Annotated in this window: 37 protein-coding genes; 11 read left to right on the forward strand and 26 right to left on the reverse strand. The window is 64.5% G+C overall.

The window, feature by feature from the left end; all coding sequences use genetic code 11:
- Window positions 1-42: 42 nt before the first annotated feature.
- From AAHB17_RS18745 to AAHB17_RS18760, 4 genes are all read right to left on the reverse strand, one after another.
- A complete protein-coding gene (locus AAHB17_RS18745) occupies window positions 43-1,683 on the reverse strand; it encodes an MFS transporter (RefSeq protein WP_342132306.1) in 1,641 nt (546 codons plus the stop codon).
- A gap of 9 nt (window positions 1,684-1,692) precedes the next feature.
- Window positions 1,693-2,961 (reverse strand): MFS transporter, encoded by a 1,269-nt coding sequence (locus tag AAHB17_RS18750; protein WP_342132307.1) that lies wholly within the window; start codon window positions 2,959-2,961, stop codon window positions 1,693-1,695.
- A 143-nt stretch (window positions 2,962-3,104) separates the two neighbouring features.
- Window positions 3,105-3,509, reverse strand: coding sequence for a bacteriohemerythrin (locus tag AAHB17_RS18755; RefSeq protein WP_342132309.1), 405 nt, complete (start codon window positions 3,507-3,509; stop codon window positions 3,105-3,107).
- 20 nt (window positions 3,510-3,529) lie between these two features.
- Window positions 3,530-5,110, reverse strand: coding sequence for a methyl-accepting chemotaxis protein (locus tag AAHB17_RS18760; protein ID WP_342132310.1), 1,581 nt, complete (start codon window positions 5,108-5,110; stop codon window positions 3,530-3,532).
- Window positions 5,111-5,268: 158 nt separating this feature from the next.
- Between AAHB17_RS18760 and AAHB17_RS18765 the strand changes: the two genes are divergently transcribed.
- Entirely contained in the window at window positions 5,269-5,835 is a 567-nt protein-coding gene (locus AAHB17_RS18765; RefSeq protein ID WP_446719621.1) for a hemerythrin domain-containing protein, read from the forward strand.
- A gap of 100 nt (window positions 5,836-5,935) precedes the next feature.
- On the opposite strand, the gene AAHB17_RS18770 is transcribed toward AAHB17_RS18765, so the two are convergent.
- Window positions 5,936-6,670 (reverse strand): response regulator, encoded by a 735-nt coding sequence (locus AAHB17_RS18770; protein ID WP_342132311.1) that lies wholly within the window; start codon window positions 6,668-6,670, stop codon window positions 5,936-5,938.
- The gene (locus AAHB17_RS18775) at window positions 6,671-8,545 is read right to left on the reverse strand and encodes a type IV pili methyl-accepting chemotaxis transducer N-terminal domain-containing protein (protein ID WP_342132312.1); all 1,875 of its coding nucleotides are present in this window, start codon (window positions 8,543-8,545) and stop codon (window positions 6,671-6,673) included. It lies immediately after the preceding gene.
- 232 nt (window positions 8,546-8,777) lie between these two features.
- Between AAHB17_RS18775 and AAHB17_RS18780 the strand changes: the two genes are divergently transcribed.
- Window positions 8,778-9,398: a nitroreductase family protein gene (locus AAHB17_RS18780; RefSeq protein WP_342132313.1), complete on the forward strand. Its 621-nt coding sequence runs from the start codon at window positions 8,778-8,780 to the stop codon at window positions 9,396-9,398.
- Here AAHB17_RS18780 and AAHB17_RS18785 read toward each other — a convergent pair.
- Complete coding sequence (locus AAHB17_RS18785; protein ID WP_342132314.1) at window positions 9,377-9,814, reverse strand: YbaN family protein; 438 nt, start codon at window positions 9,812-9,814, stop codon at window positions 9,377-9,379. The two genes, AAHB17_RS18780 and AAHB17_RS18785, sit on opposite strands and share 22 nt — an antisense overlap.
- A gap of 148 nt (window positions 9,815-9,962) precedes the next feature.
- On the opposite strand from AAHB17_RS18785, the gene ygiD reads away from it, so the two are divergent.
- On the forward strand, window positions 9,963-10,802 hold the full coding sequence (gene ygiD, locus AAHB17_RS18790; RefSeq protein WP_342132353.1) for a 4,5-DOPA-extradiol-dioxygenase: 840 nt from the start codon (window positions 9,963-9,965) through the stop codon (window positions 10,800-10,802).
- Between the two features lie 19 nt (window positions 10,803-10,821).
- Here ygiD and AAHB17_RS18795 read toward each other — a convergent pair whose 3' ends face one another.
- A complete protein-coding gene (locus AAHB17_RS18795) occupies window positions 10,822-11,382 on the reverse strand; it encodes a superoxide dismutase family protein (protein WP_342132316.1) in 561 nt (186 codons plus the stop codon).
- 230 nt (window positions 11,383-11,612) lie between these two features.
- On the opposite strand from AAHB17_RS18795, the gene AAHB17_RS18800 reads away from it, so the two are divergent.
- Window positions 11,613-13,541 (forward strand): sensor domain-containing diguanylate cyclase, encoded by a 1,929-nt coding sequence (locus tag AAHB17_RS18800; protein WP_342132317.1) that lies wholly within the window; start codon window positions 11,613-11,615, stop codon window positions 13,539-13,541.
- Between the two features lie 50 nt (window positions 13,542-13,591).
- On the opposite strand, the gene AAHB17_RS18805 is transcribed toward AAHB17_RS18800, so the two are convergent.
- Window positions 13,592-13,963, reverse strand: a complete 372-nt coding sequence (locus AAHB17_RS18805; protein WP_342132318.1) for a group I truncated hemoglobin — start codon at window positions 13,961-13,963, stop codon at window positions 13,592-13,594.
- A gap of 36 nt (window positions 13,964-13,999) precedes the next feature.
- Window positions 14,000-14,227, reverse strand: a complete 228-nt coding sequence (locus AAHB17_RS18810; protein ID WP_342132320.1) for a hypothetical protein — start codon at window positions 14,225-14,227, stop codon at window positions 14,000-14,002.
- A 130-nt stretch (window positions 14,228-14,357) separates the two neighbouring features.
- Between AAHB17_RS18810 and AAHB17_RS18815 the strand changes: the two genes are divergently transcribed.
- Window positions 14,358-17,570, forward strand: coding sequence for an AAA family ATPase (locus AAHB17_RS18815; RefSeq protein ID WP_342132323.1), 3,213 nt, complete (start codon window positions 14,358-14,360; stop codon window positions 17,568-17,570).
- A gap of 19 nt (window positions 17,571-17,589) precedes the next feature.
- On the opposite strand, the gene AAHB17_RS18820 is transcribed toward AAHB17_RS18815, so the two are convergent.
- Window positions 17,590-18,204 (reverse strand): hypothetical protein, encoded by a 615-nt coding sequence (locus tag AAHB17_RS18820; protein ID WP_342132325.1) that lies wholly within the window; start codon window positions 18,202-18,204, stop codon window positions 17,590-17,592.
- A gap of 677 nt (window positions 18,205-18,881) precedes the next feature.
- On the opposite strand from AAHB17_RS18820, the gene AAHB17_RS18825 reads away from it, so the two are divergent.
- The gene (locus AAHB17_RS18825) at window positions 18,882-19,187 is read left to right on the forward strand and encodes a helix-turn-helix domain-containing protein (protein ID WP_342132326.1); all 306 of its coding nucleotides are present in this window, start codon (window positions 18,882-18,884) and stop codon (window positions 19,185-19,187) included.
- The gene (locus tag AAHB17_RS18830) at window positions 19,184-20,512 is read left to right on the forward strand and encodes a HipA domain-containing protein (protein ID WP_342132327.1); all 1,329 of its coding nucleotides are present in this window, start codon (window positions 19,184-19,186) and stop codon (window positions 20,510-20,512) included. Before AAHB17_RS18825 ends, AAHB17_RS18830 begins: the two co-directional genes overlap by 4 nt.
- Window positions 20,513-20,625: 113 nt before the next feature.
- On the opposite strand, the gene AAHB17_RS18835 is transcribed toward AAHB17_RS18830, so the two are convergent.
- A complete protein-coding gene (locus AAHB17_RS18835; RefSeq protein WP_342132354.1) occupies window positions 20,626-21,864 on the reverse strand; it encodes an FAD binding domain-containing protein in 1,239 nt (412 codons plus the stop codon).
- Window positions 21,865-21,877: 13 nt separating this feature from the next.
- Window positions 21,878-22,363: a VOC family protein gene (locus AAHB17_RS18840; RefSeq protein ID WP_342132329.1), complete on the reverse strand. Its 486-nt coding sequence runs from the start codon at window positions 22,361-22,363 to the stop codon at window positions 21,878-21,880.
- 705 nt (window positions 22,364-23,068) lie between these two features.
- Here AAHB17_RS18840 and AAHB17_RS18845 point away from each other — a divergent pair.
- Window positions 23,069-23,773 (forward strand): TetR/AcrR family transcriptional regulator, encoded by a 705-nt coding sequence (locus tag AAHB17_RS18845; RefSeq protein WP_342132330.1) that lies wholly within the window; start codon window positions 23,069-23,071, stop codon window positions 23,771-23,773.
- Between the two features lie 30 nt (window positions 23,774-23,803).
- On the opposite strand, the gene AAHB17_RS18850 is transcribed toward AAHB17_RS18845, so the two are convergent.
- The 8 genes from AAHB17_RS18850 to AAHB17_RS18885 form a co-directional block, all read right to left on the reverse strand.
- A complete protein-coding gene (locus tag AAHB17_RS18850) occupies window positions 23,804-25,114 on the reverse strand; it encodes an amidohydrolase family protein (protein ID WP_342132332.1) in 1,311 nt (436 codons plus the stop codon).
- Window positions 25,111-25,953 (reverse strand): ATP-binding cassette domain-containing protein, encoded by an 843-nt coding sequence (locus tag AAHB17_RS18855; protein ID WP_342132333.1) that lies wholly within the window; start codon window positions 25,951-25,953, stop codon window positions 25,111-25,113. Before AAHB17_RS18855 ends, AAHB17_RS18850 begins: the two co-directional genes overlap by 4 nt.
- Window positions 25,937-26,947 carry an ABC transporter ATP-binding protein gene (locus tag AAHB17_RS18860; protein ID WP_342132335.1) on the reverse strand — a complete coding sequence of 337 codons (1,011 nt, stop codon included), beginning with the start codon at window positions 26,945-26,947 and terminating at the stop codon, window positions 25,937-25,939. Before AAHB17_RS18860 ends, AAHB17_RS18855 begins: the two co-directional genes overlap by 17 nt.
- On the reverse strand, window positions 26,944-27,648 hold the full coding sequence (locus tag AAHB17_RS18865) for an ABC transporter permease (RefSeq protein WP_342132336.1): 705 nt from the start codon (window positions 27,646-27,648) through the stop codon (window positions 26,944-26,946). Before AAHB17_RS18865 ends, AAHB17_RS18860 begins: the two co-directional genes overlap by 4 nt.
- A 143-nt stretch (window positions 27,649-27,791) precedes the next feature.
- On the reverse strand, window positions 27,792-28,769 hold the full coding sequence (locus AAHB17_RS18870; protein WP_342132337.1) for an ABC transporter permease: 978 nt from the start codon (window positions 28,767-28,769) through the stop codon (window positions 27,792-27,794).
- Entirely contained in the window at window positions 28,770-30,350 is a 1,581-nt protein-coding gene (locus tag AAHB17_RS18875) for an ABC transporter substrate-binding protein (protein WP_342132338.1), read from the reverse strand.
- A 16-nt stretch (window positions 30,351-30,366) separates the two neighbouring features.
- Window positions 30,367-31,377, reverse strand: a complete 1,011-nt coding sequence (locus tag AAHB17_RS18880) for a Bug family tripartite tricarboxylate transporter substrate binding protein (RefSeq protein WP_342132339.1) — start codon at window positions 31,375-31,377, stop codon at window positions 30,367-30,369.
- 54 nt (window positions 31,378-31,431) lie between these two features.
- Window positions 31,432-32,247, reverse strand: a complete 816-nt coding sequence (locus AAHB17_RS18885; RefSeq protein WP_342132341.1) for a VOC family protein — start codon at window positions 32,245-32,247, stop codon at window positions 31,432-31,434.
- 47 nt (window positions 32,248-32,294) lie between these two features.
- Here AAHB17_RS18885 and AAHB17_RS18890 point away from each other — a divergent pair, with 47 nt between their 5' ends.
- Window positions 32,295-33,194: a LysR family transcriptional regulator gene (locus AAHB17_RS18890; RefSeq protein WP_342132343.1), complete on the forward strand. Its 900-nt coding sequence runs from the start codon at window positions 32,295-32,297 to the stop codon at window positions 33,192-33,194.
- On the opposite strand, the gene AAHB17_RS18895 is transcribed toward AAHB17_RS18890, so the two are convergent.
- The 5 genes from AAHB17_RS18895 to AAHB17_RS18915 form a co-directional block, all read right to left on the reverse strand.
- Entirely contained in the window at window positions 33,191-34,297 is a 1,107-nt protein-coding gene (locus tag AAHB17_RS18895; protein WP_342132344.1) for an NADH:flavin oxidoreductase/NADH oxidase, read from the reverse strand. The genes AAHB17_RS18890 and AAHB17_RS18895 overlap by 4 nt on opposite strands.
- Before the next feature lie 21 nt (window positions 34,298-34,318).
- Complete coding sequence (locus tag AAHB17_RS18900; RefSeq protein ID WP_342132345.1) at window positions 34,319-35,488, reverse strand: amidohydrolase family protein; 1,170 nt, start codon at window positions 35,486-35,488, stop codon at window positions 34,319-34,321.
- A gap of 46 nt (window positions 35,489-35,534) precedes the next feature.
- On the reverse strand, window positions 35,535-36,521 hold the full coding sequence (locus tag AAHB17_RS18905) for a Bug family tripartite tricarboxylate transporter substrate binding protein (RefSeq protein WP_342132346.1): 987 nt from the start codon (window positions 36,519-36,521) through the stop codon (window positions 35,535-35,537).
- Window positions 36,522-36,552: 31 nt separating this feature from the next.
- Entirely contained in the window at window positions 36,553-38,106 is a 1,554-nt protein-coding gene (locus tag AAHB17_RS18910; protein ID WP_342132347.1) for an aldehyde dehydrogenase, read from the reverse strand.
- Window positions 38,107-38,305: 199 nt separating this feature from the next.
- Window positions 38,306-39,526: an MFS transporter gene (locus tag AAHB17_RS18915; RefSeq protein WP_342132348.1), complete on the reverse strand. Its 1,221-nt coding sequence runs from the start codon at window positions 39,524-39,526 to the stop codon at window positions 38,306-38,308.
- A gap of 96 nt (window positions 39,527-39,622) precedes the next feature.
- Here AAHB17_RS18915 and AAHB17_RS18920 point away from each other — a divergent pair, with 96 nt between their 5' ends.
- Entirely contained in the window at window positions 39,623-40,552 is a 930-nt protein-coding gene (locus tag AAHB17_RS18920) for a LysR family transcriptional regulator (RefSeq protein WP_342132349.1), read from the forward strand.
- Window positions 40,553-40,903: 351 nt separating this feature from the next.
- On the forward strand, window positions 40,904-43,446 hold a 2,543-nt coding region (locus AAHB17_RS18925), incomplete at its 3' end, for a hypothetical protein (RefSeq protein WP_342132350.1).

The raw sequence follows: 43,446 nt of genomic DNA on the forward strand, positions 1-43,446 counted from the left end.
ACGCCGGCCTGAGTCCAGAACAACAGCTGTACACAACAGGCTTCATGGGTTCTTGATCTCGGCACCGGCGCGCAGGTAGAACCACCAGTTCAACACCAGGCACACGGCGTAAAAGGCTGCGAAGCCGTACATCGCAATCTGCGGCGTGCCAGCCTTGATCTGCGCACCGATCACCACTGGGGCCACAAAAGCACCATAGGCAGCGATGGCAGATGTCCAGCCCAGCACGGGGCCGGCCTGCTGGCGGTCGAAGATGACGCCGATGGTGCGGAAGGTGGAGCCATTGCCGATGCCGCTGGCGAAGAACAGCACCAGGAACAGGCCCAGGAACATGGGAAACCAGGTCTCGGGCGTGGCCGAGCCATAGGCCTGCATCATCACGTAGCCCACGGCCACCGAGGCCACCACCATCACGGCCGAGATGACCTGGGTGACGATGGAACCGCCGACCTTGTCCGAGATCCAGCCGCCGATGGGCCGCACGGCCGCACCGATGAAAGGGCCCATCCAGGCGTAGGTCAGGGCCGAGGGCGCGTTCGGGTTCTTGAGCGTGTGCTGCATGACGCCAGCCGCGTCGGGCACATGGCTGATGCCGAAGATCACCGTGATGGCCAGCGGCAGCGCCATCGAGAAGCCGATGAAGGAGCCGAAGGTGACGATGTAGAGCGCGGTCAGCGACCAGGTGTGCTTGTTGCCGAAGATGGCGAACTGCTTGGCGATGTTGTCCTTCATGGTGCCGAAGGCGGTGAGCTTCATCACCATCAGGGTGCTGACGATGATCAGCGGCATGGCCAGCCACATGTTGAGCAGGCCCAGGCCGGTGGGCGCCGGCAGGTAGAGGTACAGACCGATGCCGGCCGGCACAAAGGACAGGGTGTAGAGCCAGACGATCTTGACGAAGGCGGCGAGGGTGCTGCCCAGGCTGCTGTCCACACCGGGCGAGACGGTGCGCAGGTTGTTCATGCCGAACCAGCACAGGATGGACAGGGGAACGAGCGAGAGCAGCCAGGCGAAGCCGGCGTTCTGTATCCAGGTGGGGGTGCCGGCGGCGATCTTGCCGAAGATCCAGCCGCTGTCCTTCACCAGCGTCATCGATTCGCCGCCGAGAGCGCCGAGCAAGGGCATGGTCATCACCAGCGGGATCACGATCTGCATGGTGGTGACGCCGAAGTTGCCCAGGCCGGCGTTCAGCCCCAGCGCGGTGCCCTGCAGCCGCTTGGGGAAGAAGGTGCTGATGTTGGACATGCTGGAGGCGAAGTTGCCGCCGCCCACACCCGACCACAGCGCCATCAGCTGGAAGGCCCACAGCGGCCAGTCCTTGTGCTGCAGCACGATGCCGGTGCCGATGGCGGGGGCCAGCAGCATGGCGGTGGTGAGGAAGATGGTGTTTCGCCCGCCCGAGAGCCGGATCAGGAAGGACGCCGGGATGCGCATGGTGGCACCGGCCAGGCCCGCGATGGCCGTCAGCGAGAACAGCTCGGCCTGGCTGAACGGGAAGCCCAGGTTGAGCATCTGCACGGTGATGATGCCCCACATGCCCCAGATGGCGAAGCCACACAGCAGGGCCGGCACCGACAGCCAGAGGTTGCGGTAGGCGATCTTCTTGCCGGTCTGCTCCCAGAAGCTGTCGTCCTCGGGGCGCCAGTCGTCCAGGGTCGCACCGGTCTTGGTGGAATTGTTCATGGTGGGCTTTCAGTGGTGCAGTGAAAAGGCTTGGGCCGCCGGCCCCATGACTTCGGCCTTGCGCACCTCGGTCCAGTACATCCAGATCAGCGAGACCCAGACCACGCCGTACATCAGCATGAAGGCGCTGGAGCGGATGCCGGTGAGGTCGACCAGCAGGCCGAACAGGATGGGCAGCACAAAGCCGCCCAGGCCACCGGCCAGGCCGACGATGCCGCTGATGGCGCCGATGTTCTGCGGGTAGTCGTCGGCGATGTACTTGAAGACGCTGGCCTTGCCGAAGGCCCAGGCCACGCCCAGCACGAACATCAGGCCGGTGAACATGTAGACGTTGAGACCGATGTGGAAGGTCTGCGGGCCGTTGATGGTGTTGACGGTGAAATCGGTCTGCGGGTAGCTCAACAGGAACAGGCAGATCCAGCTCACCCACATCACCCACCATGTCACGCTGTGGGCGCCGTACTTGTCGCTCAGCACGCCACCCACGGCGCGCAGCACGCCACCGGGCAGGGAGAAACAGGCCGCCAGCAGCGCGGCGATGCGGATGTCCAGGCCGTACTCGCCGATGTAGTACTGCACCATCCACAGGGCCAGCGCCACGTAGCCGCCAAAAACGATGCTGTAGTACTGGCAGTACTTGAGCACCTTGGGGTCCTTGAGGGCCTTGAGCTGGTCGCCAAAGGTCACGGTGCTGGGCACCAGGTGGCTGGGATCGCTGTGGCTGAACATCCAGAACAGCAACACCGTGCCGGCCATGATGGCGGCGTAGACCTGGGGCACGGCGGCCCAGCCAAAGGCCACCAGGATCACCGGCGCGACGAACTTGTTGACCGCCGAGCCCGAGTTGCCGGCCCCGTAGATGCCCATGGCCATGCCCTTCTGGTGCTGCGGGAACCAGCGCGCCACGTAGGGCGTGCCGACCGAGAAGGAGCCTCCGGCCAGGCCCACGAACAGGCCGATCACCAGGAAGTGCCAGTACTGGGTGGCGTAGCCCATCATCCAGATCGCCGGCACAGTCACGGCCATCAGCACCGCCATGACGATGCGGCCACCGTAGCGATCGGTCCAGATGCCCAGCGGCACGCGGATCAGCGAACCGGTCAGCACCGGGGTGGCGGTCAGCAGGCCGAACTGCGTGGCGTTGAGGTCCAGCAGCTTCTTGATCGGGATGCCGATCACGCCGAACATCATCCACACCATGAAACACACGGTGAAGGCCCAGGTGCTGACGATCAGCACCGACCAGGCCCGGCGTTTGTGTTGGATATCGCTTGTCATCGAAAGACTCCTTGGTGCATGCCCTCACTGTGCCGACGGCGGGCGCCGCCGGGTATCCCCCGGTCAGCCGATACGGGCAGGGCAAGCGAACGATGGCGGCCAGCGGCCTACTCCCAAAGGACGAGGTCCAGCCCCGGCCAGGTTCAGGTCTTGTGGGCCCGCATGAAGGCCTGCAGCTCCTTGTCGGAGCGGCGGATGTGCAGGGACAGCCAGTCGCGCAGCACGGTGGAGAGCTGCGCGGCCACCGTGATCTGCCCGGCCTCGTAGCGCTGCTGCAGCTCGCGCAGGCGCTCGACGAAATGCGCGTGCCCCTGGCGGTGCCCTTCCAGGCGGGGAAAACGCGCGGCCACCATCTGCGCCTCCTCGCGCTGCAGGTGTTCGGCCGTGTAGCGGATCAGCTGCTCCAGGATGCCGCCCACCACCTCGCGGCCGCGGCCCTCGGTGGTGGCGCTGTGCAGCTCGTTGACCAGCCGCACCAGGTGCTGGTGGTCGGCATCGATGGGACCGTGGTCGATCACCATGTCGTCTGCCCATTGGAAATAAGCCATGGCCTGCGCTCCGGTGGGGATCAGGCCTGGGTCAGGCGCAAGGGCGTGGCGAGCCCGCCGCGCAGGGTGAACACGCTGACCGCGTGCACCAGCTGCTGGGCCTGGTGCTCCAGCGACTGCGCCGCGGCCGCCGCCTCCTCCACCAGGGCCGCGTTCTGCTGCGTCACCTGGTCCATCTGGCCCACGGCCTGGCTGATCTGGTCGATGCCGGCGGTCTGGTCCTGGCTGGCGTGGGTGATCTCACGCATCAGGTCGGCCACGCGGCGCACATGCACCACGATCTCGTCCATGGTGCTGCCGGCCTGCTCGACCAGCTTGCAGCCCTCGCTGACGTTGGCGACCGAGTCGCCGATCAGGTCCTTGATCTCCTTGGCCGCCGTGGCCGAGCGGCCGGCGAGGTTGCGCACCTCGCTGGCCACCACCGCAAAGCCCCGGCCCTGCTCGCCCGCGCGGGCCGCTTCCACGGCGGCGTTGAGGGCCAGGATGTTGGTCTGGAAGGCGATGCCGTCGATCACGCCGATGATGTCGGCGATGCGGCGCGAGGAGTCGTTGATGGCCTCCATGGTCTCGACCACGCGGCCCACCACCGCCCCGCCCTGGACCGCCACCTCCGAGGCCGACTCGGCGAGCCGGTTGGCGTGCTGACCACTCTCGTAGTTCTGCTTGACCGTCTGCGCCAGCTCCTGCATGGAGGCCGAGGTCTGCTCCAGCGCGCTGGCCTGTTCCTCGGTGCGCGAGGACAGGTCCAGGTTGCCGGCGGCGATCTGGCTGGTGGCCGTGGCCATGGTGTCGGCGCCCTGGCGCACCCGGCCCACGATGTGGGTCAGGCTCTCGTTCATCTCGCCCAGCGCGGTCAGCAGCTGGCCACATTCGTCCTGGCTGCGCGCCACCACGGTGTTGTCCAAGTGGCCGGCCGCCACGCGGCGCGCGATCGCCACCGCCTCGCCCAGGGGCCGGGTGATGGAGCGCGTGACCCACCAGGCAAAGGCCACCGCCACCGCCACGCTGGCCGCGCCCAGCAGCAGCAGCAGGCGGCGCGACAGCGCGATGCTGGCCTGGACCTCGGCGCTGCTGGCCACCACGATGCGTTTCTGCAGCACGGCCAGGCGGTCGATGGGCCCTTGCAAGGCGTCCAGCGCGGGCAGGGTCTCGCTCAGCATCAGTCGGGTCGCGCCCTCGCGATCGCCGGCCTCGACAAGCTTGTCCACCTTGCCAAAAGACGCCACGTAGGCGCCGCGCGCGGTCTTGAGCGTGGCCAGCAGTTGCTGACCCTCGGGCAGGTAGATCAGGCGCTCCAGCGTGGCCAGCGCCTCGTCGATGGTTTTCTTGTTCTCGGCGATGCGGGCGCGCACCCGCACCAGCTGGGCCGCATCGCTGACGATCAGCAGCTCCATGGTGCGGCGCGCGTTGGCCCGGGTGGTGGCGTTGATGACACCGGCCGCCTCGGCCTTAACCCAGTCGGCCTCGATGATGCGGGTGTTGACCTCGGCCACCTGGCTGAAACGCAGGACGGCCAGGGCAATGGCCAGCACGGTGAACGCGATCAGCAGGCCGAAGCCGAGCGCGAGGCGCATTCCGATGCGCAGATTCTGAAAAGACATGACAACAACCTTCTGATGGGTGCCACGACTGTGCGCCGCCAGACGCCGGCCGAACATCCTTCGGACAGCCAGTCGCGCCCTGGCTGAAGGAGGATGGCCCGGCGCCGGCCATCGTTCGAAAGGCGTAGTGCCGTGGCGCGGCGCCACCAGGCCCTACCATGTGGCCCATGACCACCGGCCAACCGCTGCCGGGCTTTGGCGGCCCGTCGGCCAGCACCGAAGCCCCCCTGGAAATGCTCGCCGCCTGCCACGGCCGGGTGGAGCAGCAATGCGCCACCCTGCTGCGCCTGGCGCCCCACGTGGCGCTACACGGCGCCGACACCGCGGCCCGCCAGGCCGCGACGGCGGTGATGCGCTACTTCGACTCCGCCGCCGTGCACCACCACGCGGACGAGGAGGACGACCTGTTCCCGGCGCTGCGCGAGGCGCTGGCTGGCTCCGACGCGGTCTGTGTGGTGGCGCTGATCGACGCCCTGTGCGCCGACCACCGCGCGCTGGAGGCTCGCTGGCGCCGCCTGCGCGCCCAGCTGGCCGCCACCGTGGCCGGCGACGCCGGCGCGCTCACGGCCGACGAGGTGAACGGTTTCGTCGACGCCTACCGGCACCACATCGAACGCGAGGACACCGAGCTGCTACCGATGGCCGCGCGCGTGATCGACGACGCCAGCCTGCACCGTGTGGGCGAGGCCATGCGCGAACGCCGCGGCATCCCGCCGGTGCTGTGAAACCCATGCGCCCCATCCGCAGTGGCCGCCGCCGGGCTGGCTACGCCAGACGGCTGGTGTCGCCCCCTGGGGGGTGACGCCGAAGGCGGCGCGGGGGGGTCTAAACCACCCCGCGCTCGGTGGCATACACCGCCGCATGCACCCGGTTGCTGAGTTCGAGCTTGCGCAGGATGTGCTGCACGTGGATCTTGACCGTGGTCTCGGCGATGTCCAGCGCACGGGCGATGAGCTTGTTGCTGTCGCCGTGGGCGATCAGGCGCAGGATGTCGCGTTCGCGCGGCGACAGGCTGTGGATGCGGTCGGACGGGTCGGTGTCGAAACGCCGAGCCGTGGCCAGGCGAACCGGCTCGGAGGCGACGGGGGCTTCCGGGGCCAGCGCGGGGGCTTCCGGCGCCTCACGCAGCAGGCCCACCAGCTTGCCCATCATCTCCGGGCTGATGACGGAGTCGCCCTCCCAGACCTTCTGGATCGAGTCGGCCAGGTCCTGGGTGTCGATGGTCTTGAGCAGGTAGCCGTCGGCGCCGGCGCGCAGGCCGGCGGCCAGGTCGGCCTCGTTTTCGCTCACCGTCAGCATCAGCACCCGCACCTGGGGCAGCAGTTCCTTGAGGCCGGCGATGGCCGCGATGCCCGAGACCCCGGGCATGTGGTTGTCGAGCAGGATCAGGTCGGGCCGCAGCCGGGCCGCGCTCTGCAGGGCGCTGGTGGCGTCGCCAGCCTCGCCCACCACGCTGAAGCGGCGGTCCTGCGCCAGCAGCGCGACCAGGCCGCGGCGAAAGAGCTTGTGGTCGTCGACCACCAGCAGGCGGATGGGAGCGGACATGTCGGAGAGGTTCATTCAGGTGGCCAGTTCAATTTCAACCTGGGTGCCGGCGCCCGGTGCGGACAACACCTGCACCTGGGCCCCGATGCGTTCGGCGCGTTCGCGCATGATGTGCAGGCCCACGTGGGTGTCGCTGGCCGAGGCCGCCACGGCCTGGAAGCCGCGCCCGTTGTCGCGCACCACGAAGCGCCAGCGCGGGCCCTTCTCGACCGTGACGAAGACGTCGCTGGCGTCGGCGTGTTTGCGCACGTTGGACAAGGCCTCCTGCACCACGTGCAGCACCTGCAGCTGGACGTCGGAGGGCAGGGCGACGCCGTGCCCCTGCAGTTCGAGGTGGGCCTTGAGGCCGCTCTGGTGCTCGAACTTCTTGAGCGTGACGCGCAGCGCCTGCTCGATGTCGTCGCTGTTGGTGCGGGTGCGGAAATGCACCAGCAGTTCGCGCACGTCGTTGGTGCTTTCGCGCACGCCGACGTCGAGCTCGTCGATGATGGTCGACACGCCCTCGGTGTTGCCTCGCGACACGGCCTGGCGCAGCAGGGTGATCTGGATCTTGAGAAAGGCCAGCGACTGGGCGATGGAGTCGTGCAGCTCGCGCGCGAGCATGGTGCGCTCCTCGCTGACGGCGGCCTCGCGCACCAGGGCCTCGGTGCGCAGGTTTTCCACCGCGTTGGCCAGGTGGCCGGCCAGGGCGTCGTAAAGCGCGCGGTCCTCGTCGCCCAGCGTGGCCTCGCCCCGGTAGAACAGGTCGACCTCGCCCAGGATGCGCTGCTGCAGCCGGATGGGCACGCTGACGAGGCTGCTGTAGCCGGCCTTGGCGCAGCCGCCCAGGCGGTGGTCGTGGGTCGAGAGGATGGGGATCACCCGCGTGTGGGCAATGGCCTGCGGCTGGCCACAGGCGCACAGCCCGGCCTCCAGGCAGCGCTCCTCGCGCACCAGCTCCTCGGGCAGGCAGTCGCTGCCCAGCATGAGGTAGCGCTGGCTGGCTTCGTCGGACCAGCGCACCGCCACCGCATCGGCACCGCTGAGCTGGCGCACCTTCTGCGCAAAACCCTGGGCCAGCTCCTCCAGCGTGTGGACCTCGACCAGGAAGGTGCTGACCTCGTACAGCGCCGCCAGGCGCGCGCGTTTGGACTCCAGGTCGCGGGTCTTGTCCAACACCTTCTGCTCCAGCCCGTGGTAGAGCGCCTGCAGCGTCTTGGCCATGTGGTTGAAGCCGGCGGCCAGCTGGCCGAACTCGTCGGGGGCCTCGCTGGGCACGCGGATGGCGAAGTCGCCCGACTCGACGCGCTGGAAGGCGACACGCAGGCGCTGCAGCGGGTGGATCACGAACAGGTAGCCGACGTAGAGCGACAACACCGCGGCCACCACCGCCAGCGCCATCATCAGGAACTGGAACAGGTTGAGCACGGCCGTCAGCCGCGACATGGTCTTCTCGATCGCCATCACCAGCGCGTCCATCTGGACCACGAAGGCGTCGACATCGCGGGTCAGGCTGGCCTCATCGCGCCGAGGGTGCGTCCCCCATTCGCCGCGCAGGTCCTGCCAACTGGTCCGCAAGGACTCGAAACGCGCGCGGGTGTCTTCGTTCCACGGCACCGACAGGGGACGTTGCGGATCGCCCGAGGCCAGCAGGGCCAGCGTGCCATCGAACTCGCGCACCAGCGCCTGCACCTCCTGCGGCTGACGCCCGCCGTGCAGGGCGCTGGTCAGGCGCCAGGCCTGCATGCGCAGGCGCCCGGCCTCGTTGACGGCGGCGGCGCCGCCGTCAAGCTGGCGGGTGACCCACATGGTCAGGCCGATGGACACCAGCGCCAGCAACAGCAGTGCCAGGCCCATGGCCAGGAACTTGGTGGACAGCCGGCCACGCCAGCGCAAGGGGATCAGGGTCATCGAGGGCGGTCGGGGAGCCGTGGCCGGACAGGCGGCCGCAACGGTCAGGAAAATGTGTATTGTCCCGACGCCGGCACCGTCTTGTCCATCCTTGCCGGCGGCGGGCGTGGCGGCGGCATCGTTCTTTCGGCCTATGCCGCCCTGCGCGAGGCCACCGCCCGGGCCCGGCACGCCCATCGGTAGGATGGCGTTCTTTCGGCGACTGGGCCACAGTCAACCCATGGAGAAACCGATGATCGACCGGTCCGCGCCCGACGCGCCCTTGCCGACGGGCCCCGAACACGTGTGCTGGGCCGAGACCCTGCTGCACAGCCGCCGCACCACCCTGCCCAAGCGCCTGCGCGGCCCAGGGCCAGACGCCGCGCAGCAGGCGCAGATTCTGCGAGCCGCGGCGGCGGCGCCCGACCATGGGCAGTTGCTGCCCTGGCGCTTCATCGAGGTGCCCGAGGCCCGGCGGTCCGCGCTGGCGGCGGCCTTCGCCCAGGCCCTGCACGAGCGCGATCCGCTGGCCACCGCCGAGGAGCGCCAGCAGGCCGGCGACAAGGCCTTCCGCTCGCCCTGGCTGCTGCTGGCCGTGTGCGCGGTGCGTGGCGGCGACCCCGAGGTGCCGGCGCAGGAGCGCCTGCTGTCGGCCGGCTGCGCGCTGCAGAACATGCTGCTGATGGCCACGGCCATGGGTTTTGGCTCGGCCCTGACCAGTGGCAAGGCCATGCAGTCGGCGGCCCTGCGCACGCTGTTCGCCCTGGGCGCCGACGAGGACGCCCTGTGTTTCCTCAACGTGGGCCAGGTGATCGAGCCACGCCGGCCACGGCCGCGACCGTCGCCAGAGACCTACTTCAGCCGCCTGGGCTGAACGTCCTGTGGCGCCGCGCGCAGCGGAATCCGCAGCACCACCCAGGCCCCCACGCCGCCGCCCAGCAGCAGCAAGGCCAACAACCAGGGGCGCCCGGCCAGCAGCCAGGCCGAGAACACGACCATGGCACCCATGCTGCCCAGTGCCACCCAGCGCGTGCGTCGGGTCAGGCTGCGGTGGGTTTCCCAGTCACGCAGCGGCGGGCCCAGCCACGGGTGGTTCAGCAGCCAGCGGTGCAGCCTCGGCGAGGCCCGCACGAAACAGGCCGCCGCCAGCAGCACAAACGGCGTGGTCGGCAGGCCGGGCACGACCACGCCCACCAGGCCCAGCACCAGCGCGAGCAGGCCCACCGCGATCAGCAGCAGGCGCCGCCAGGCTGGCATGGCAGGGGACTCGCGCGGGTCGGTGGCGTCCATGCGGGCCATCATAGGACCAGCCGCCCCCTCGGGGAACTTGGCCGCGCCGACGCGCTCCATCCTGGCGTCATCCGCTCTTGAGACCTTCATCTTGTTACGCAGAACCTTGCTGTCCACCGGCGCCCTCGCCGGCCTGGGCGCCACCACCTTGCCGCTGGCCGCCGCCACCTGGGACCACCTGCGCGCCCTGCCCCGCAGCCCGCGCCTGCCGGTGCTGTTCCTGGGCCACGGCAGCCCCATGAACGCCATCGAGGACAACGCCTACCGGCGCAGCTGGCAGGCCCTGGGCGCCGAGTTCGGCACCCGCTACCCGCGCCCCAGCCTGGTCCTGTGTGTCTCGGCGCACTGGTTGACCCGGGGCTGGTGGCTGACCGGCATGGACAAGCCCAAGACCATCCACGATTTCGGCGGTTTTCCGCAGGCCTTGTTCGACCAGCGTTTCCCGGCGCCCGGCGCGCCCGCGGCGGCGCGCGAGATCGCCCGCGGCATCGCCTCGCCCCGCATCGCGCTGGACACCACCGAATGGGGCTTCGACCACGGCACCTGGTCGGTGCTCAAGCCCATGTTTCCGCAGGCCGACGTGCCGGTGGTGCAGCTCAGCATGGACTACGACCGGCCACCCCACGAACACCTGGCGCTGGGGCGCGAGCTGAAGGCGCTGCGCGAGCGCGGCGTGCTGATCGTGGGCAGCGGCAACATCGTGCACAACCTGCGGCGCACCCAGCGCGGCGCCTCGGCCATGCAGGCCCACGACTGGGCGCTGGCCTTCGACCAGGTGGTGACGCGCCAGCTGCAGGACGGCGCGCACGCGCAGCTGGCCGACTTCCAGAAGCTGGGCGAGGTGGCCCGCCTGGCCCACCCGACCTGGGAACACTACCTGCCGCTGCTGCACGCGGCCGGCGCGGTGGACGCGGGCGAGCCGCTGCGCTTCTTCAACACCAGCTACCAGTCCGCGTCCATCTCCATGCGCTCGGTGGTCTGGGGCTGAGACCCGCGCGGGGCCCCGCTCAGCGGGCGACCGCGATCACGCCACAGGCGATGCGCCGGCCCGAGTTGCCGGCCGGCTGCGACTGGTAGTCGTCGGGGTCGGCGTGGACCACCACGGCGCGGCCCAGGATGCCACCGGCGCTGTTGTCCAGTTTCAGGCCATGCACCTCGGCCCGGTAGTGGGCCTGGCCGCTGGCATCGGCCACCAGGTTGGGCAGATCGCCGGCGTGGCGCGGCGCCGCGCCGTGGTGGGCATGGGCACCCGGGTTGCCGTGGGGCTGGCCCGTCGGGTTGAAGTGGCCTTTGGCGCTGCTGGCATCGGCGGCGCTGCAGTCGCCGGCCTCGTGCACGTGGAAGCCGTGCTGGCGGCCCGGGGTCAGGCCACTGATGTGCGCTTCCACCAGCACCATGTCGCCCTTGGCGGAAAAGCCCACGGTGCCACCGACCTGGCTGCCCGAGCGGGCCTCCAGCCGGGCCTGGGGACCGGGCGCACCGCCGCCCATGGCGGCACAACCGGCCAGCAGGGCCAACACGGCGGTCGAACTCACGGCCAGCAAGGGCCAACGGGACAAGGGGGTCATGGGCATCTCCAGCGCTTGGGGGGGTTGAGGGATGGGCAAACGGCGTGACGGTAGCACAGGCCGAAGGCATGTCCCAACTTGATACAAGATCAAACACGCCAGGCGCGCCAGCCGCGCCCGGGCAGCGGAAAATCCGGGTTCTTCCCCACCGCCACCCATGGCCACAGGTGGCCCATCCATTCCACGCTCAGAACCGACCCATGCCCCGAGCCACCCTCTGGCGATTGCGCTTGCGAACCTGGCTGATCGCCCTGTCGCTGCTGGGCATGCTGCCCTTGCTGGTGTTCTCGGTGTCGGTGCTGTGGGCCTACTCGACCCACCAGCAGCGCGTGATCCTGGACGACCTGGCGCACCGCGCCGACGACCTGGCCCGCGCATCGGCCGAACGTGTCCACGTGGCCGTGAGTGCCCTGCACAGCCTGGCCGAGTCCGACGCCGCGCAGCAGCAGAACGTGCCGGCGCTGTACGCGCAGGCCCAGCGCATCCTGGGACACAACCCGGATTTCCGGGCCGTCACGCTGGCCGACGCCCAGGGCCAGATGGTGTTCCTGACCGCGATGCCGCTGGGCAGTCCGACCCTGTCCATCAACACGCCCGAGCTGGTGCAGCGCGCGCTGCAGTCGCGCGAGCCCAATGTGTCCGGCCCCTTCAAGTCGCCGACCAGCGCGCTGACCGTGGTGGCGGTGACGGTGCCGGTGGTCATCGGCGGCGAGGCGCGCTACGCCCTGCGCATGATCCTCACCACCGACTCCATCAACGAGCTGATCCAGCGACAGGCACTGCCCAGGGACTGGATCGCGGGCATCACCGACCGGCAGGGCCGGCTGCTGGCACGCAACCGGCTGCCCGAGCGCTTTGTCGGCGAGCTGGCCAGCCCGGACTTCGTGGCGGCGATCAACCGCGACGACGGGCGGATCTTCCAGGGCACCACGCTGGACGGCGTGCGCACCACCAACATCGTGCGGCCCATCCACGGCCGCGACTGGTACCTGGCTTTGGGCGTGCCCAACACCGTGCTCAACGAGTCGCTGCGCGACCTGCTGGTGCGCATGGTGCTGCTGGCGGCCGCCTGGCTGGGCCTGGCGCTGCTGACGGCGCGTTTTTTTGGTGCCTACCTGGTTCGCCAGATGCAGGCCGTGGCCACCGCCTTCCGGGGCGACGCCGCCACCCTGGCCCTGGGCACCACGGTGCGCATCACCGAGTTGTGGGAAATCTGCCAGAACCTGCTGGACGCGCGGCGCAAGGAAGCGCTGGCACGTTCGCGCCTGGACCTGGTGGCCATGCAGCGCGACGAGGTGCAGGACCTCTACGACCGTGCGCCCTGCGGCTACCACTCGCTGGACCGCCACGGCAACTACGTGCAGGTCAACCAGACCGAGCTGAACTGGCTGGGGGCCACGAAGGAGGAGGTGATCGGCCGGCCATTCACGGACTTCCTCAGCGACAGCAGCAAGCTCATCTTCGCCCAGACCTTTCCCGAATTCCTGGCGCGGGGTCACATCAAGGACGTGGAGTTCGAGCTGCGGCGCGGCACCGGCAGCCTGATGCCGGTGCTGGTGAGCGCCACCGCCATCCTCGACGAGGCCGGCGAGATGCTGATGAGCCGCAGCACGGTGTTCGACAACACCGACCAGAAGATGATGGAGGCGCAACTCGAACGGCTGGCCCGCACCGACATGCTGACCAGCCTGAGCAACCGGCGGGACTTCTACGACCAGGCCGAGCGCGAGATCGCCCGCGCCCGGCGGCATGGCGTGGCCCTGTCGCTCATGCTGCTGGACATCGACCACTTCAAGCAGGTCAACGACGTGCACGGCCACGCCGCCGGCGACGAGGTGCTGCGGCACCTGAGCCGCACCGTCGGCCAGGTGCTGCGCGAGACCGACCTGCCGGCGCGCCTGGGCGGCGAGGAGTTCGCGGTGCTGATGCCCGACACCGACCTGGACTCCGCCGCCGACGTGGCCGAGCGGCTGCGGCTCAAGCTCGGCAACACCCCGGCGGTGCTGGGCAGCGGCGCCGCGCTGGCCTACACGGTGTCGATCGGCGTTGCCGCGTGGGCCCAGGGCGACACCGACGTGGACGCTGCGCTGCAGCGCGCCGACGCGGCCCTCTACCGGGCCAAGCACGGCGGCCGCAACCAGGTCTGCCGCGAGGCTTGAACAGCGGCCGACGGTGCGGGCGCGGCGGCATTCAGAACGTGGTTACGTTCTCAGACCCGTATCACCTCGCCCTTCATCGACCAGAGGATGGCGAGCACCTCGTTGCGCACGGGGGGCTCGATGCCGCAGGACACCAGCGCGGCCATGGCATCGTCGATCACGGCCACGAACTCCTGCTCGCTGATGTTCATGCCCCGGTGGGTGGCGAGCATGTCCTTGCCGGCATAGGCCTCGGGGCCACCGGCGCCGGCGCAGAAGAAATCGATCACGTTGCGCTCCAGGCGGTCCATGTCTTGGATCTGCGCGTAGCGGTTGCTCACCAGCGGGTTGGCCAGGTGGTTCTGGATCAATGCCCGGGTGATGCGGGCAATGCCGTCGCGGCGGCCCAGGCGGTCGTAGAGGGTGGTGGTGGGCGTGTTCATGTCGGGCTCGGGTACAGGGAAGGTGAAAGGGGTGGCTCAGGCGTGCAGCAGCGCGTGGGTCGGGCTGAGCTGACGCATCCACGACGCGTATTCCAGCTGGCCCGGGTCCGGCGCTGGGTCGAACAGCGCGTGGTGCAGGCTGTTCAGCTGGCCAAACAGCGCCTGCTCCAGTTCGAGCAACGACTGCTGCGTCAGCGGCTGCGGCAAGGTCAGCACGGCCAGCCCCTGGCTGGGCAGGGGCAGGTTCAGTTGGGTGGCGGTCATGGTGGGCTCCTCGAACAGATGACAGACCGACATCGGCCTGCGGAACACAGCATCCCCACCCGCCGTTCCTGAAACGTTCCTGGCCACTTCCGGGCTTGTGCGGACGGCCGCTCGCCTTCAGACTCGCCACATGGAGCACCTGACGCCTTCGCCGGCTGCCGACGAGCCGCCCTCGCGGCTGGACATCGGCCTGCTGGGCCGCTTCGCCGTGGCGGTGGACGGCGTCGAGATCGCGGCCGAGCACTGGCCCAGCCTGCGCGCCACCCACCTGGTCCAGCTGCTGAGCCTGCAGCCAGGGCACCGCCTGTCGCGCGATCTCGCCATCGACGCCCTGTGGCCGGCGCTGGACCCCGAAGCCGGCGCGGCCAACCTGCGCAAGGCGCTGCACCACGCGCGGCAGGCGCTGGGCCGGCACGATGCCGTCACCCAGCAGGCGGGTGAACTCGTGTTGTGGCCCGGGCGGCCGGTGGACGTGGACGCCGACCGCTTCGAACAAGGCGCCGCGCAGGCCTTGCAGCAGCACGATGCGGCGGCCTGCGCCGAAGCGGCCGGCCACTACGCCGGCAAGCTGCTGCCCGGCACGGGCTATGAACCCTGGACCGAACCGGCCCGCGAGCGCCTGCAGGCGCGCTACCTGGAGTTGCTGCGCGCCAGTGCGCAGTGGGAACGCCTGGCGCAGCAGGACCCCACCCACGAGGCGGCCCACCGGGCGCTGATGCAGCGCGAACTGGACGCCGGCAACCGCGCCGCCGCGCTGCGCTGGTACGCGCAGCTGCGCGAAGCGCTGCAGCACACCTTGGGCGTGGCGCCCGACGCCCGGACCGAGGCCCTGTACGAACGCTGCGTGGCCGGCCTGCAGACCGCCGGACCGGCCTTTGTGGGCCGCGCCCAGGAACTGGCACAGGTGACGGCCTGGCTGGGCCTGCCGCCCACGGAGCGTCCGGGTGGCATCGTGCTGCGCGGGCCGGCCGGCATGGGCAAAAGCGCCCTGTGCCGCGAAATCGGCGCACAGGCGCGCGGGCGCGGCTGGCGGGTGCTGCGCATCGACGCCACCGACACCGGCCGCACCTACGGCGCCATCGCCACCGTCGCCGAGCGGCTGATCCTGGACAACCGCGCCCTGCTGGACCAGATCGGCGCGCCGGCCCACACGGTGCTGGCGTCGCTCAGCCCTTTGGCGGCGCCGGCCAAGGCCGCGCTGGGTCCCCTGGGTCGGCACCAGGTGGTGGGCGCGATCCGGCGCCTGCTGCTGGCGGCGGCGGCGGGCGACCCGCTGCTCCTGCTGCTCGACGACGCGCACCTGATCGACGATGCCGATGTCGACGTGCTGCTGCAACTGGCCATGGCGGGACCGCCGCTGTGCGTGCTGCTGGCCACACGGCCCGTGCCAACGGCCACGGCCCTGGCGCGTGGCGAGGCGCGGCTGCTGCGCGCCGGTGTGTTGCGCGCCTTGCCCCTGCCCCCGCTGGACGAGGACGAGTGCCGCCGCCTGGTGGACCGCGCCCTGCCGGCGCCCCAGGCCGACGCGGTGGTGTCGCGCATCGTGCAGGCGGCCGAAGGCAACCCGTTTGCCGCCATCGAACTGGCGCGCTGCGCCACCGGCCACCCGGACGGGCCGCTGCCGGGCAGCACCGCCGAGGCCATCACCACGCGGCTGTGCGACGCACCGGCCGACGCCCAGGCCCTGCTGCGCTGGCTGGCGCTGTGTGGCGACGAACTGGACCACCACACCGTGGAGGCCCTGGCGGCGCTGGCGCAGACACCCGGCCTCGCGGCGCTGGACGGCGCGCTGGCGGCCGGCGTGCTGGTGCTGTCGAGCGGTCGCTACCGTTTTCGGCACGAGCTGGTGCGCCAGGCCCTGATCGAGCAGGTGCCGCCACACCGCCGCGCCCGGATGCACCGCGACATCGCCACCCGGCTGGCCGAGACCGATGCCACGCCGGCCAGCGTGGCGCGGCACTGGCTGGACGCTGGCCAGCCCCGCCAGGCCCTGCCCTGGCAGCTGGCGGCCGCCCGGCAGGCCGTGCGCCTGGCCGCCTTCAGCGACGCCCTGCGCCACCTCGCGCCCCTGCTGGCCTTCGAGCCCCAGCACGCCGAGGCACTGCGGCTGCGGGCCGAGGCCCTGGACGCGCTCGGCGACCCCGCCGCCATGGCCGCCTACCGGCTCGCGGCCGACGCGGCCGGCGAACCCGACAGCCACAACCTGCGGGCCAAGGCGGCGCTGGCGCAGGTCAAGCAGGGCGATCCCAAGGGCGCGCTGCTGGCCCTGGTCGGCCTGTCGCCGACCTCGGTGGACGGCCGCCTGAGCGAAGCCCTGGCCTACAGCGGCGCGGCGGCGCTGGGGGCGGCCGATCCCGCGATGGGCACCGCCAAGGCGGCGGTGGCGCGCAAGCTGGCGCTCGAATCCGGGGACACGGCCGCGCTGGTGATCGCCTCGTGGGCACAGGCGGCGGCGGCGCACGCGCGTGGCGAGCTGCACCGCAGCGTGTGGGCCGATCTGCAGGAAACCCGCCATGTGCCCCACCTGGCCTTGCGGGTGTTCGACGGCCACCTGTGCATCACCCAGCGTTTTCTCTATGGCGCCCGCCCCTATGCCGACGTGATCGCGTTCGCCAACGCCCTGGCCACCGAGGCACAGCGCCTGGGCGCCGCCCGTGGCCACGCGTTTGGCGTGACCCTGCGGGGCGAGGCCGAATGGCTGGCCGGCGACCTGGCGGCGGCACGGACACACCTGCGCGAAGGCGCGCGGCTGCACCGCGCGATCGGCGGGCCGGTGGGCGAGGCCCTGGCCCTGCAGCGGCTGGCCGAGCTGCACCTGCACGAAGGCCGGCGCGGCGAGGCCCGGGCCTTGCTGGACGAAGCGCTGGACCTGGCGCGCCAGACCGACATCGGCTTTCACCTGCTCGACCGCATCTACGGCACCCGCATCCGCCTGCACGCCCACGACCCGGCGGCCGCGCTGCACGTGATGGAAGACGCCAGCGAATCGGTGCGCGGGCCGCTGGAAACCTGCCCGGGCTGCCGCATCACCTTCGCGGTGCCGGCCGCCGTGGCCGCGGCCCGAGCCGGCGAAGTCGCCCTGGCCGAGCAACACGAGGCGCAATGCGCCTACCTGGCCGACGTGGTGATGCGCCTGCCCGCCTGGCACGCGGCCCACGACGAGGTGCGGGGCCACATCGCCGCCGCGCGGGCCACGCAGCGGGCCACACAGCGAGATGAGGCGGTGGCACGGTTCGCGGCAGCGGCCACGCGCTTCCGCTCGGCCGGCCACCCCCTGGACGCGGCGCGCTGCGAGCGCCTGGCCACGGACGTGGCCCTCGGCGGACGGCCCAGCGGCGCCTGAGCGCCGCGATCAAGGCAGGTCAGGCCGTGGCGGCGCCGGCCTTGTCGAAGCTGTACTGGCCGCTGCTGGCGTCGAAGGCGCGCGGGGCCAGGTCACCGGCCTGGTAGGCCCGGCCGGTGACCTTCTGGTACTGGTCCAGGATGCCCTGTGTCACCGGGATGCCCGCCTCGGTCAGCATGGCCGGGAGGTAGGCCGCCGGGTCGGCGCCGTTGCACATCGCCCCCCCGCCCAGCACCATGCAGCTGTTGCCCTGGCCCTGCGACACCATCAGCGCGCGGATCGAGGCGCGGTTGTCCTGCGCCCGGGTGTAGTCCTCGGTCCAGCCGTACTGCTTGGCACGCTCGGCGATGCCGGGATTGGCCGGCACATAGGTGCTGGGCGTGGCGGCCGCGCGGGCGGTGGACGCCGGCGCGCGGCTGAGCAACAAGGCGGCCAGCTCCGACCGCGGCGCCGGGCTGGCGCTGGCCGTGGCCTGCGCGCAGCGCTGGGCGGTGCTGCTGGCCAGCTGGTCGCGGAAGCTGGTGCCCGGCCGGGGCGATGCCAACGCGCCAGCCGTCTTGTCGGCGGCGCCCCTGGCGGCCTGGAAAGCGGCCGTGCGGGCGTTGGCGGAGGAGAAAAGCAGGTTCAGGTTCATGGCGCGCGGTCCGGTTCGGATGCCAGGCAGACCTGTGTCCATGCCCGGTGCTGGTCTGAGTGTGCGCCGGTCCGTGCGCGGCGATGGGCGGATAAGTGGGGGGATTGCCTGCCGATTCGGGAGGCGTGCATGCAAACGAGCCACCCCAGAAACGACAAAGCCCTTGATGATCAAGGGCCTGGGCGTTTGCTGGTGCGGCTGGCGGGGATCGAACCCACGACCCTCGGCTTCGGAGGCCAAGAAACCATCTGGTTGTCAGATGGTTTGGCTGGTTGACGTGCTGCGCAGAACGGCAGCAATCGTTGATTTTCATAGGGAAACGGTTGTCCGGCTTTTCAGCCTCAGATGGACAGATGGTTTCGATCATCACCGATTGATGTCCATCATATCTGCTTTTTCAAAAACACCGATCTATCGGTCAAGAGACGATTGGTCCACATTTTTGGCCACCCCCATTGGCCAAATGAACAGACTGCTCAGGTCATGGGTCACCAGCGTAGCTAGCGGCTTGAGCCGAGGATTGTCCTCACTCCATTGGCGTCAAAACGAAACGTTCGATTCGATTTTTGGCGTCATCGAACGCCATCCACAAGAATCGAAACCCTTGCTTCGATTCCTTGTGTGCTTGGGGCATTGAGCGATAAAATCGAAACGAATATTTCGATTTCTTCTGCACCATGCACATCCCCATCAACCAAGTATCAGACGTTGGAAACGCCATCCTGGCGGTCCGCAAGGAAAGCGGCGTACGTCAGGACGACGCGGCCGGCAGCGCGGGCGTGAGCCACGTGTTCCTGCGCGACCTGGAGCGCGGCAAGGAGACGGTGCAGTTCGGGCGCGTACTTCGTGTGCTCGAAGAACTGGGCATCCGGATGGTTCTGGAGATTCCGAGCACCGCCGAGGCGCGCTTCTTGGCCCTGTCAGGAAAGCCTTCGCCCAACCCGTCGGCGGGTGAAGACACCGAGCGCAAGGACCCCATGTGAGCGAGCGCCGCCTTCAGGTCCTGATCAACGGCGAGATGGTGGGCACGCTGGTTGATTCAAACAACGTCTGGGGCTTCCAGTACGACAGTGCCTGGCTGAATACACCGAAGGCCTTTGCGCTATCCCCAGCGTTGCCACTCGGGCCGCAGACGGTGCTGGACGGCTCGACCTTCCGTCCGGTGCAGTGGTTCTTCGACAACCTGCTGCCAGAAGACAGGTTGCGGGAGGTCATTGGCCACGAAGAGGGCATCCTGGCCGCGGACGCCTTTGGACTGCTGGAGCGCTTGGGCGCGGAGTCGGCGGGCGCCGTGGTGCTCCAGCTGCCCGGGGCGCCCGAAGCACCCAAAGGCCTTCAGGCCTTGCCCTGGCCGGCGCTGACAAAGCGAATCCGCCAGTTGCCGACCGCCTCGCTGAGCCAACAGGCACCCAAGCGCATGTCCCTGGCGGGAGCTCAGCACAAGATGGTCGTGAACTTTGACCCGGCGACGGGTCAACTTGAAGAACCCCTGAAGGGAACGCCGTCCACACACATCCTCAAGCCAAACTCGACCGCACCGGGCTACCCACATTCCGTGGTCAACGAGACCTTCACGATGCGCCTGGCGGCGACGCTTGGCCTGAACGTGCCCAGGGTATGGCGGCTGTATGTCCCGGAACCGGTGTTCATCATTGAACGATTCGACCGTCGGTGGGGGCCGCAAGCGTCCGAGCCCCTGCGTCTGCACACACTGGACGGCTGCCAATCCCTGAACGAGAGTGGTGTCTTCAAGTACACCAGCGCCACGTTCCCCAAGCTCAAGGAGCTCATCGGGCAGTGTCGCAACAAGGCGGCGGCCCGGATGGAGGTGTTTCGGTGGATCCTGTTCAACACCCTGGTGGGCAACTCCGATTGCCACCTCAAGAACATCTCGTTCCTGATCGATCGCGAGGGCCAACGTGTGGCCCCCTTCTACGACCTCCTGTGCACGGCGGTGTACCACACGCGGGTCTACGCCGATGAGGGCGCCGTTTGGCCGGACGAAGCCCTGGCCATGCCTGTGGCGGGCGCCACGCGGTTTGGTCATGTGACTCGGAACAAACTGATTGAAACCGGCATTCAACTGGGTCTGGCGACCAAGACCGCCGAGCGCGTGACCCACCAAATGGTGGACAAGCTTCCAGGGGCGGTGGACACCCTGATCGCACAGATGGATGACGAATACGACGACGCTAACTTGATGGGAAACGCCGACGAGACGACCCGAGGCGCGGAGCGGCAACTGCTGCGAGCGATACGGCATGTGGTGATCGGCGACATGTTGTCGAACGTCGCAACGCCAGGTTGAGGCAGATCTTCGACATCCAAACCGGACACAACACCCTGATTTTTAAGAAATCAGCACTCTTCTAAGTGCAAGTGCCTCCTGGGGATTTGCCAAACCGTCGAAGCCCTTGCGCGCTATGGTTTCAGTGTTTCATCTGCCATTGCCATCGGCGAGACCGCTGTCTCCCGCATCACCGCCTCGGTCGATCTGTAGCGTTCTGCCATCTCGCGCTCGTGGTCGGTAAGCAGTTGGGCTTGCATGTAGGCCCCCAGCGCCCGTGCGTGTCCGACAATGAACTCGCCAAAGGGGCGGCGCTGGTTGTCGTAGGCTTTGAGTGCAGAAGAAACGCCGCTTGCGTCGGACAAGGCACGCACCAACGCAACTGCGTCGCCGCCCGCTTTCGTGACACCCATACCGCAGTGCGGGCGGGCAACAAATGCAGCGTCACCCAACAGCGCTATGCGGCCAAACGCCAACTGCGAACTCTCCAGATCGAAGATCGGTTGGAAAAAGAGCGACTCCGTCTTCTCCACCACTTCAGCAAACTGTGGCGCCAGAACGTCATGAGCCGCCCGCCGCGTTTGGGAGAGTATCGATGGACGGATCAGCGGAGGTGGAATGCCATCGTGCCAAACCTTGCCGCTCGAATCGGTCAGCATGTCCTTGAGTGTCGCGTGCTCCTCGGCTGGGCGATACCACACGAAATTGAAGCGGCGCGTGCCAGGAATGACCGAATTGTTCTTACCCGCAACCGGGTAGGCGATCATTTGCTCCTGAGGAGGTAGCCCAAACGCGAAGAAGGGAAAGAGCTCCTGGAGTGTGCGCGCGGAGAGTGCCGACTCCTCCACGAGCCCCCTCCAGGCGACATAGCCAGCGTACTTTGGTGTGGTCTGCGGCAGAAGGCTGTTTCGTACGACCGAGCGAACGCCGTCTGCAGCAACCAGCAACGAGGCGGCGGTCGCCGTGCCATCCGAGAAGGACGCCGTGACACCATGCGCGTCCTGAGAGACCGACACCAGCTGTTTGCCGTTGTGATAACGGTCCTCCGGGAATGCCGATTTCAGTACGCTGTACAACCGTCCCCATGCCGTCAGTACCTGGGGCAGTGGCTGTTTGAGTTCCATCGTGCCATCCAGCCTGAGCGTGACCCGCTCTTGGACGGAGATGCCGATGGTTTCATCAATCACGACCCCCGCCATCTCCAACGCCGTCATCAACTCCGGATGCGTAACGATACCCGCACCTCGCCCTTCCAGGGCTTCAGACACCCGCTCGTAGACGTGAACGTCCCAGCCGGCGCGATACAACATGTTGGCTGCGAGCAGCCCTCCAAGCGAACCACCGATGACGATGGCGGATTTCGACTGTTCCATTTGTGTCTCCTTGTTAACCGGCTGACTGACCACCGCCGTGGCGATCTTCATGCGCATCTGGCGCAGCGGCTGCCTCGCTTGCGGGAAAGTTGATTTCGACGGTCAGGCCCGATGGGTCGTCAACAAACACTTGATGCAGTCCGAGGCTGGGCACAGTGCGTTCACGAAATGCCAGGCCCGCAGCTTTCAGTCGGCGATGCATGTTGGGCAGGTCCGTGGCCAGAAAGGCCACGTGATCCACAGCACCGCTTCCATGGAGTGAGTCTTTTGGCCTGTCCCCCAGGTATTCCGCTAGGCCGACTGGATCGTTTGGGTCGATGCCAATGATGTGCACGACACCATAGTCAGCTTCATCCCCGCCCTGATAGAGCCAGATGCCGGGAAACTGGAAGGGGGGCCTATACCCCTCCTTGAATCCCATCACGTCCACGTAGAAGCGCTTCGTGGCCTCCATGTCGGTGGTTCGGATCGAGAAGTGAGCGAGCTTGCTGATGGCCATGGTTTTGACTTTTAGTTATCGATGGATAAATAATATATCAAGATGGCTGCCGTGCGCAAGAGGTAGCATCCAACGGTCTGATTTGCGAAAACCCCGCAAATATCTGCATGTAGCTTCATGCAGAACGTCGATCGCCATCAGGGTTTTCACTGCATATTGATCACGCGAAAATCGTTTGCACTCACAAACATGTGATCAAATGATAAACAACATGCAGCGACACCACCCACAGGACACAACATTCCCAGCATCCGTACGTTCTGCCGTGTCACTGGCCTCATCGTGCCGCGCCACGGTTTTCTGTCTGGGGAGTTCAACGCCGCTGATGGACTGCACGGCCGTCACGCTGAGCCGCAGGTGCGCGACGACAAGTCCACTGCGGGAGAGGCGGCAATGCAGGCAGTCGAGTTGCACGAAAAGCATGGTGCCCATTGCATCGTCGGGGTCAGTCGGCGGCCAGTCACTCGTCCATCAACAACGTGAACCAACAGCGCAACGTCCCGTGTTTCCCGATACGCCAGTGAGGTGGCATCAACAAGGCGTCGGAGGTGAACCCGTACACCTTTCGAGAAGCGCTCCACCCGCACATGACCAAGCAAGCGGCAGGTCGGGGCGTGAACAAGAAGGGCATGCGGGTCGCTTGACCGTCGGCGGACTGCGCCTAAGCAAGTGATAATTTGTCCCACACCGCGCCCTCATTTACCCATGACCAACAAGCGTGTCACCCGAGCCGCCCCCGCTGAAACTACAGATGCAGCCCCTGCCGCTCGCGTCGTGCCTCGACGACGGCTCTCTCCCGAAGACCGCGAGCATGAGATCGTGCAGCGCGCCGTGGCTTTTTTTGCCAGCAACGGCTTCGGCGCCAGCACTCGCGATCTGGCCAAGGAACTCGGCATCACCCAACCGCTTCTGTATCGGTACTTTCCCAACAAGGAGGCGCTGATCGATCGTGTGTACGAGGAGGTGTTTGTTCGGCGGTGGAATCCTGAGTGGGAAGAATGGCTGGCCGATCGGTCGATGACACTCAGGGAGCGCCTGTGCCGCTACCTCAAAGACTATGGACGCTTTGTGCTGCGCAGCGAGTGGGTGCGCATCTTCATCTACGCGGGGCTCAACCGTGGCGGCATCAACCAGAAGTATCTCGCTCGGCTCCGGGAGCGTCACTTCATGCTGATCGCCAGCGAAATGCGGCGTGAATACGGCATTCCCGATCCCAGAAATGAAGCGGAGCTGGAAGACGAGCTCGACCTGGTTTGGGCGATGCACTCCAGCGTGTTCTACATTGGCGTGCGCAAATGGATTTATGAGCTGCCCACGCCCAAGAATCTTGACCGCGTCATCGACCTGCGCGTGGAAGTCTTCTTGCGCGGGGTGCCCGCTGTGCTGTCAGAACAACGGCGTGCGTTGTAGCCAAGCGGGACCACATTGGCCCCATGCCGCTCACGTTGCGCCAATCAACCTCTTCCGCGCCTCGTGTGCAAGATGGCGTGCACGCTGAGCATCGAAGTCGACGACACGCCCACCTTTCACGCGGATCTCGCCGTCAACCATCACGGTGTCAATGTGACGAGCACTGGCCTGCAAGAGCACGTAAGCGCAGGGATCACCTGACGCGCCACCGTACTCGTCCTTGCGGACCAGAACGATGTCTGCTCGTTTTCCAACGGCGATCGAGCCAATGCGCTTATCCATACCAAGCACTGTCGCGGCGTCGATGGTCGCACTGCGCAGCAGATCACGCGGTCGCAGCAACGGCATGGCCTCGCCAGGTGCAGGACGCCGGGTGTCCGCCGGCGCCCTGCTGCGCGCAACGGTTCCATCAATGTAACCCTGCACATGAAAGAGATAGCGAAGCTGCTGGAGGGTGTCCGACGCAACGTGACAGGGCACATCGCATCCGTAGACCAACGGGACATCCCGCAGTCGCGCGCGACGGACCACATCCGCCGGAGTGCCCTGCACATCGGCCGAGGGGGTGAAGCACAGCGGCATCCTGACTTGCGCCATGGCGTCCAGCTCCAGGTCGGTGATCAGGTTGCCGTGAATGGCCAGCAGGTCGGGTCCCAGCAGATCGTGTGTTCGCAGTTGAGCAATGTCATTTCGCGCGTTGATGTGAATGCAACTCATCACACCGTGTTCGCGCGCAAAGGTCAACTGCTGGCTCAAGTGCGCTGCGCCGACGGATTCAATGCCAAAGTGGATGGTGGTCAGGCCTGCGGCATCGTGAAACTCGTCGAAAATCCGTGCCGCATCGGCAAAGCGTGCGCGGCTGTCGGTAAAGTCGTCGGGCTGTTCGTTCATGAACGAGTAGGTAAAGACATGCCGAATACCTGTCTCCTTCAACCCGGTGATTGCCGCATGCGCATAGCCTGGCCCGGCGATGTTGTGGCAGTAGTCAACGACAGTTGTGGTGCCACAAGACAACATTTCCGCCCCGCCAATCCAACCACTGATGTAGTTGTCCTGTGCGCGAAAGCAACGCCTCAGAGGCAACAGATCGGCGAAGTACCTCCCGCCCCATAGGTCGGGCACCCAGTTGCGCAGCACGCTTTGCCACAGACATGTGTGCGCATCGATGATGCCTGGAAGCGCAATGCAGCCAGAGGCATCCACCACCTCTGCGTCCGTCGCCGGCAACCCGGGACCAAGGGCGATGATCTCCCCGTCCTGCACCAAGATGTCAGCGACGGGAAGATCGCCCGCTGTGTCCATGGTCACCACTTCCGCATGGCGCACCAGAAGCCGGGTCACGGCAAAGCTCCGGCAAGTTGCTGCCGGGCCAGTCTCGGGTTGGCAATCGGGCTGCTGGCCAACAAGGTCTTCGTGTAAGCATGAGAGGGCGCAGTGAACAGCGTGTCGCTTGGCGCGAGTTCGACCATGGACCCCTTGTTCATGACGCCCACACGGTCGGCGATCTGCCGCACCACGGCGAGGTCATGCGCAATAAAGATGTAGGTCAAACCGAACTCGGCCTGCAGATCCATCAGAAGGTTGATCACTTGCGCTTGCACCGATACGTCGAGCGCGGACACTGGCTCATCGGCGACGATCAGATCGGGTTGTACGGCCAGCGCTCGCGCGATGCCGATACGCTGGCGCTGCCCGCCGGAGAATTCCCGAGGGAACAAATTCAGGCTTCTGGAGGGCAGGCCACATGCGTCAAGCAGTCGACGAGCGCGGTCTTCCGCTGCCTGACCACGTGCCACGCCAAAATTGCGCATGGGCTCGAGCAGAGCATCACGTACCGTCATGCGTGGGTTGAGCGAAGAATACGGGTCTTGAAACACCATCTGCATGCGACGCCACACGCCGCGCTTCTGGCCGCCAGTCCCTCCGTGAACGTCGTCCCCATCAAGCAGCACCTGTCCGCGGGAGGGGGTGAGCAAGCCAGCAATCATTCTGCCCAATGTGGATTTTCCGGATCCGGATTCACCCACTATGCCCAGCGTTTCACCGCGCCACACGTCCAAAATCACGTCGTCGACGGCGCGAAATGCGCCAGCAGCTCCCCAGCCTCGGCTGGAGAAGTCGCGACCGACGCCCTTCACGCGCAGCAGAGGTTCCGCCACTCTGTCAATGGACAGCGCCATGTGTCTTCTCCTTTAAATCAGGCCTGACCCAGCAAGCGACGCTGTGGAAGTCATCGGTCTCCGTACGAACGGGTTCCTGCGTACGGCATGTGTCATTGGCGTAACTGCACCGAGGTGCAAACCTGCAGCCTGGTGGTGGGGCTGCTGGATCTGGCGCCTGACCGGGGATCGCAGCCAGCCTCTGACCCTTGGGCGAATCGAGACGCGGCACCGCATTCAGCAATGCCCAGGTGTACGGGTGCCTGGGCGCAGAGAAGATGGCGTCGACCGGCCCCTCCTCCACGATTCGGCCGGAATACATTACCGCCACGCGGTCGCACAGACTGGCCACAACGCCCATGTTGTGTGTGATGAAAAGCACCGACGTATGCGATTCTTGGTTAAGGGTCTTCAACAGCCTGAGAATCTGCAGCTGTACGGTGACATCCAGTGCGGTCGTGGGCTCATCAGCGATCAGCAGCCTCGGTGCGTTCGCGATGCCCATGGCAATCATCGCGCGCTGGCGCATACCACCCGAGAACTCATGCGGGTACTGGCGCGCGCGATCGGCCGGCTTGGGAATACCCACACGGGTCAAAAGCTCGCGCGCCTGTGCCCAGGCAGCGCGGTTCGCAACAGGTTGATGCAGCGCAATGGCCTCCGACAGCTGAGCGCCGACGCGCAGCACCGGATTCAACGATGTCATCGGATCCTGAAACACCATGGCAAGGTCACCACCACGCAGCGTGGGCATGGCGGCTGGATCCAGGGCCAAAAGGTCTTGAGCACCCAGACACACGCGGCCTCGCGTCACGCGTGCCACGGGTGGCAAAAGCCGCATGATGGATTTGGCGAGCAGTGACTTCCCGGAACCGGATTCGCCGACCACGCCCACAATCTCCCCGGTTCGGACCTGCAGGGATACGCCTTGCAACGCATTGATCGAGCGCCCATCTGCCGCGGCGATATCGATGTGGAGATCATCCACATCAAGAACCGTATTCAAATCATTCATGATGCATGTGCAGTATCGCCGTGGGCGGCACGAATGCCGTCACCCAGCAGGTTGAGGCCGAGGATGGTGAGGGAGAGCGCCAATCCCGGAAAAGTCGATATCCACCAACCATCACGAATGAACAATTGCCCCTGCTGCAGCAGCAAACCCCAGCTCGGGTGCGCCACATCACCCAACCCAAGAAAGCTGATGAAAGACTCCAGCAAGATGGCCGATCCAGCTTGTAGAGAAGCGCTCACTGCGATGATGGGCGCCACGTTGGGAAGGATATGACGACCGATCACACGTGGGGCGCTGGCGCCACCCATGATTGCTGCCAGAACGAACTCTTCCTTGCGAAGGACAAGCACTTGAGCACGTACCACGCGCGCGGTTGCCGGCCAGCTCAGCAGACCCAGGACGAGAATGATCTTCCAGATACCGGATCCCACCAATGCCACAACGATCAATGCCAGGAAGAACCGGGGAATGATCTGGAAGGCCTCGGTAATGCGCATCACCACGGCATCGAAGGCGCCTCCAAGGTAGCCGCAGGTAGCACCAACCGCGACGCCAATCGACACGGCGATCACTGCACTGATTGTCCCCACGGCCAAGGATATCTGCCCTCCGTAGGCCAGACGGGCCAGGACGTCCCGACCAAGGTCGTCGGTGCCCAGCCAGTGGCTCGCCCCAGGCGGTTCCCGCAAGGCTTCGCTCATGGTCGATGGCGAGTGCTGCAGCATCCATGCGACCACCGTACACAGCAGCACAGCCGCAATGAGAAGGAGCAGGCCCGTCCGACCTGATGGGTTCAGAGCGCGCCAAACCGGCCAGGGCTTTGCATGCATCGGCTTCAATCTACTCATCGGGCGGTCCTCGGATCGATCACCGTTACCAACGCATCAGTGATCATGTTGGCCAGCACCACCATCACGGAGGTAAAGATGAAGCATCCGGTCAGCAACGGAAAGTCGCGTCTGAAGATGGCGTCAAAGAACAGACGTCCCAGACCTGGCCAGCCAAACACGATTTCGGTCACCACCGACCCCGCCAGCAGGAAACCAAATTCCAGGCCCAGGACCGTGACGGTGGTGACCAGCGCGTTGGGCAGGGCATGACGCCAAAGCACCCGCGCGGGACTCGCACCCTTTGCGTGGGCCACCGCCACATAGTCCTGCCGCAGCGCCTGAACCATTGCCGCTCGGGTGAAGCGGGTAACGATGGCCAGTTCAAAAAGCACGAGGCTGGTGACGGGAAGGGCCATATGGCGAATTCGGTCTAAGAACAACTCAAATCCTTCAAAGGTCTCCCGTGTGGATCCCATTCCGTTGCTCGGCAGCCATCCGAGCCAGACCGAAAAGGTCAGGATCAACAGCTGTCCGATCCAAAAGGCCGGCATCGAGTAGCCTGCCAACGAAAGCGCGGTAACCGCCGTGTCTGTGGGTGTTCCGGGGCGGGAGGCAGCGAGCACCGCCAACGACACGCCAATGGCGCTGGCCATCACCAGGCTGGAGATGGTCAGTAAGAAGGTGACTGGCGCATGCTCTAGGATCAGTTCGATGACTGGCTTTCGGAAATAGATCGACATGCCAAGATCGCCCTGCAAAGCAGACGCCACGTAAATGGTGAGCTGTTTTGCGATGGATTCGTCAAGGTGGTACTGCGCACGAATCCTTTCGAGAAACTCGGGCGCCGGTGCATCACCGGCCAGAAGCACGGCGGGGTCGGTGGGTGACAGCCTGATCAGCACAAAGGTCAGGACCACGATGGCCATGACCACGGGTATGGCCATCATCACTCGACGGCCGATGGCCATCACAAGGTGAGCAAGCGCACTCATTCAGACAGGCTTTGCTCGCGCAAAGCTCTCTTTGCTGCCGTCAGCAACGTCGAAGATGCCGCTGACCATCCGTGCGTTGTAAGCCTCCGCACCGCGGTACGAGAAAAGCGGCAGAATCGGCAGGTCGGCCCAGACCTTCTGCTGAATCTGCTCGTAGATCTGCTTGCGCTTCTCGGGATCGACAGCCTGTTTTTCCTGGTCGAACAGTTTGTCGACGTCGGCGTTGCGGTAGCCGCTGTTGTTGGTGAACGGGCGCGCTGGGGTGAAGATGTTGGCCGAGTTGTACAAGCGCTCAACGCCGATCGCCGGATCTGGCCCCAGCAGGTAGCTGTCGATGAGGAGATCAAATTCACCCTCGGTGTAGCCCTTCTGCATCAGCAGTGCGCGCTCCATCGGAACGATGTCGATCGAGACGCCCACAGCCATCAGGTTTTGGCGGACGATATCGGCCATGCGCACCGCACGCGTGTCGGAGTTGGGGAACAGCAAACGCAGGCTGAAGCGTCGCCCGTCAACGGCTTTGAAGCCTGCCTCATCCAGCAGTCGCTTGGCGCGTTCAACGTCGAGCGCATAGTCGGTGACGTTCTTGCTGGCCAGCTTCAGAACACTGGGTACCGGTCCGATCACCGGATCGGCCAGGCCAGGCATGACCGTGCTGCGAATGAAGGCACGGTCAATGGCGTGGGCCAAGGCATGGCGAACCTGCAACTTGGACAACTGTGGCGAACGCAGGTTGAAGGTGCAAAGGTATGTCGGGGCGGCCTGACCGGTCGATGCAATCTTGATATGCGGGAGGCGGCTCACCCTGCGCACCTCGGTCGTCGGCAGGGCAAACGTGTTCAACATGTCGATCTCGCCGTTTTCCAGCGCGGCGACACGCGCGGCACCGTCGGGCATAACGCGCAGGACAAGCTCGTCAAAAGCCGGTTGACCCGGGATGTAGAAGTTCGGGTTGCGGCGGTACACCAGACGATCCCCGACCTTGTTTTCGACCAGCATGAAGGGGCCGGTTCCAACGGGTTTGCGGTTATGAGGATTTTGTGTGGGGTCTTGATTGGCCCACAGATGCTTGGGCAGGATGGCTGCAATAGACACGGTGGATGCGCTCAGCACGAATGGATTGGGGCGCTCGAATCGCAGCACCACCGTGCGAGGATCGATGACATCGACCACGCTCAACGCAGCGAACGCATTGCGGCCCCATGGATGGAGTTTGCGGGTGATGTTCTCCAGCGAGAACTTCACATCCTCTGCACTGAACGCCGTTCCGTCATGCCACTTCACGTTCTGGCGCAGACGGAAGGTGTAGCTCTTGTTGTCGGGGGAAACCTCCCAGGACTCAGCGAGGTCCGGGTGCACATCACCCTTTCCGTCCATCCAGGTCAAAGCGCTGTAGACCGGACAACCTGCTGTGAAGCTCGAGATCACCGTTGTCAGCGCCGGGTTGATGCTGGCAGGGTCCTCTTCAATGGCGCCGATGAGCCGCTTGGTCTTCTGCGCGAAGACTTCATTCAGGCTGAGTGATGAGAGCGCGAGGCCCGAGCCTGTTCGCTTGAGAAAAAGGCGACGATCGATAGTCATGGTAGCTCCTTGGTGGTTATTCCTTCATCCCAGCGAACTGCACGATTCGCTGGTACTGCAATGCATCGCGAGCCATCAACCTAGGCAAGTCTTCGTCGCCGCGCCCGACTTCGACACCCACACGCTCGAGCTTGGATCGCACGTCAACGTCCTGCAGCGACTGGACCAGTACTGTCTGCAGCCGCGTGACGATCGTTGGTGGTGTGCCCTTTGGCGCCATCAGTGCGTACCAGGCCACGAGGTCGTATCCGGTGAGTGCCGGGTGTTCAGACAGCGCGGGTACGTCGGGCAGGCTGGCTGCCCGACGGGCGCTGGTCACTGCAATCGGAGTGATGCGCCCGGCATCGATGAAAGGCCGCGCAGCCCCCGGACCTAGGAACGCAAACTCGATGTTGCCGCCAGCGAGATCGGAGCCGATGTTTCCAGCCCCCTTGTATGGAATGTGGAGGATGGAGATGCCGGCTTGGCGTTTCAGCAGTTCGCCTGAGAAGTGCAACATGGACCCAACTCCAGACGTCCCGTACGAGAACTTTCCTGGTTTGGCACGGACTTCCGATACGAACTGATTCAATGAGGTCACGCCGCTCTGTCGAGACGCGACAAGCACAAGTGGAATGGAGCCAACGTAACCCACCGGAACGAGGTCACGCTGCACGTCGTATTTGAGCGCAGGGTTGATCGCCTTGACTGCGACGAACTCGCTGCTCGACCCGAAGACAAGGGTGTGGCCATCGGCTGGGGCTGCCACGCCTTTTTGGACACCAATGGCGCCAGCCGCACCGCCGATGTTTTCAATGACCATGGCCGTCCCGAGGCGTTTTCCCATGGCCTCGATGACGGCTCGACCGACGGCGTCCACACTGCCTCCCGGCGGGTAGCCAATGAGCACGTTGATGGGTTTCGATGGGTATGCCGCCTGCGCAATGGCCAGCGGCATGCAAGCGCTCAGCGCGAAGGCGAGCAAGGCCGAGCGTCTCGGCACACGCGGGCTGGCATTCGCAGGCTGAGATGAAGCGATCGGGACCATGGGTTCTCCGTGAGGTGCAGGGGGGTTGACTGACTTCATGCGTGATACTGCGACTCATTCGACCAGCACGGACGGACGCCGGATCTCGATCACTCCTTGATCGCTTCGCACACCCATCGCGTACAGGCCAGGCGTTCTGCCGTTGTAGCGAATGTCGAACGGAAAATCGGAAGGCCGGGCCACGTCGCCCAGCCACGCGGCAAAGGCGTCCTGGTCTTCGCCTATCTCTATCCATTCCAGACCTTGGCCCACCACACGACCCGAGCCAGGCACGACAGGGAGGCTGCCAGCGTGGGTTCCGGTCCCAGGCTTGAAGTACAGGTTGGGCTTACCCATCGGCCACGCGGACGTTGCGCTGGGCGCTTGCAGCGCAAAACCGCGTGAACCATCCATCATCTGGCGACCAGCGTTCTTGCCGGTGGTCGCATGGTCGACGGCGGTTCCATGGTGCGCGGCAAACGCTTCAAGCTCTTCCAAGGTGTCGCTGCGCAGGCACCAGCCAACGAAGCGATCGCCGTCGCGGGTCTGACGGTCCATGAACATGGCAAGCGGCTGCCCGTCCTTCAGAGGTCGGCGGTCGATCAGGCTTTCCACCTCGATGTAAATGTCCGGAGCCAAAGGCACCACGCGGTGACCGATGCCATACATCGGAAAGAAGCCTCCGTCGTAGTTTCCCAGGCCGGTCTCCTGGCTCAGGCGATAGGTCGACTCGTAGACGTTTGGAGCGGCCAGACAGACGTGATCAAAGTGAATCATTGCAACAAAAGGGGTAGTGGGTGATGACGATGGCGCGCCACGGAAGCGCTTGACATGGATGAATTTTGGCGGTTTGATTGCATAGATAAAAGGACTTTTTTTCTCAGTGTTCAAGACATTTAAAGTCTTTATTTTTGTGTCTCTGTTCAACACCAAAACCCATGCAACATCTCGATTTCCGCACCCTCAGACAGTTCGTCGCAGTTGCCGAGAACGAGAGCATTTCCAAAGCGGCGACGGTGTTACACATCTCGGCTTCTCCGCTCAGCCGCGCCATCCTCAAACTGGAGTCGCAAATCGGATTTCCGTTGTTCGAGCGGATCGGTCGCGGGCTTCGCTTGAACAACGCCGGCAGGGAGTTGCTCCTGAACGCGCGTCGAATCATCATGAACAACGAGCAGCTGGTTCAGGATCTACAGCGCCGTGCCAGCGGCATGGGCGGCACGGTGGTGATTGGCCACATGCCAGGAGCGCTCTACAACGGGGTCATCCCGTCAACGGCGCGCAGCGTGCAACAAGCGCACCCGTCGCTGCGCTTTCAGTTTGAGAGCGCTCCAGAGGACGAGCAACTCGTTGCCTTGCGGCACGGGCACCTGGATTTCGCGGTAAGCACACAGGAAGTCGCCGACGCCGACGTCCGCGCTGAAACCTACAGCGTGGAGAAGTACGTGCTGCTGCTGCCTCGCCATCATCCATGCGCTGAAATACCTCGGATCACGCTCAAGCAACTCATGGAGGCCGAGTGGGTGGTCACCCCTGTTCGGCCCGGGCAATCGCTGCGCACGCGTTTCACGGCAGCGTGCAATCGCCTTGGTTTCGACCCACGCGTGGCCTGCGTGGCGGGTGACATGATTTCGGCCCTGGCGCTGGTGGCCGGCGGGTTTGGGCTCTGCGTCGCGCAAGAGAGCCTGATGCAGTTTGTCGGCCATGACATTGTGGTCCGCGCACTGCCGTTGCTGAAAATGGAGAGTCAGTACCGCATCGTCTGGCGCCCTGACGCGCTCGCGCCAGGGGCCAGTCGTTTTCTTGACGCCCTGCTCGTCAATAACACCAAGACTTAACGATCCGGTGAACCGCGCAGTCCTTTGGCGCGCTCGTAAGGAGGCGGATAGAAGGTCGATGCGCCCAACTCTTCCGCGGCACGCCACACCCATCGAGGATCCGCCAGGAAAGCCCGCGCCAATGCCACGACATCAGCTTGACCACTGGCGATGATGTCTTCCGCTTGCGAAGGCTCGGTGAGGGCGCCCACCGTCCGGGTCACGATGCCCGTCTCGCGCCGTACACGAGAAGCAAACGGAACTTGAAACCCGGGGCTGAATGGAATGCGTGTACCCGCATCGACGCTGCCAGAACTCACGCAGACGTAGTCGGCTCCGATCGACTGAAGCAGGCGAGTGAAATCGACGGCGTGATCCACATCCAGCCCGCCCTCCGTCCATTCGTTGGCACTTATGCGTGCACCGAAAGCCATGGATGCCGGCAGGGCCGCCCGTATGCGCTCGGCCACGCGCAAGGGCCAGTGCTGTCGTGCGGATGAGCTTCCGCCGAAGTTATCCGCGCGTTGGTTTGACAAAGGTGACAGGAACTGGTGCATCAGATAGCCATGTGCACAATGCAGCTCAACCAGGTCGAAGCCGAGCCGCACTGCGGCTTGAGCTGACGCCACAAAGGATCGCGCGATCCCCTCCATCTCACCGGGCTCCAGTGCGGCCGGCGCGGGAAACTGACCGAAGGGCAGCGCGGAGGGTGCCACCGCCTGCCAGGGCTCGCCTTCGGTCGCGACGTCGCCCGAGCTCAAATGTTGTCCACCCAACCAGGGCACGCGACTCGATGCCTTGCGTCCCGCATGGTTCAGTTGAATGCCAAATCGGGTGCCCGGAGCAGCCATCGATCTGGCAACACGCAGCACGCGCTCAAGTGCGGATTCGGTCTCTGCGGAGTACAGCCCCAGGCAGCCGTGCGTGATGCGACCTCGCGGCTCCACCGCTGTGGCCTCAAGCATGACCAGGCCTGCGCCCGACATCGCAAGTTGCGCGAGGTGCTGCAGATGCCAGTCCGTGGCCTGCCCCCCTTGAGCGACGTACTGGCACATGGGCGATACCGCGATGCGGTTCCCAAGAGAGATGGGGCCGATCTGGACGGGACTGAATAGTGCGCTCATGGTCTGGTGCCTCTGGTCTGGTCAGTGTGTGGTGATGGCATGGGATGAAAGGCCGAAAAGGCGCTCGGCGTTGCCCCCAAGGATCAGGTCGCGCTCTGATTCGCCGAGGCGGGCAACGCTTTTAATCAAACGCACGGGTTCCTCCACACCCATGTCGTACGGGTAGTCCGAGCCCATGAGCAATTGGCTCGCGCCGTAGCGTTCGATGAGGTTGGACAAGAGCGCCGGATCGAAAACGACCGTATCGAGGTACATTTTTTCCAGGTACCGGCTGGGCGCTTCCGCAATCACGGTGCGGCAGTCCGCACGCGCACGCCATGCATGGTCCATGCGTGCCCAATAAGAAGCCAGGTAACCACCGCCATGGGCGAGCAGGAATTTGATCTTCGGATACCTTGCCGCAATGCCATCAAAAATCAGCTTGCTGGCTGCGATCGTGGTGTCCAGCGGGTTGCCAATGACGTTGTTGAAGTAGTGGTCCAGCAGACGACCGCCTTCCGTGAATCCCACCGGGTGCAGAAAGAGCACGGCCTCCAGTTCGTTGGCCAGTGCGAAGAAGGGCTCCAGTCCCAGCTTGGGGTCGGTCAGATCCATCCCGTTCACGCTGGTGCCGATCTCCGCGCCGCGCAGACCCAGCTGAGTCATACCGTATGCCAACTCGCGCATGGCGAACGCCGCATCCTGCAATGGAACGGTGCCCAGCGCAGCGAAGCGCCCAGGATGGTCATTGACAAGTGCACTCATGCCCTCGTTGATTTCGCGAGCCAATGCCGCGCCCAGGGCGGGCGACGCAAAGTAGTAGTACTGGAACGGGGCGGGGCTGACGACCTGCACGTCCACGCCCATGCGGTCCATGTCTTGAAGGCGGCGCGAGACGTCGGTCAACGCGACCGCACGTTCTCGCATTTGTTGCTCATTGGTCGCTCGGGTCAGCGCATTGGCGAACACCGTGCTGGGGTCGTACTTCCCTGGCTCAAGGTGAGCGACCTTGGCGGCGACGCGAGGTTGAAGGTAGTGACAATGCACGTCAATCCGACGTGTGGACTTGCCTTTGTCCGTGATGTGAGCGCCGTTGCCTGGTTCGCTTCCCTGGGGCTGGTCTTCCGCATTGCCCGGCTGCCCGCCGAGACGGGTGGTCAAGCCGTGTCGATGTTGGGGATCCTTGCAGCCGGGTGCGCAGGTGTAGAGCATGTCATTTCCTCGGTAAGTGGGTCAACCCCATTGCAGTCTTGGTTGGTCAATCGAGCTTCAGGCCGGTGGCACTGACGATGCGCTCCCAGGTCTTGCTGTCGTTGGCGATGAGGTCTCGCATTTCGCTGGGCGAGGCCCATTTGGGCAGGAAGCCGTTGCTGATGAGCCGCTCCTGGAAGCCGGGTGACTGGACGACTTTCGTGAGGGCATCCGACAGCCGGCGAACCGTTGCGTCGGGCGCTTTGACCGAGGCGAACAAGCCAATCCAGCTGGTGCACTCGTAACCCGGCAGCGACTCAGGCAACAGCGGCACCGTGGATGGAAAGACAGACGCGCGGTAGTTGGTGCTTGCGCCCAGCGCAACCAGTTTGCCTGTCCTGATGAAAGGCGCTGCCGTTGCATACGGCTCCCACGATGAGTCGACCTGGCCGCTGACCACGTTGACTATGCTCCCTGTCGTGAAGGGTACGTGCAACAACCTGACCTTGGTTTTCTCGACCAGCATTTCCCCGCACATGTGGGGCCCGCTGCCGATTCCGAGCGATCCGTAGGAGACCTTCCCCGGATGGACCTTGGCCTCAGCGAGGTATTGATCGAGTGTCTTGAACGGTGCGGTTGGCGCAGCGACCAGCACATACCCACCCACGCCAACCAGACCCACTGGCGTGAAGTCGCGTTGTGGCTGGTAGGTCATGTTCTTGTACAGGTGCGGGTTGATCACCACCGTGTTGTGGGTGGTCAACATGAATGTGGTCGCAGGCGCTGTGGTGCGCGCCACCTCGGCACCGCCGATCATGCCGGCCGCACCAGGCTTGTTCTCGACCACGATGGTTTGCTGAAGCAAGGGCCGGATTTCCTGCGCGATGTCGCGCGCAATGACATCAAGTGGTGTCCCTGGACCGAAGGGCACCACAATGCGCAACGTCTCTTTTGAGGCATCGCTCTGGGCGATTGCTGTCGTCGCAGCTCCCAGTGCGCTGAGGCAGGCTAACACTTTCAGAAATGTTCGCGTCATGGCGTGATGTGGCTTCATGCTGCTTCCTTGTTGTCTGGAGGTCGTCGGGTCAGTTCAGGCGGGCATTGGTCTGCGTCGTGTCAAACCAGTCAAACGGCGCGTTGCTCGTGTTCACCATGACCGCCTTGGTGTCGAAGTAGCCGTCGAACGCTTCCTGTCCGAACTCTCGCCCGATGCCCGAGAGCTTCACACCGCCCCAGGGAGAGGCCGCGTCGACGCGGTGGTGGTCATTCACCCAAACGATCCCGGCTTCGAGTGCCTTGGCCACACGGTGGGCACGGGCCACATCGTTGGTACGCACGGCGGCGGCCAAGCCATACTCCGAGCTGTTGGCAATCGCGATGGCCTCGTCTTCGGTGTCGAACGGCAGCACCACGGTGAACGGACCAAACACCTCCTCGCGTGCAACGCGCATGTCGGGCCGAACGTCTGCCAAGACAGTGGGGCGCACATAGAAGCCCGATGAATCGGCCAGCTCCGCGGGCACGACACCGCCAGCCGCCAGACGCGCGCCCTCTGACACACCTATGTGCACGTAATCGAGGATGCGTTCTCGCTGGCGCTGCGAGACGACAGGCCCCATTTGTGTGCGTGGGTCGAACGGGTCGCCCACGACAAGGCCCTCGGCCTTGCGTGCCAGCTTGTCAACGAACTCGTCATAGACGCGGCGGTGCACGATGTGTCGCGCTGCGCAAACGCAGGTTTGACCGGCGCCGACGAAGGCGCCGAACGCGGCGTAGTTCACGGCCTGGTCTACGCTGTAGTCATCGAACACGATCACCGGCGTCTTGCCACCCAACTCAAGTGTCTGGCGCACAAAGTTGCGGGCTGCGGCGGCGCCCGCGCTGCGCCCTGCTTCGGTGCCTCCGGTCAGCACCAGTTTGTTGATGCCAGGGTGCTCGGAAAGCGCCTTGCCTGCAGCTGCACCAACGCCCGTCACGACGTTGAAGACCCCGTACGGCAGACCTGCTTCCGTAAAGATCTCGGCTAGGCGCAAGGTCGTCAGCGGCGTGAGTTCGGAGGGCTTGACCACCGTCGTGCAGCCGGACGCAAAGGTAGGTGCCAGGTTGCGCGAGGCGATCAGCAGCGGGTGATTGAAGGGCGCGATGTTGGCCACGACGCCCACCGGTCCCCGGTTGGTGAACGCGTGGTACTGCCCTTCTACCGGAATGACCGAGTCACGTCGCGCGATGGCCAGCGCTGCGTTGTATCGGAACAAATCCGGCACCCGTGAGAGCTGCGCCCTGGTCTCACGCAGTGGGCGCCCGTTGTTGAGTGTCTCCAGTTGGTACAACTCTTCCATGTGGGCCTCCATGGCGTCTGCGAGGCGGTTGACCAAACGGGCGCGCGCACGGACGGACATATCCGCCCACTCGGACGCCCGGAACGCACGCCTGGCACTGGCGATGGCGTCGGCCACATCCTGTGCATCGGCATCCGCCACCTGCGCGATGACGGAGCCGTGTCCCGGAGCGATGACAGACATCTCGGCACCAGATCGAGCCGGCTTCGATGTGCCATCGATGAACAGCCCGTGGCGCTTCTTGAGCCAGTCGGAGATGGCAGGAGAGGTTGGATGAGACATGTCGTTTTCCTTGGTCATTGACTGCAGTGCAGTCGATAGGTTGAGTCTATCTTAATTATCGATCGATCATTTGATGATTGAGTCTGCCAGCTTCCAGGCGTCTGGATATCTAGGGAAAACCCTTTATTTTTCTAGACAGACTTCTAAAGAAGGCGTACTTTTACACGCTTTAATCTCAGGCGCCTGAAGTATTTGGTTATCGATTGATAATCAAATTTCAGAAGCTGAGGGGAACAGGCGCACCGCGCCGGGTCGCGCCGTGGACCGCAAAGGCCGCCAGCACACTCGCCATGGCCAGGGCCAGCACGCCCATCCAGTGCCAGTGAGCAAAGGCCAGAGCACCCAGGGCTGAACCCAACGCCATGCCCAAGAAGATCCCGGTGAACAGCAGGGCGTTGAGTCGACTGCGCGCATCAGGGTCCAGCCCGTAGACAAGCGTCTGATGCGCTACCAATGCGGCTTGCACGCCGAAGTCAAAGCCGATGGCCGCGATGACCAGCAGCGCCAGATCCGCCTCAGCAGGAAGCAAAGTCCCGACGGCCATGAGCGCAAAGCTGGTTCCTGCAACAACGGTACCCATGCGCGCGACACCGATGGCGCCCCACTTGTCAGCGAGTCGGCCCGCCATGGGCGCGGCCAATGCACCAGCGGCACCGGCTAGGCCAAAGGCGCCCGCAGCCGCGCTTCCAAGCCCGAAATCGGCATGAAGCATGAAGGCCAGCGTCGACCAAAAGGCGCTGAAGCCGACGGAAAGGAACGCCTGGGACAGGGTTGCCGCTCTGAGTGTCGAATGAGCCCGCCAAAGGGAGGCCATAGATGCCAAGAGCGCTCCATAGGAGAGCGAATTACCTCGCTCGAAGTGGGGGAGACGCCGAAACGAGATGGCGCCAACCAAGGCAATGCTGACGGCGGCAGATACGTACACAGCACGCCAACCCAGGCCCTGTCCGATCAGTCCACTGGCTGTGCGAGACAGCAGAATGCCCAGCAACAACCCCGTCATGACGGTGCCGACAATGCGGCCTCGATGCGCCGGCGGCGCTGTGGCGGCCGCCGCCGGAACAAAGTCTTGCGCCAGCGTGGCGAACAGCCCGACCAGAAAACTCGCCACCATGAGGGAATGCACATTCGGCGAGAGTCCGCTCGCCACCAACGCGAGCATCAGCGCCCATGCTTTGAACAGGATCACCCGCCGGCGGTTGTAGCGATCGCTCAATGGCGCCAGCAACAGAATCCCCAGCGCATAGCCAAGCTGCGTCAGCATCGGCAGCAGGCCGACGGTGCTGGGCAACGCGCCGAGGTCTGAGGCGATCGCTCCAAGAATGGGTTGGCCGTAGTAGATGGACGCAACGGAGAACCCGGCCCCCGCAGCGAGCATTCCGATTAGGGAGCGTGATGGACCTTGGGTCAGGTCATGCGTTTTGCAAATGGCAATCATCGGTGTTAACCCTCAATATCAGGAGGAACCGATTGTGTTTTGCCCTGAAATTTCCTGGTAGTGGTTATTGGTGTACATTGGATATACACTGAGCGCATGACCGAATCCAAGATCCAGGCAGATCGCCTGGAACTCATGCAGACGTTCATCCGCATCGTCGAGGCAGGCAGCCTGTCGGCCGCTGCCGCGCAGTTGGGCACGACGCAACCCACCGTCAGTCGTCGGCTAAAAGCCCTGGAGCTCTCGCTAGGCCTGCGACTTTTGCAGCGATCCACTCACTCGATGACGCTGACGGTAGATGGGGAGCGGCTGCTGGAAATGGCACGCGAACTGGTTGCCGGATGGGAAGCGCTGCAGTCTGCACTCACAGAAGGCAGGGACAAAACCCGAGGGAAGTTGCGTGTTGTGGCGCCTCATGCACTGGGACAGGATCAACTGATGGCGCCATTGGTCGACTACCTCCGGCGCTATCCAGACGTTTCTGTTGAATGGCGTCTCAGTGACCGTCTTCCGGACTTCGCGGCAGAAGATGTGGACTGCGCCATACACGTTGGCGCCGTGAACGACCCGTCCGTGGTCGCCCTCCTGATCGCTGAAGTGCCTCGGATCGTGGTCGCTGCCCCCGAGCTCATCACGCGTCAACAGCTGACGGAGCCCGACGACCTGATGCCGTTGCCCTGGCTCGCGCTGAGCACTTTCTATCATCGCAACGTGGCGCTTCAGCGGATGTCTGATGGCAAAGAGAAGGCATTCGCCATAACGCCTCGACTGGCGACAGACAGCCTGTATGCATTGAGACGAGCGGCATTGGACGGATTGGGTGCTGCGATCGTGTCGGCCTGGTTGGTCGTCGACGACATATCGACCGGTCGTCTCGTTCACCTGGTGCCAGAGTGGCGCGCGGCACCCTTGCCCACATACTTGGTCTATCCAGCCTCGCGTCTACAACCCCGACGTCTGCGTACGTTCATTGACGCCGTCCGGGATTCAATGCCTCAAGGAGCGGCTGGGCCTCAGCGCTTCTAGCAATACGTCTGCGTGCGAAAAACTCTCTCCGCCCAGGCGTTGACCGAGACCTATCCAAATCGTCTAAGCAAACGGCGCAACACCGTCGACTAGGCTATACCACCGAATAATTCTGCTCACGGAGCTTCATGAGCGCAAGAGGTGCGTTGGTGAACTTGGCGACCCAATTCGTACAGGCTCCGTGTGAATACGACTTGGCAACACACCAGGCCGGCTAAAGCCGGTCAAAATTGTCGTCAATCAGTCTTTCGACGACAATTTCTGAAAAAACAGCACTTTTCTAAGAGCAAGTGCTTCCCAGGACACACTTGCTCTTAGAAGCCCACCCCAATCCTCGTCGATAAACAGGACATGACTTTGCATGTTCTGACTGACAACCCATTTGCGCACCCGATCCTGATGGCCGCCGGATGCCCGCCCAGCGGAAACGGCGCCTTGGTGTACCTACAGCAGTTGGGCTCGGCGCTTGAGAGTTGTCTGTCTTGGGGGATCAGTGCCAGCACGCAAGACTGGCAGAAACATGTGCGTCAACTGTCGAAGTCAATGTCAGCGCACCCATCCTCACCCTCTTCTTCGCCCACCGCCGCAGAACTTGTGAATCAGCCCTGGGGCGCTCTGCATGAGTGTATTGCCGCGCGTCGCGCCGCCACCAACAGCGCAGCGCTCCAACTCGATGTGGTGTTCGTCTACTTGATTCTTGAAGCTGCGGCAGGTCACAGACCGCTGACAAGCAAAGCTCTGGAAGGCCTCAAGAAATGCTATCAGGCGCACACAAGAAGCGGCAAGTTGAATCCTGATTGGGGAAGGCTTGGAACATCAAACATCATCAACAAATCCGAGCTGACGGAACTGGTGAAGGACTTGACGTATGGCGTAGCACGTCAATTTGGTATGACGGTTCTGAGTTACCTAGATCGTTCGATGCCAACCCCCGCAGGGATCTCAGCGCATTTCGCACAGACAGAAATCGCCAAAGTGACGGTTGCCTATCAGGGGCCTGAGTTAAGCGCTGACGCGCCAAAGGTGGACAGCCTTCCGAAGGAGGGCGAGCCGATCGTCCAAGTTGAAGCGGAATCGTTGGACCAACGACCCAAATTTGAAAGAGGCGATTCGATTCTTGAGTGGCACCTGAATGCTGTTCCTAACGCCCGCCGAAACGACCGCCTGGGCCTCGAATCATGGAACTCGCTGTCAGTCGATCAAACCTGCCGGATTGCCGCGCGACTTCCTGCGCTGATGTCCGATGCTGATTCACCATGGCAGCGGGCAGCTGTGCTTGCGACCACCGTTTTGTTGACGTCAACGCCAGCACACGTGCTACTACACGCGCCAGTGAATCAGGACGGCGATCTGAACATCGACATCGAAAACCAGCGATTCACCTGGCCGATTGAAGTGCTGCGTGGAGCCTCAAAATCAACCGCAAACATCACGCCCGCTACACTGATCTGCATTCCGTTTCCAGCTGGACTTGGTCAGGCATTGACCAGTATGTCACGGTCCACTGGACAACAAGACCTTCGGTACCTCGCTGACATTTTTCAGGTCTCCGAAAACTCGGCGGCTTGGAGCGTCCTGAACCGACAGACATATGACCTGCTGAAAGAACTCAGCGATCCGGCCTTCCAAGCATTCCCGGGTCGATGGTCAAAATCTGTGTCCAGGGTCTACACGAAAGTAGCGTCATCAGATTTGGTGGCCACGACCTGTTCATTAGACGTGTCGATTACGCCACAAGCCGCGCTCTATTACTTTCATCCATCTCAAGAAGAAATCCGAACGTTGGTTCAAAAGGCATATGACCGCCTAGGTCTTGGACCGATCACGCTTGACTCAACAACTAGCGTAGAACGGGGGGGTATCCCGACGGACGACGCATTGGCTGAAGGATTTGCGACGCTTCACGCGCGAACTCATCAACTGAGTACCGCGATACAGGACAAGCGTTCCGACATTCAATCGAGTATCCAAAACCTGAACGAGCTCAACCGGCTGGTAGCTGGAGTGACAGTGTTTCTCATAGGAGGTCGCGGCTCGAGGATCGGAGAGATGACCTGTGGTGCCATCTACTGTTCGGCCGACAGTCTGTGGATTCAGGACAAAAAAGTTGAGCACGAGAACTCCTCACGCATCCTGCCAAAACCAAGGTACCTGAGCCATCAACTGGAACTGTTGCACTTGGCAAAGCGATCGGTAGCCGAACGACTGGCTGCTCAACTGTCCAGAAACCGCGCTGAAGGCTGGAAAGAGCTGGCAGCCGGACAGCTCCGATTCGACGCGCCGGCATTCGAGTTGTGGGGGTTCAAGAACGATCGTGTAACACGGTCCGAAGTCACAGCAGCAGACATCGAATGGGTATCACAGACCTACTTTGGCGCCAGAAAAAACTTCATGCGGCACGTGCTCATCACTCACTGGGCATGCGACGGCGAAGACTACAACCTCTTGCGGCTCGTCACTGGTCATGCAACAGCCGGTCTGGCCATCCCAGCAGCTGGGGCGACGTACACGCCAGCGTCCGCAGTTGCGGCAGCCGGCTGTGTCTTGGAGAAGCTGCTACAAAAATGGTTGCCGGCACGAGAGGACACTACGTCGATACAAAGCAACTACCGTTTTGTGAGCCTGCCAGGACGCTCGATTTTGAAAGCCGTCAAAAGCGCTCGCTCACACATCGGGCACTGGGATGCTCCAGTGTTCAGTCGATGGCATTTGGCCGCGAATCGCATCATAGAGCGTATTCGTCATTTGCTCCTGAACGGACACGCCCCAGCAACTCCCAAGGTGAACCTCTGGCTCCACTTGGTCTGCTTCGATGCCATTCACGAAGCGTCGGATATCGCAGCGGTCTTTAACGACATCGACGCATCCTTCGAGCTTGGACGAATCGGTTGGGT

The sequence above is a fragment of the Hydrogenophaga sp. OTU3427 genome (assembly GCF_038440225.1).
Taxonomy (GTDB): domain Bacteria; phylum Pseudomonadota; class Gammaproteobacteria; order Burkholderiales; family Burkholderiaceae_C; genus Hydrogenophaga.

What these genes read in the sequence shown, in the direction of transcription:
- AAHB17_RS18745 (WP_342132306.1), bottom strand. Translation starts at nt 1,683, where the DNA reads ATGAACAATTCCACCAAGACCGGTGCGACCCTGGACGACTGGCGCCCC.
- AAHB17_RS18750 (WP_342132307.1), bottom strand. Translation starts at nt 2,961, where the DNA reads ATGACAAGCGATATCCAACACAAACGCCGGGCCTGGTCGGTGCTGATC.
- AAHB17_RS18755 (WP_342132309.1), bottom strand. Translation starts at nt 3,509, where the DNA reads ATGGCTTATTTCCAATGGGCAGACGACATGGTGATCGACCACGGTCCC.
- AAHB17_RS18760 (WP_342132310.1), bottom strand. Translation starts at nt 5,110, where the DNA reads ATGTCTTTTCAGAATCTGCGCATCGGAATGCGCCTCGCGCTCGGCTTC.
- AAHB17_RS18765 (WP_446719621.1), top strand. Translation starts at nt 5,269, where the DNA reads ATGTGGCCCATGACCACCGGCCAACCGCTGCCGGGCTTTGGCGGCCCG.
- AAHB17_RS18770 (WP_342132311.1), bottom strand. Translation starts at nt 6,670, where the DNA reads ATGAACCTCTCCGACATGTCCGCTCCCATCCGCCTGCTGGTGGTCGAC.
- AAHB17_RS18775 (WP_342132312.1), bottom strand. Translation starts at nt 8,545, where the DNA reads ATGACCCTGATCCCCTTGCGCTGGCGTGGCCGGCTGTCCACCAAGTTC.
- AAHB17_RS18780 (WP_342132313.1), top strand. Translation starts at nt 8,778, where the DNA reads ATGATCGACCGGTCCGCGCCCGACGCGCCCTTGCCGACGGGCCCCGAA.
- AAHB17_RS18785 (WP_342132314.1), bottom strand. Translation starts at nt 9,814, where the DNA reads ATGGACGCCACCGACCCGCGCGAGTCCCCTGCCATGCCAGCCTGGCGG.
- AAHB17_RS18795 (WP_342132316.1), bottom strand. Translation starts at nt 11,382, where the DNA reads ATGACCCCCTTGTCCCGTTGGCCCTTGCTGGCCGTGAGTTCGACCGCC.
- AAHB17_RS18805 (WP_342132318.1), bottom strand. Translation starts at nt 13,963, where the DNA reads ATGAACACGCCCACCACCACCCTCTACGACCGCCTGGGCCGCCGCGAC.
- AAHB17_RS18810 (WP_342132320.1), bottom strand. Translation starts at nt 14,227, where the DNA reads ATGACCGCCACCCAACTGAACCTGCCCCTGCCCAGCCAGGGGCTGGCC.
- AAHB17_RS18815 (WP_342132323.1), top strand. Translation starts at nt 14,358, where the DNA reads ATGGAGCACCTGACGCCTTCGCCGGCTGCCGACGAGCCGCCCTCGCGG.
- AAHB17_RS18820 (WP_342132325.1), bottom strand. Translation starts at nt 18,204, where the DNA reads ATGAACCTGAACCTGCTTTTCTCCTCCGCCAACGCCCGCACGGCCGCT.
- AAHB17_RS18825 (WP_342132326.1), top strand. Translation starts at nt 18,882, where the DNA reads ATGCACATCCCCATCAACCAAGTATCAGACGTTGGAAACGCCATCCTG.
- AAHB17_RS18835 (WP_342132354.1), bottom strand. Translation starts at nt 21,864, where the DNA reads ATGGAACAGTCGAAATCCGCCATCGTCATCGGTGGTTCGCTTGGAGGG.
- AAHB17_RS18840 (WP_342132329.1), bottom strand. Translation starts at nt 22,363, where the DNA reads ATGGCCATCAGCAAGCTCGCTCACTTCTCGATCCGAACCACCGACATG.
- AAHB17_RS18845 (WP_342132330.1), top strand. Translation starts at nt 23,069, where the DNA reads ATGACCAACAAGCGTGTCACCCGAGCCGCCCCCGCTGAAACTACAGAT.
- AAHB17_RS18855 (WP_342132333.1), bottom strand. Translation starts at nt 25,953, where the DNA reads ATGGCGCTGTCCATTGACAGAGTGGCGGAACCTCTGCTGCGCGTGAAG.
- AAHB17_RS18860 (WP_342132335.1), bottom strand. Translation starts at nt 26,947, where the DNA reads ATGAATGATTTGAATACGGTTCTTGATGTGGATGATCTCCACATCGAT.
- AAHB17_RS18865 (WP_342132336.1), bottom strand. Translation starts at nt 27,648, where the DNA reads ATGAGCGAAGCCTTGCGGGAACCGCCTGGGGCGAGCCACTGGCTGGGC.
- AAHB17_RS18870 (WP_342132337.1), bottom strand. Translation starts at nt 28,769, where the DNA reads ATGAGTGCGCTTGCTCACCTTGTGATGGCCATCGGCCGTCGAGTGATG.
- AAHB17_RS18875 (WP_342132338.1), bottom strand. Translation starts at nt 30,350, where the DNA reads ATGACTATCGATCGTCGCCTTTTTCTCAAGCGAACAGGCTCGGGCCTC.
- AAHB17_RS18880 (WP_342132339.1), bottom strand. Translation starts at nt 31,377, where the DNA reads ATGGTCCCGATCGCTTCATCTCAGCCTGCGAATGCCAGCCCGCGTGTG.
- AAHB17_RS18890 (WP_342132343.1), top strand. Translation starts at nt 32,295, where the DNA reads ATGCAACATCTCGATTTCCGCACCCTCAGACAGTTCGTCGCAGTTGCC.
- AAHB17_RS18895 (WP_342132344.1), bottom strand. Translation starts at nt 34,297, where the DNA reads ATGAGCGCACTATTCAGTCCCGTCCAGATCGGCCCCATCTCTCTTGGG.
- AAHB17_RS18900 (WP_342132345.1), bottom strand. Translation starts at nt 35,488, where the DNA reads ATGCTCTACACCTGCGCACCCGGCTGCAAGGATCCCCAACATCGACAC.
- AAHB17_RS18905 (WP_342132346.1), bottom strand. Translation starts at nt 36,521, where the DNA reads ATGAAGCCACATCACGCCATGACGCGAACATTTCTGAAAGTGTTAGCC.
- AAHB17_RS18910 (WP_342132347.1), bottom strand. Translation starts at nt 38,106, where the DNA reads ATGACCAAGGAAAACGACATGTCTCATCCAACCTCTCCTGCCATCTCC.
- AAHB17_RS18915 (WP_342132348.1), bottom strand. Translation starts at nt 39,526, where the DNA reads ATGATTGCCATTTGCAAAACGCATGACCTGACCCAAGGTCCATCACGC.
- AAHB17_RS18920 (WP_342132349.1), top strand. Translation starts at nt 39,623, where the DNA reads ATGACCGAATCCAAGATCCAGGCAGATCGCCTGGAACTCATGCAGACG.